Raw genomic sequence first — 55,668 nt, 5'->3', positions numbered from 1 at the left:
TGACACCCGAGTCACGGATCTCTGCCAGGCGGGCAGTAATCAGCTCTGCCTTGATGGGCTCAGCGTAGATTTCCTGCATACGGCGGGTAGCGGCAGGAGCGTCGTCTGCGGGGAGAGCATTGATTTCCTCAAAGAGGGGCTGGGGGTCCTCGTAGCGGGTCCACAGGCCCTCAAGGTTGAGGACGCCGAGCCCACCGAGCTTGCCCAGGGCAATGGCGGTAGCCGGTGACATCACAGAGTCCATGGGGGCACCGATGATGGGGGTGTCGAACTTGAACGCGTCAATCTGCCAGCTAAGGTTCACGTCATGGGCATCGCGGGTACGGCGGGTGGGTACCAGGGCGATTTCATCGAGTGAGTAGGTGCGGCGGGCGCGCTTGGACATACCAATCTGGATGTCGGTCATGGATCTTCCTTTCACCGGTGGTAGGCCGGTTGATGCAAACGAGCGTGGTAACGTTCGGAAGCCCCGGCCCCTCACCGCAGGGGCGAGAGAACCGGGGCTGGCCGCTACAGTTTAGCGACGGTAGTTGGGGGCCTCGACAGTCATGGTGATGTCGTGGGGGTGTGATTCCTTCAGACCTGCTGAGGTAATGCGCACGAACTGGCCCTTGTTCTTGAGTTCTTCAATGGTGTGGGCACCGACGTAGAACATGGTCTGACGCAGGCCACCTTCCAGCTGATGCAGTACGGAGGACAGGGGGCCGCGGTAGGGAACCTGGCCCTCGATGCCCTCGGGAATCAGCTTCTCTTCGGAGGATACATCGGCCTGGAAGTAGCGGTCCTTAGAGAAGGACTTCTTGCCGCCGCGGGACTGCATAGCACCCAGGGAGCCCATGCCGCGGTAGGCCTTGAACTGCTTACCGTTGACGAAAATAAGGTCGCCGGGTGATTCAGCGGTACCTGCCAGCAGGGAGCCCAGCATCACCGAATCCGCACCCGCCACCAGGGCCTTGCCGATTTCACCGGAGTGCTGCATACCGCCGTCCGCAATCAGGGGAACACCGGCGGGGATAGCAGCCTTAGCTGACTCATTGATAGCGGTAATCTGGGGCACGCCAACACCGGCGATAATGCGGGTGGTGCAGATGGAACCGGGGCCAACGCCGACCTTGACCGCGTCGGCACCGGCGTCGATGATAGCCTGGGCGCCAGCGCGGGTAGCAGCCTGGCCACCCACCACATCAACGTGGGCTGCGGCAGGATCCTTCTTCAGGCGGGCAATCATATCGAGCACGCCCTGGGAGTGGCCGTTAGCGGTATCAACAAAGAGGGCGTCAACGCCTGCCTCAACCAGGGTCATGGCACGCTCGTAGCCGTCGCCGAAGAAGCCGATAGCCGCACCAACGCGCAGGCGGCCGTCCTCGTCCTTGGTGGCGCGGGGGTACTGCTCGCTCTTGGTGAAGTCCTTGACGGTAATCAGGCCGGTGAGCTTGCCGTCCTTGTCGATCAGGGGAAGCTTCTCAATCTTGTTTTCTGCCAGCAGGGCGAAGGCTTCGTCCTTGCTCATGCCCTCGTGGCCGGTAATGAGCGGCATCTTGGTCATGATGTCGCGCACGCGGGTGGTCTCAAAGGTGGACTCGGGCAGGTAGCGGGTGTCGCGGTTGGTGATAATGCCGACCAGTACGTTGTTCTCGTCCACAACGGGAAGGCCCGAAACCTTGTAGTGGCCGCACAGGGCATCGAGCTCGGCGATGGTGGCGTCGGGGCCAACGGTCACGGGGTTGGTAATCATGCCCGATTCGCTGCGCTTGACGCGGTCGACGTGGTCGGCCTGGTCAGCGATGGAAAGGTTACGGTGAATCACGCCCATACCGCCCAGGCGAGCCATGGCAATAGCCAAGGCAGACTCGGTCACGGTGTCCATCGCTGCCGAGATAATCGGTGAGGCAATGGAGATGCGCTTGGTCAGGCGGGTGGTGGTGTCTGCATCTGACGGGATGACGTCGGTGTTGCCGGGAAGGAGCAGCACGTCATCATAGGTGAGGCCGGTGAAGCCGAAGGGGTCTTCGCTCAGTGCAGTGGGAGTAGTCATGAAGGGTTCGCTACCTTTCGAGGGTATTCAGGTGGGCGCTTAGCGACACTGGTTTTAATCTTAGTCGGGTTAGCCCCGATGTGCGAGTGTAGGGCCCGGGCAGCTAACTGCCGCTTGCTCACATCAGGGGTTCCGTCCCTGTTCGTACTGGGTGAAACCCCTCCCCCGCCGTTTCTATTCCACGACCTCGTAGGGGGCGCTTCCGGCCGGCACAAGTTGAGTATGTGCCTGTGAACTAGCATCGGCTTTGCCCAGGGCTTCGAGCACGCGCGGGTCGAAGTAGGGGCTCAGGGTTTCGATATAGGTTGCGGTGATGTGGTCGTAGTCGAAGTAGGTGTAAACGTTACCGATGGACGCCGGGCAGGCGTTCTCGGGGCAAATCAGGTCAGAGAGGTTGAGGGCAGCAAAACCCGGGTAGGTTTCTTCGAGGGAGCTGAGGGGGTTGGCGGTGACGTCCTGGCCGGGGCTCATGACGCAGTCGTCCGCCGTGCCGAAGGCGTCCATGCAGTCCTTGTGCATGGTTTCCATGCGCGGAGTGTCACGCAGGCCCAGCACCTGGATGCCTGCGCCGGTAAGTTCCGCGATACGGCTTTCAGCATCGAGCAGCGGGGTGTCGGGCAGGTTGGGTTCTGATTTGGTGCCGTGGAGCAGGACGGTATCTGGGCCTAGGTCCTGGATGAAGGCAGCACTGTCGCTTGCCCAGGAATCACATTCAAAGCCGCTGGCGTAGGCGGTGTTGTCGGTTTCACCGAGGAAGCAGCCGGGGCGGGTCAGGGCGATGACCGTCCAGCCCTGGGATTGGGCGAGCGGACGCATGGCCGTCATCCACATTTGCATGTGGGAGTTACCCCAGGCCACGATGGTTCGGCTGGGCTGGGGTGAGTAGGCGACGTAGGTGCAATCCCCGGCAAGAGAATCGGGAACGGCCAGCTCGGGGGTCACATCGGTGCAGGCTGTGCCCAGGTCAGCCCAATCCGCATCGAGCACGGCACGGATGGGGATGACGGGGGCGTCTTCTTCCCCTGTGTATTCGTAGTCGGGCTGGAGCACTGCTGCCCCCACGTTATTGAGGGTGCGGTTAGCTTCTGCCTGCTCAGCCTGCCGGTAGATGGAGGACTGCCAGGCGTAGGAGGGAGCAAGAGCAAGACCCACGCACACCGCACCAGTGACCAGACCCGCAAACACAGACCGGTTGGGTAGCGCCCAGTCTCGCAGGGGCTTTTCGACCAGCTGGGTTAGAGCCCAGGCCAGCACACCCGACAGAAGAAGCAGGCCAAGCCCAGCCCAGAAACCCGCCTTTTCCTGGCGGGTCTGCGCCAGGTAAAAGACGAGAATCGGCCAGTGCACCAAATAGAGGGCATAGGAAAAACCGCCCAGGGCCAGCAGGGGCTTAGCCGTCAGCAGTTTCTCGGGTCCGAAGCGGGTGCCGGTGTCTCCCGCAATAATGACGAGCGAAGCTGCCAGGGTGGGCCACAAGGCTACGTAGCCGGGGAAGGTTCCGTTAACGTCCAGTACGAAACCGCAGGCAACGATAGCGGCAATACCTGCCCACCCCAGAACCGCGCGTACAAGCGGGGGGAATTTAAGGACAGGCAACCAGAGAGCTACAAGAGAGCCCAGCGCAAATTCCCAGAGGCGGGCCTCGGTTTCAAAGTAGGCGGCCTGCTGGTTGGTTGCGGTGACCTCAATTGAGTGGGTCAGCGACACCGCAAAAAGGGTAGCAAAGGCACCGCTTAAAGCCCAGCGGGCAGAGCCCCTCATACGCTTCCCCAGCACCAGGGCAAGTATCACCATCAGCAGGGGCCACAGCACATACATCTGCCCCTGGACCGACAGGGACCAAAAATGCCGGAAGGGTGAGGCCAGCGAGGTGTCGGTAGCGTAGTAGTCCACCGCGTTCTCGATCGACCAGTTGTTGTGCTGGTACAGAATCACGGCCTTTGCCTCATCGGCAATCGCCAGCCAACGCTCTGCCGGGATAAAGAAGTAGGTGCCCAAGAGGGTCAGAACAACGGTAATAGAAGCCAGGGGCAGGAGGCGTTTAAAGACATGAACCCAATAGGCCACCAGAGTCTTTAGGCCGAACCAGGTGCCGGGCCCTACCAGCTTGCCCTGCTCAATCTTGCGAGCAAAAGAGCCGGTCAACAAAAACGCTGAAATCAACAGGAAGACATCGACACCGCCCGATACACGACCAAACCAGAAGTGGTAGGCGGCAACCAGCAGGAGGGCGAGCGCACGCAGCCCCTGAATCTCGGGGCGCCAGGCGCGTTCTGCTGAACGAGTGACGGTTGCGATGGTGCCGGTGGCTGGCTTGGTCTCGCTTGCTGGGCGGGGCACTGCGGTCTACCTCCTTTGCTGGCAATCATCTGGTGCCAGAAAGTCAGTTATTGAAAGGTAACTGGCAGGAAGACACCGAGTTAAAAATGTTACTCCCGGCGACTGAAAATTTGCTTTAAAAAGCAAACCCCTGCCCCTACGGTGTTAGTCACGGTAGGGGCAGGGGTTGTTCTGCCTCAAGTGGCCCGGTAAGGCCTTGAGTGCGGGGGCGGGGCCTTTACTTGGCCTCGTCCTCGTCCTTCTCTTCGGGCTTTTCAACAACCAGGGTCTCGGTGGTCAGCACCAGGGCAGCGATGGAGGCCGCGTTTTCCAGGGCTGAACGGGTGACCTTGACGGGGTCGATGACGCCGCGGGCAATCAGGTCCTCGTACTCACCGGTGGCGGCGTTGAAGCCGTGACCGATGGGCATGTCGGCAACGCGGGAGGTGACCACGTAGCCGTCCTCGCCGGCGTTCTCCGCGATCCAGCGCAGGGGCTGAACCAGGGCGCGGCGGACGATGTCTACACCCACCTGGGCATCGCGGGATTCGAGCTCAACGCCGTCCAGGGCTGCCAGGGCGTGAACCAGGGCGGTACCGCCACCTGCGACGATGCCCTCTTCGAGTGCTGCGCGGGTGGAGGACACGGCGTCCTCGATGCGGTGCTTGCGTTCCTTGGCCTCAACCTCGGTAGCTGCACCCACCTTGATGACACCCACGCCACCGGCCAGCTTGGCCAGGCGTTCCTTGAGCTTTTCGCGGTCCCACTCGGAGTCCACGCGCTCAATTTCGGCGCGGAGCTGGTCAACGCGCTCAGCAACAGCCTCAGAAGTACCGCCACCATCAACGATGGTGGTGTTGTTCTTGGTGACGGTCACGCGGCGGGCTGAACCAAGCTGGTCCAGGGTGACGGCATCCAGGGAAATACCCAGTTCACCGGTAATAACGGTACCGCCGGTCAGGATAGCCAGGTCCTGGAAGATTGCCTTACGGCGGTCACCAAAACCGGGTGCCTTCAGGGCAACGACATCGAGGTTGCCGCGCAGCTTGTTAACAACCAGGGTGGAGAGGGCTTCGCCATCCACGTCTTCAGCGATGATGGTCAGGGGCTTCTTAGCCTGAACAATCTTCTCAAGCACGGGCATAATCTCAGCCACGGTTGAAATCTTGCCCTGGTAGAGCAGAATCGCGGTGTTCTCTAGAACAGCCTCGGCGCGCTCGGGGTCGGTGACGAAGGAGGGTGAGAGGTAGCCCTTATCGAACTGCATACCCTCGGTCACTTCGAGCTCAATCTCGGTAGTGGAGCCGTCCTCGATGGTGATAACGCCGTCCTGGCCTACCTTGCTGAAAGCCTCAGAGAGCAGCTCACCAATCTGGGGTGACTGGGCAGAAATAGCTGCCACGTGAGCAACCTCTTCGCCGGTTACCTCGCGCGCATTAGCCAGCAGGCGCTCTGACACCAGCTTGGTAGCGGTCTCGATGCCGCGCTTGACCTCACCGGGGGCAGCGCCCGAGGTGACGTTACGCAGGCCCTCAGAAACCAGAGCCTGGGCCAGGACGGTTGCGGTGGTGGTACCGTCGCCAGCAACATCGTTAGTCTTGGTAGCTACTTCCTTAGCAAGCTGGGCACCCAGGTTTTCGTAGGGGTTTTCCAGTTCAATCTCGCGGGCAATAGATACACCGTCGTTGGTAATGATGGGTGCGCCCCACTGCTTATCAAGCACCACATTACGGCCGCGGGGGCCCAGGGTCACCTTGACAGCGTTAGCAAGCTTATCAACGCCTGCCTGCAGGTGCTTGCGCGCATCATCATTGAATTCAAGCTGTTTTGCCATGAATCCTTACTTCTTTCTCGTGTTTCGTGTTGTATTCGGTAGAAACAGCGAAAACTTAGGAAACGACAGCCAGTACGTCGCGGGCTGACAGGATCAGGTACTCAGCGCCACCGTACTTAACTTCGGTGCCACCGTACTTGGAGAAGATGACAACGTCGCCCTCAGCTACGTCAACGGGAATACGGTTGCCCTTGTCGTCGATGCGGCCGGGGCCAACAGCGATAACCTTAGCCTCCTGGGGCTTTTCCTTGGCGGTATCGGGGATGACCAGGCCGGATGCGGTGGTCTGCTCTGCTTCGACGATCTGAACAACAATGCGGTCTTCGAGGGGCTTGATAGCCATGGTGAGGTACTCCTTTGAGTGGGTTCTCAGCGTAAAACTTACGGGGTGACCATGACGCGCTAAGAAAGCCAAGTCGGTATCGTCGCGGTGCTACCGACTGCCTTTTAGCACTGTCAGCGGTCAAGTGCTAACTAAAACTTTATTCCCCTCACCCCCTACGGGCAAGATAAGGCGCCGGTTTCGCAGACAGCGCACCACCAGCATCACCACTGATGTGCAATAAAATACAGGTTGAAAGCCCCAAACCCGGCAGAAAGGCTAAACATGCTCAAACTCATCTTCTGGCCGGTACTCGTCCCCTCCTTCCTCTTCGCCGCCGGCTTCGGGGCTGTCGTTCCCGTCCAAATCATTGCAGCTATTAGGCTAGGAGCCTCACCCGAACTCGCCTCCCTGCTGGTAGCCGCCGCGGGCGTCCTCGCCCTCATCTGCACCGTCCCGGTAGGGGCAGGCATCGACCGTGTAGGCGACAAACGAGCCATGACCTGGGCAACCCTCAGCGCCTCTGGAGCCCTCACCCTCTCAGCGCTCTCCCTCGCCCTACCCCTGGCAGGGGCTCTATGGCTCTACTTTTTCGCCCACGTCGCCCGCGTACCGGCCACCGTCGCCTGGGGGCTCGCCCGACAAGCCGTACTAGCAGAAACTGTCGCTGCCCAAGACCGTGGCAAAGCCATGACCGCCCTCGGCGGCGCCCAACGAGCAGGCGCCCTCGCCGGGCCCCTCGCCTCAGCCCTCCTCCTTCTCTGGCTCCCCCTCTGGACAGTCTTCTTCTTCGCCCTCGCCCTCGTCGTCGCAGCCACTCTCTGCCTGCGCATCCGCAAACTCAACCAGCGTTTCGACACCGCCACCAGCACAGCCCGCTCAAACCGCACCGAAGAAGACCTCGCCCTAGCCGTCCGCTGGCCCGCCGTCTGGGTCGCAGGCCTCGGCATCATCACCCTCGCCATGAGCCGAGTAACCCAACCCATCGTCGCCGCCCTCTGGGGCCTGCACCTGGGGTGGAGCGACTCCCAGATCGCCCTAGCCATTGCCCTGGGATCAGCCCTCGAAATGGTCCTCATGGTCCCCGGAGGCTACCTCAAAGACCGAGTAGGACGCTCCGCCGTCCTCGCCCTCTGCCTCAGCATCTTCGGCGCAGGCTTCATCCTCGTGCCCCTACTGCCCACCAGCGCCGGCTTCATCGCGGGTCTTGCCCTCATGGCCATCGGCAACGGCTTCGGCGCCGGCATCAACATGACCATCGGCGCCGACCTCTCCCCCAACGTCGGACGCGCCAAATTCCTCTCCATCTGGTCCATGTTCTCCCAGGTCGCCATCGTCGCAGGGCCCCTGGCGGTCTCTGGCATCATGCTGATCTCTTCACTCCCGGTGGCCTTTACCGTCATCGGCTCTAGCGCCCTGGGCGGAGCTGTCTGGGCGCTCGCGACCCAGCCCATCACAAAGCTGCCTACGGGGAGAAAAGGCACGTAAGAGGGGCGGGGGAGACCCGCTTGCGCCGACTGACCCTCTCGGGCTCGCCCTGGAGGGCTCGCCCGATTCACGCCAGACCCAGCCAGTCGGCTTTCAGCGGGTCAACCCCTGCCCTCTCCCGCTCGCTCGATTCACGCCAGCCCCGAGCCAGCGGGCGTATGGCGCTTCCCCCTGCCCCTCCGGCTCGCTCGATTCACGCCAGACCCAGCCAGTCGGCTTTCAGCGGGTCTTCCCCCGCCTCACCCTTTAAACTAGGTGCATGACTTCTTTCCCCCGCGCCGGCGCCCACCCTTTCTCAGCTGACCAGCTAGCAACCCTTGACCAGCTCATCCCCTACAACCCCGCTGACTCCCTGCAGGCGGTCTCCAAGCTCCGGGCTCAAGGTATCAGCGCCGAGGACTCATCAGCCCTGCTGACCCAGGCCCGTCTCCGCACGCTGGGGGCTACCAAGTTCGGGGAAGAAGCCTCGCACATGCTTTTCACCGAGGCCGGCTATGAGCAGGCAACCCGCGCCGCCGTCGCCGACCACCACGCCGCCCGCTTCGTCGAGGCCGGACTCACCTCAGTTGCTGATTTAGGCTGTGGCCTGGGGGCAGACTCCCTCGCCTTTGCCCGCGCAGGGTTAGCGGTGACGTCCGTTGAGCTCGACCCCGCCACGGCATCCCTGACCGCCCACAATCTCTCCCCCTACCCGTCCGCCCAGGTGCTCGTGGGCGATGTAGAACAGGTCGATCTCGAAAAACTCACCACCGTGAGCGGCGAGCGCGTCGCCGCCCTCTGGCTAGACCCAGCCCGCCGAGAGATTGAAGGCGGCTCTACCACCTCCCGCCTTTTTGACCCCGAAGCTTTCTCCCCGCCCTTTTCCTTCCTGCAGAAACTGGCGGCAACCGGAATTCCTATGGGGGTCAAGCTAGGCCCGGGACTGCCCCACGAGGCCATTCCAAGCGGAGTGGAGGCCGAGTGGGTCAGTCACGGCGGGTCCGTGGTTGAGGTGGTACTCTGGTTCAATGCCCTAGCCCGCCCCGGGATTGCCCGGTCAGCTACAGTTCTAGGGGCGGACGCCACCACCCGGCAGGTGCTGGGTGAGATCAGTTCACCGCTTGCAGCGTCAGCTGATGAAGAGCCGGTTGAGATCACTGAGCTGGGTGCTTACCTGATTGAGCCTGACGGTGCGGTAGTGCGCTCCCACCTGGTGGCAGATTTTGCCCGAGCGATCGGGGCTACCCTGCTTGATGAGAATATCGCCTACCTGACCTCAGACTCCCCCGCCCCTAGCCCGCTGGGCCGGGCCTACCGCGTCCTGGGTACAATGCCCCTCAACGAGAAAAAGTTGCGCCGCTGGGTCAAAGAGCAGGGTATTACCGCCCTGACCGTCAAAAAGCGGGGAGTCGATGTGGTTCCTGAAAAGCTCCGGGCAACCCTGCTCGCCGGGGTGAAAAAGAAAAAGGGAACTGCCACGAAAGAAGCCGTTCTCATCCTGACCCGGTTGGGCGAGGGAGCAGCCTCCCAGCGTATGGCCATCTGGGCTGAGCCAGCCTAGTTTATTACGTCTATCTCGCCAGGAACGTCATAGAGTGAGCCGGATTCTTCTGCGCTAGCCCCTGCCCCTAAGATAGAACCAGCACCGCACCGAGACCCTGGAGCCAGCGCATGATTTTTCACCCCTCAGACCAGTCCACGATTGGAGTGGAATGGGAGGTCGCCCTCATCGACCCCGAAACCCGCGAACTGGCATCCCGCGCAGACGAAGTGCTAGCACTACTGCAAGAACAGCACCCGCAGGTTCTTGAAGCAGCCCCGGACCGGGCCCATATCACCGGCGAATTTTTGAATAACACCGTTGAACTTGTCACCGGCATCTGCCGAACCCCGGCGGAGGCCGCCGACCAGCTCACCCAGGCCACCGGCGTCCTGAAAGACATCACCGACCAGCTGGGCCTAGCCTTCTTCTCTGCCGGCACCCACCCCTTCTCCCGGGCCCTGGACCAAAAAGTCGTTGATAAGGATCGCTACCTGCGGGTGCTCGACCGCTCCCAGTTCTGGGGCCGCCGCCAAATCATCTACGGGGTACACGTACACACCGGGGTTGATTCTCGCGATAAAGCCCTGCCGGTGCTCAACGGGCTCACCAACTTCTACCCCCACCTTCTGGCTCTCTCGGCGTCCTCCCCCTTCTGGGAAGGGGAAGATACCGGGTTCGCCTCCCAGCGGGCCCAGATTTTCCAGCAGCTACCCACCTCTGGCCTGCCCTTCACCTTCGAACGCTGGGAAGACTACGAGGACTACCTCAACGACCTGGTGGTCACCGGCGTCATTGACGACCCCAGCGAGAACCGGTGGGACGTCCGCCCCGTACCCAAATACGGCACGGTAGAAATGCGGGCCTACGACGGGCTGGCCTCTATTCGTGATATCACGGCTCTGACCGCTTTTACCCAGTGCCTGGTGGAGTGGTTCTCCCGCCAGCTCGATGCAGGTAAGCGCATTGAGCCCCTCAAGCCCTGGCACGTACAGGAAAACAAATGGCGGGCTGCCCGCTACGGTACCGAAGCCATCGTCATTCTCGATAACCAGAACACCGAACGCCTGGTCACCGAAGATACACTGGGGTTACTGAACAAGCTGGAAGGCATCGCCACTGACCTAGGCTGCGCCGCTGAGCTGGCTGACGTGGAGCGTATCTGCCTGACAGGGGCGGGCTACCAGCGCCAGCGCCGCGTCGCAGCTGAACACGGGGGTGACCTCAAAGCAGTGGTGGATGACCTCACTGCCCAGGCCATCGAGGGGCTGTAAGTCTCTCTCCAGCCCCTCGCGCGCATCTGTGCGCTTGTCTGCCCCCCGTTTAGAGCGAAATCTTAGTGACGGGTAGGGACGAGTCTGCCGTGAAGTCGATACCCGACGGCGCCCGTCCCTCAGACACCAGACGGGCACCCAGGGCCGCCACCATGGCCCCGTTATCGGTGCACAGACTCAGCTGGGGAATTACCAGCTTGATACCGTGCTCGGCACAGCGCTGGGCGGTGAGCTCACGCAGGCGGGAGTTCGCGGCCACGCCCCCACCCAACAACAGGGTGGTGATGCCGCGTTCGGTGCAGGCCAGCATAGCTTTCTTGGTAATCACATCGACCACAGCCTCCTGGAAAGAAGCTGCGATATCAGCAACCGGCACTTCTTCTCCCCGGGCCTCAATGCCCTCAACGACGCGGGCAACAGCGGTCTTTAGACCAGAGAAAGAAAAGTCGTAGCGGTGGGGGCCGGGCTCCTCAGCGGTGCCCATAAACTTGCGGGTTGACAGGCCGCGGGGGAAGGCGAAAGCCGCCCCGTTGCCGTCCTTAGCAACCCGGTCAATTACCGGCCCACCCGGGTAGGGCAGACCTAGCAGCCGGGCCACCTTGTCGTAGGCTTCGCCGGCGGCATCGTCCAGGGTGGCGCCCAGCAACTCAACATCCCCAGTAATATCGCGCACGGCCAGGATTTCGGTGTGCCCACCGGAGACCAGCAGGGCGCCAATTCCCTCGCTCGGCAGGCCGTCCAGAAAATCAGCGGTGTGCCCCTCAATCCCGCAATCATCGAGCAGGCCCACGCCCACGTGGGCAACCAGGTGGTTGATGCCGTAGAGGGGCTTGCCGGTGGCGGTAGCCAGGGCCTTGGCCGCAGAGACCCCCACCATGAGGGCACCGGCCAGGCCGGGGCCAGCGGTCACGGCAATAGCGTCCAGATCGTCCAGGCTGACCTGGGCTTCGTCCAGGGCTGCTTGAAGGGCCGGGACCATGGCGTCTAGATGGGCGCGGGAGGCAATTTCAGGGATGACCCCGCCAAAGCGCACGTGCTCGTTCATGGAGGACGAGACGGTGTTGGTTAGCAGGGTTGAGCCCCGCACAATACCGATACCGGTTTCGTCGCAGGAGGACTCAATACCCAGCACCAGGGGTTCGGTTTTAGCGGTCATGGCTGGTTTCTCCTTGCTAGGCGGTCTGTTGGGTGAGGTCGCGGCGCATGATGAGGGCGTCGACCCCGTCGTTGTAGTAGCGGCGGCGCACATGGATCTGCCGATAGCCGTTTTTCATGTAGAGATCCTGGGCCCGGGGGTTGTCGGCGCGTACCTCCAGCAGTATCTGTTCAGCGCCGCGGGCAGCTGCCTCGCGGGCGAGAAAATCGAGCAGGGCCCGCCCGTAGCCGTGCCCCTCGTAGGCTGGGGCAACAGCGATGGTTTGCACGTCGGCGGTGTCGGCTACGCTCATGAGCCCGGCATAGCCGATAACCTGCGGACCGGTTTCTGTAGGGATTTCCAGGACGACATATCCCCGGGTTTCGTGGGTGATTTCGGCAAGGAACATCTCCAGGGGCCAGGCATCGGCCGGGAAGAGGTCAAGTTCTAGGGTATGGACGGCTGGGACATCGTGCAGGGTCATTTCCCTGGCTTGGGCTCCGTCGGCCAGACCCGTGGGGAGGTCAGTCAGTAGCATTAGACACTGGCCTTCTTGCGGGCGGCGGGCACCTTGGCATCGGATTCGCGCAGGTAGAGGGCGCTGGTGTCGGTGCTCAGCTGGGCCAGGCCCAGGCGGGCAGCGGCTGCCAGCAGGGCGGCGGCGTCCGGCTGGACGTGTTCAAAGCCTGCCTGGGCGTCCAGAGCCTCCGGGTAAAGGGAGGTACCAAAACCGTAGGCTGGCAGGTCGGGTGCCTCGCTGGCCGGGCCGACGGTGGGGCCGTTCTCCAGCTGGTAGCCGCTCTCGGTCAGTTCATAGACAGCCGAGTATATTTCCTTGCGGCGGGCATCTGAGGCGACAAGAAAACGTGTATGACCGGATGCCCGCGCGGTACCTTCCGCACGTTCTGCGAGGGCGGTAAGACTCATGATTCCGTAGAGGGGCTTGTTCCAGGCAAAGGCCAGGGAACGGGCGGTGACGATGCCGGCGCGTAGGCCGGTAAAGGGGCCGGGGCCGGTACCGGTTATCACAGCGTCAACATCTTGGCCCGTTACTCCAGCTTCAGCCAATACCTCGGTGACGAAGGGAGCCATCACTTCGGCGTGAGAGCGGGTGTCTTCGGTTGACCGTGAAGCGAGCAGAGTTAGGGTCTGCCCGTCCAGGCGTCCCAGGGCGACAGAAGCAATAGCGGATGAATCAAGAGCAAGAATAAGCACCCCACCAGTCTAGCGTGTTTAGGCTCGGAGACTATGTGATAGGTATTTCCTGAAGCACCGCGGGCTCGCAGCGAAGCTGCTGGCTCGGCGGCTGGCGTGAATCGCATTGTGAGCGAAGCGAACCATGCGAGAGGGTCGGCAGCGAGCGCGAGCCCGCGGTGTTCCCAAAAGCCCCTATGCGCCCTCCGCCCCGCTACCGCTCAGCTTCTCTACCATCTCATCCCAAGCATTTTCCCAGCGGGGCCCGCTCCCGATGAGGCGGAGGCGGCGTGGTTCGGGGGCTCCATCGTCCTCGTCGTCTTCTTCCCAGCTTCCGGGGGCGTAGAGGGCGTAGGGGTCTGTTTCGGCCAGGTCTGCGCCTGTCACCCGGGTAAATTCCAGATCGAGAATAGATTCTGAGAGGTGTTCGGCTTTGTCGCGGCCCCATTCGATGACGGTGACGGACCGGTCGAGGGAGTATTCGAGGTCGAGGTCGTCGAGCTCTTCTGAGCTGGCGAGTCGGTAGGCATCAACGTGGACGAGGTCAGGCCCGCCGGGGCGAGGGCCGTCCGGTAGATTGGGGTGGACGCGGGAGAGGACGAAGGTGGGTGAGATGACGCCCTCACGCACGCCGAGTCCTTCGCCGAGGGAGCGGGTGAAGGTGGTTTTGCCGGCTCCCAGTTCGCCGGTGAGAATCAGGACGTCGCCCGCGGTGAGGAGGGGGGCTAGAGCCAGGGCGATGGCGCGGGTGTGCTCGGGGCCGGTGATTTCGAGGTCAAGGACGCGGTCGGTCACGGTTTACTGCTCGCTTTCGGTGTCTCGCTGGCGCCAGGATCCGCCGACGCTGATGCGGGTGACGCGCGGGGAGATGCGGGTGACGATTTCGTAGTTGATGGTTCCAGCCGCTTCTGCCCAGTCGGTGACTGGTGGGTTATCGCCGGTTCCGAAGAGGACGGCGGGGGCACCCAGGAAGCCAGCTGCGGGGTCAGCCAAACCGGGTTCACCGAGGTCTACGACCAGCTGGTCCATGGCAATTCGTCCCACTGCCAGGTAGGTTCGGGCGGGACCGGATGCCGGGTAAATACGGACCGGCCCGCCGGTTGCGACTCGGGGAACGCCGTCCGCGTAGCCAACCGGCACCAGGGCCAGGGTCGTAGGTTTGTCGGTCACGTAGTTAAGGCCGTAGGAGACGCCTTGGCCTGCGGGGACTTCCTTGACTGCGTTGATGAAGGTTTGCAGGTGCATGACCGGCTTAAGCCCCAGGTCAGCGGGGGTCTGCCCGGCCAGGGGTGAAAGACCATAGAGACCGAGGCCCACCCGGACGGCGTCCCGCAGCAGGCCTTCTTCAGCACCGACGGACGCCGCGCTGAAGGTCGCGGGAGTATTAGCAAGGTGGCGCAGGGTCGGTCGCAGGCCGGCAGAGTGCAGGAGGTCTAGTGCCCGGTCGAAGGTCTGGGACTGCTCTGCTGTTTCGGTACGTTCTGGTTCGTCAGCTACTGCCAGGTGGGAGAAGACCCCGACCACCTGCAGCACCCCGTCCTCTTCGAGCTGGCGGGCGGCGGCGGCGAGCGCCGGTAGTTCGCTCATGGTCACACCGTTGCGGCCTAGGCCGGTATCTACTTTGAGGTGAACCTTGACCGGCTCGTGCTGCCCGCTGACACGGTGGGCGGTTGCAATGGCGTCAAGTTCCCAGGTGCTTGAGACGCCCAATTCGAGGTTGTCTGTGAGGGCTTGGGAAAAGTCAGTTCGGGGGGTGTGGAGCCAGGCGATAATGGGGGCTGTAACACCGCCGGCGCGGAGTGTGCGGGCTTCTTTGACGTGGACGACGCCCAGGTAGTCAGCTCCTGCCGCCACCGCTGATCGGGCTACGTCGAGAGCCCCGTGCCCGTAGGCGTCCGCTTTGACCACGGCAATGAGGGCGCGCTGCCCGATGAGGGTTTTGATGCGCCGGACGTTATGTTCAACGGCATCCAGGTCGATGACGGCGAGGCGTTCTGCATCTGTGGGAGCGTCAAGGGGCACGAAGCCGTGGGCGCGGTAGAGGCTGTCGATAGACACGGTGTCATCCTTGGGCGTAGGGTCTTTTCTTCTCTAGCTTAGTTGAGTTTGCCGTTAGCGCACCTGCGCTGACGCCTACAGAGCGCGGGCAGATGTGGCAGGGGTAGAGTAGAGGTGTGAGTTTTTCTTTTCCGCTGCACCTGCATATCTTTTCGCTGCATACCTCACCCCTGGCCCAACCCGGATCAGGGGATGCTGGCGGCATGAACGTCTATATTGAGCGTTCTTTGGCGGCTCTTCTTGAGGTCAACCCCCAGCTAACCGTGGAAGTTTTTACGCTGGCAACCGACCGCCAGCAAGCTGGGCAGGTACGGTATCACGAGCGGGCCACCGTTACCGCTCTCTACCTGCCTGAAACTGAAGGAGCCCGTAAGGAAGATTTACCTGAGCTGGTTCCGGGCTTTGCTATGGCCGTTCGGGCTATAGCGTCGCGACCACCCCAGTTGATTCACAGTCACTACTGGCTCTCGGGTCTGGCGGCTCTTGCCGCCTACCCGCAGGTACCGCTCGTTCATACAATGCACACCACCGCAGCTGCTAAGAACGCCCGGCTGGGTGAGGGCGAGTGTCCAGAGCCCGAGGTACGTTTGCGTGGTGAGCAGGCGCTGGTCCGCAGGGCCGCCGCTCTAGTGGTCAATACGGAGTATGAGGCAGCCCAGATGCGCGACTTCTACGGGGCACAAGAATCCCAACTGGTGACGGTAGCCCCCGGCGTTGACCTTTCTGTTTTCTCCCCGCGCGAGGGCGTCCGCCCTCTTCATGAGGGGCAGGACGGTGCAGCCCACCTGGTCTTTGCCGGCCGCCCCCAGCACCTTAAGGGCCCTCATCTGCTGGTTGAAGCCCTCGGCCTACTTCCGCGAGAGCTGGACGTTACCCTCGACATCATTGGAACCTCCGGCACAAACTATGAACAGGATCTCGATACCCGAGCAGAAGAGCTGGGACTAGGCGACCGCGTCCGCCTACTTCCCTCGATGCCCACCCCCGACCTCGCCCAGGCTTTCCGAAAGGCCGATATCGTTACCTGCCCTTCATCCTCAGAAACCTTTGGCCTGGTTGCCCTGGAGGCCTCTGCCTGCGGCACCCCGGTGCTCGCCAGCAAGGTAGACGGGCTCAGGGAGGCGGTGGCCGATGGCGCCACCGGCCTGTTGGTAGCCCAGCGGACGCCTGCCGCCTGGGCGGACGCCATCGAGCAGCTTGTGAGAGACCCGAACCTTCGACATGCACTGGGCATCGCCGGGGCCGAGCGCGCTCGCAGCTTTACCTGGCAGGCTACAGCCCAAAACTTCCTTCAGCTCTACCAGACTCTCAACCGCCTCTAGGAGAACCAGATGACCTTTCCAATGACCCGCCAAGAGTTCGCTGACTACCTCAATGCTTCGCGCATCACCGGGCAAGTAGCAACCGCCCGTGAAAACAACCTCGCCCATATGCGGGGCTTCGTTGAAGGTAATGAGCACCTAGAATTCGGTGTGACATGGACCAGGAACTGGACCGTTGACGATATCTTTGAGCTCATGGCCCGCAGGGTTGGCACCAGCGCTGACCCTGACCATAGAGAAGGTCAAGACACGATCAGCACTGACCTCTGTATCGACGGTCTGACCGAATACGCCCGCATCTTCGGTGATGCTGTTCGTGCAGGCAAAAGTCTGCTCTTTGCAACCGGCCACCCCGCCGGTCTCTTCCCTATCTACGCACGTCTTGCCGCAGCAGCTAAAGCCCACGGCGCGACCGTCCTGACCATCAATGAGGGCGACCGCTTCCTTGACGGCGATATCCGCCAAATCTTCGATGTCATCATGTTCGAGCAGTACGGCAACCTACAGCACACCCACTTCTCCGGCCCCATGCAGCTGGCACTGAGCCAGCTCCAGGAACGAGGAATTACACCGGGACTTGTCATTGCCGATCACGGTCTCGCCGGGTATGCGGCGTCCGCGGGGATACCCACCATCGGCATTGCAGACTGCAACGACCCCGGGCTTTTCGTTTCAGCCGAGCAAGGGCAAATTCTCGTTGCGGTGCCCATGGACGATAATGTCACCCCTCACCTCTATGAACCGGTGATTGACTTCATCCTGGCAGAGGCCGGTCTCAGTAGCTAAGAACACCCTGACCAGTAAGGATAAGTTACTTTCAGCTGAAAGTGTGAAGCATATTTCAGAAAATCGGCCTGCTCTTAGGCCGACTAGCACTGTAGTATTAAAAGCCTAATCGTACAGGTCTGCCCATCTCACTCTCGCACCCGGAGCAGGCATCATCATTTAGGGGAATACACACTAGTGAACGAACAGATTATTGAGGAGCGGTGGGCCGAAACCCGTAACCGCCGCACCTGGCACCCAAAAATTAAGGGGGCCCTTTACCTTGCTGATACTTTAGCCATTGCGCTTTCCATCGCGCTAGCTCATATAGCTAGTTTCGGCTTTCAAAATTCAGAGGTCATGGGGCGCGCCAGCCTACCTCTAGGCTACGTAGGTACCGGAATTCTACTTGGTCTCTTCTGGCTATTTGCTCTCACAATCGCCAACAGTCGCAATATCCGCTACCTGGGCCACGGGGTGGACGAGTACCGTCTGGTCACGAAAGCAACCAGCTACTTTTTTGCGCTCATCGCTATCTTCTCCTATCTGACCAAGATCGATTTTGCCCGTAGCTACATTGTGCTGGCCTATCCCATTGGGATTGTGCTCCTACTCTGTGCCCGCTGGGGTGTACGCCGCTGGCTGGTTCATTGGCGCAACCGGGGTCGAGCCCTGTCCCGCGTCATGATTATCGGCGATTCGGCCTCTGGTGAGCACCTCTACAAGACCCTCCAGGGGGCCCGCACTTCTGGCCTCTCACCGGTAGCTGCCTATCTTCCCCGTTCACGCCCTGGCACCCAGCTTGCCCAGGGGGCTATCCCGACTCTGGGTTACTCCCCCGATGCCTCCGAGGTTCTCAAAGTAGTCCGTGAGAATAACATTCACGCGGTAGCTGTCTCTACCGGCCACGGCCTCAACCCCACAGAACTGCGTCGCCTGGGTTGGGCCTTAGCTGCCGCCCACGTTGCCCTGATTATGGCTCCCGCCATGACCGATATTGCCGGCCCCCGCATCCATACCCAGCCGTTGAACGGTGTACCCCTCATTCACGTCCACACCCCGCGTATCGAAGGCATGCAGGCCCTCATTAAGCGAGCTATCGACGTGGTGGCCTCAGGGCTGGGCCTGATTTTCTTAGCTCCCCTGCTGATCCCTGTAGCTCTCCTCGTGAAGAAGGACGGCGGCCCCGTCTTCTTCCTCCAGGAACGCGTCGGCTACCGGGGCACCCCCTTCCACATGATCAAGTTCCGTTCTATGGTGACCAACGCCGAAGAACTCAAAAAAGAGCTCATGGATCAAAATGAGGGTAACGGTGTACTCTTCAAAATGGCCGATGACCCCCGTATCACTAAGATCGGCAAGTTTATCCGCAAATACTCTATCGACGAGCTGCCCCAGCTCTGGAATGTCTTTATCGGTGATATGTCCCTGGTGGGCCCCCGTCCGCCCCTACCCTCAGAAGTCGAACAGTACGAAGAAGACGCCTACCGCCGCCTTCTCGTCAAACCCGGTATCACCGGTCTCTGGCAGGTTTCTGGTCGCTCCAACCTCTCCTGGGAAGAATCTATTCGCCTAGACCTCTACTACGTTGAGAACTGGTCAGTAATGAGAGATATCGTTATCCTCTTCCGTACCGTTCGTGCGGTCTTCGCTAAGGACGGCGCCTACTAGGGTTAGATAGGCTACAGGCCGGTTACCGTTGGTGGTAACCGGCCTGTGTCGTAGGTTTATTGTTCAAGAAATATGGCCACAGCCTCTGGGATGTTTTGGGCGACGAGAGTGGGTGGGGTCGGGCCCGAGATCCCAGCCCCGTGAACTAGATCTGCTGCCTCCTGGTGAAGATAGACTGCCGCTGCGGCGAGCAGGGCATAATCAGTTGGTTGGCTCCCGGGACGAAAATCTTCTGCCTGGTAGCGGGCTAGAAGAGCACCGAGTATACCGGTCAGAGTATCTCCGCTTCCTGCTGTGGCCAGCCAATGGTTTTGGCCGGTGATCTGGAAAAGTTCACCGGTGGGGGCAGCGAAGATGGTTCTGCTTCCCTTGAGCAGGACGGTGGCCCCGGTTGCCCGGGCCAGCAAGGCTGCATAGCGGGCAGGGTCGGCCTCTACCTCGGTGCGGTTTGGGGCCTCGCTGAATGCCCCGGGGCCCTCTGCCACTAAGGACGGCGCCAAGGCAGCTAGCCAGGTCAGGGCATCGGCCATTTCTCCAGCATGCGGGGTCAGGATATGGTGGGCCTGGAGCCTGAACCCATCGGCAACAAGGCGGGCCGTCAGGGTCACGGCTGTAGCGTCCAGCACTGCTGGTAAGCCCGTGCCGATGACGGTGGTAGCCTCGGCCTCCCGGGTCTCGCCCACCAGCCCTGACCCAAGAGCCCAGGCGTCCACACGCAGGTTCTCCGGCTCCCCTACCGTACAGACTGCCTCAGGCACGCTCAGCTGGACCTGAAAATTGAGGGAGGAGGTCCCGGCAAACCGCACCATACCGACTCCGGTATTGACAGCTGCCCGGGCAGACATCAGGGCCGCCCCGGGGTAGGTACCGCTACCGGTGAGCAGGCCCAGCACCCCGCGGGTGTACTTATGGGAGGTAGCGGTGGGGGCGGTGACATAGCGCTGAAAATCCCAGTAGATTAGTTCTTTCGGGGTGTCCATCTTATTTTTCCTCCTCCCCACAGGGTTCCAGCAGTCCCCGGCCCAGGGGATCGATCTGCATAAGCCTGATGACTTCGTCTTTACTGAGGTGTTCAGCCAGCACCGTTGCGGTGGCAAGAGGCTCATCGTGGCTCATGGTCAGGTGAAGACGGTTGATTCCCAGTTCTGTTGCCCGGGCAGCAACGGTCCCCCGCACGACCAGGTAGGGGGCCCCGTCCTGATCTTTTTCAACCCAGCAATCCTGCCAGGACATACCTGCCGGAGCCCGCAGGGCCTTAGCGACAGCCTCCTTGGCAGCAAAACGGGCAGCTAGGGAGCGGACGGGCAGCCCCCGCTCCCCCGGCACAAAAAGCCGCTCCAGCAGGGCCGGGGTGCGCTCAAGCAGGGCAGCGAATCGCTCTATATTGACGACGTCCGTGCCGGTACCAATAATCACGGCGGCTTCTCCTTTATGCCGGTGCCTGTTGGAAGAGGTCTTCGGCTCATTCTACGCCCCTGTCGAGGGAGACAAAAAGGACCCCGTACCTTGATAGGGCACGGGGTCCTCCTGTCTTTACGACAAGCGCTTTACTCGACGGTTACTGACTTAGCCAGGTTACGGGGCTGGTCAACGTCGTAGCCCTTAGCGTGGGCCACTGAGCAGGCAAAAATCTGCAGGGGCACAGTGGAGAGCAGGGGCTGGAGCAGGCTGGGTGAGGAAGGAATGCGGATGATGTGATCTGCGTGTTCCTCAACAGCGGTGTCACCCTCTTCAGCAATCACGATGGTCACTGCACCGCGAGCGCGGACTTCCTGGATGTTAGAAACAACCTTGGAGTGCAGGGAGTCGCGGCCGTTGGGTGAGGGGACGATGACGAAGATGGGCTGGCCTTCTTCGACAAGGGCGATGGGGCCGTGCTTGAGCTCGCCCGCTGCGAAGCCTTCGGCATGCAGGTAGGCGATTTCCTTGAGCTTCAGGGCGCCTTCCATCGCTACGGGGAAGCCAACGTGGCGGCCCAGGAAGAGCACGGACTTGGCGTCCTTCATAGAGGTGCCGAGATCCTTGACCTGCTGCTCATTGTCGATAACAGCCTGAATCTTCTCGGGCATCTTCTGCAGCTCTTCAAGGATGGTACGGATTTCATCCTTGTACATGTTGCCGCGCAGCTGGGCCAGGTAGAGGCCGAGCAGGTAGGCAGCAGCAATCTGCGAGAGGAAGGCCTTGGTGGATGCAACTGCGATCTCGGGGCCCGCGTGAGTGTAGAGAGCTGCATCGGATTCACGGGGCAGGGTGGAGCCGTTGGTGTTACAGATAGAAACGACCTTGGCGCCCTGTTCCTGGGCGTGACGGACGGCCATGAGGGTGTCCATGGTTTCGCCGGACTGGGAGAGAGCAACGACCAGGGTCTTCTCATCGACGATGGGGTCACGGTAGCGGAACTCATGGGCCAGCTCCACCTCGGTGGGAATGCGGCACCAGTGCTCGATGGCGTAACGGGCTACCTGGCCAGCGTAAGCAGCGGTACCACAGGCTACGACGATGATCTTGTTGACGGAACGCAGAATAGCGTCGTCAATCTTGAGTTCGTCGAGGGTCAGATTGCCCTTTTCATCCAGACGGCCCAGCAGGGTGTCGCGGACGGCGGCGGGCTGTTCGTGGATTTCCTTCTCCATGAAAGAATCGAAGCCACCCTTTTCAACAGCAGCTGCGTCCCATTCGATGGTGAATTCCTTGCCGTGGGCGGGGAAGCCCTCGAAGTCGATGATGGAGTAGTCGCTACCGGTGATGGTTACAATCTGGTCCTGGCCCATTTCGACTGCCTTTTTGGTGTAGTCAATGAAGCCAGAAACGTCTGAACCCAGGAAGTTTTCGTTCTCGCCTAGACCGATAACGAGAGGTGAGTTGCGGCGGGTTGCTACGACGCGGTCGGGGTGGTCGACGTGGGTGACCAAGATGGTGAAGGCGCCTTCGAGGCGGTTTGAGGCCAGGCGGACGGCTTCGGTCAGATCCTTGTTCTCCAGCTTGTTGTAGATGGAGGCAATCAGGTTAGCGGCAATTTCGGTGTCAGTCTGTGACTTGAATTCGCAACCCTCTTCAAGCAGTTCGGCTCGCAGTTCTGCGAAGTTTTCGATGATGCCGTTGTGCACAACTGCCAGACGGCCGTTGTCGACAACGTGCGGGTGAGCATTGTTATCGGTGGGGCCACCGTGAGTAGCCCAGCGGGTATGACCAATACCGATAGTGGTTGCAGGCAGCGGGTTAGCTTCTACTTCAGCTTCGAGGTTAACAAGCTTGCCGGATTTCTTACGGAATTCAATGCCGTTATCGCCGATGAGAGCGACGCCAGCTGAGTCATAGCCGCGGTATTCCTGGCGGCGCAGACCTTCGAGAACCACATCGTATGCGGTATGGTCAAATTTCTTACCGTCTGCGGCAGTGCCGAGACTTACGTATCCTACGATTCCACACATGCCTTCATCTTACATCTAAGAATTCACCGCCCCCTTGCAGTCTTCACCACAGTGTCGCAACTTGTTGCCTCCCTATAGACCTCTGTCATATTAGGTGAGCCACCTTCTGGCCTCTAGACTGATGTAAATGAGCATGTCTGCGCTTTCTTCCAAATATTCCCCTTTCACTGAGCTAGACCGAGATACCTGGTCACGACTCGCTAGCGAGATTTCGGTTCCGCTCACAGAGGACGAACTCCAGCAGCTTCGTGGGCTGGGCGAGACCATCGATTTGGACGAGGTAGCGCAGGTCTATCTACCTATTTCCAGGCTTCTTAATCTCTATGTCAATGCCGCCGCGAGTGCCAACCACATGACCAATGATTTCTTGGGGCTTCAGGGCCAGAAAGTCCCCTTCATTATCGGCGTGGCTGGGTCTGTGGCAGTGGGCAAGTCCACCACTGCCCGTGTCCTACAGGAGCTACTCAGGCGCTGGCCCTCGACCCCCAACGTCCAGTTGGTAACGACCGATGGCTTCCTCTACCCCAATGCTGAGCTGGAACGCCGGGGGCTCATGGGGCGCAAGGGATTTCCTGAGTCCTACGACCGCCGGGCGCTGTTGCGTTTTGTCTCTGAGGTGAAATCTGGAGCTCCGCTTGTCACTGCGCCCAAGTATTCCCATCTCTACTACGACATTATTGAGGGGGAACGAATTGAAGTTACCAGCCCTGACGTTCTGATCGTGGAGGGACTCAATGTATTAGCCCCGGCAAAGCTAGAGAGCGATAAGAGCTCCGCACTGAGTCTGGCAGATTTTTTTGATTTCTCTATCTACGTTGATGCCTCTACCCGGGATATTGAGCACTGGTATGTTCAGCGGTTTTTGAAGCTACAACAATCGGCTTTCACTAACCCTCACTCCTACTTCAAACGCTACGCCGACCTCTCAGAGGACGCGGCGGTTGAGCTGGCCCTGAGCATCTGGCGTTCCATTAACGAACCTAATCTGAGGGAGAACGTGCGTCCCACGCGCGGACGGGCCCGTCTCATCCTCAAGAAGTCCCACGACCACAAAATCCGCAAGGTTCTCCTGCGAAAGAACTAAAGAATGCGCTCATTTCGATTCGCTCTCTCACTTGCTGTAGCTAGCTGTTTCATGGCTCTGTCATTGACGTCCTGTGGCCAGGATATTTCCACTGAGCAGGACGCCGCACCCGCACTTTCGAGCTCTGCGCCGGCTTCTACTTCACCTCTGGCGACTTCAGGTACAGCATCTTCTTCCAGTGCGCGCACCGAGTCAGCCAGCCCCACTCAGCCTGCTACGCACCGTCCTGCCGACATTGAATCGGCCTCATCTATTACAGTCCTTGTCAACAAACATAACCCTCTATCCCCTCTCACTTACGCTCCCGATGACCTACAGCCACTGGGGCCGGTGATGCTCCGGGCCGAGGCCGCGCAAGCTGCTCATCGCATGTTTGAAGACGCCGCAGCAGCGGGGGCCCCTATGCTTGCCCTAAGTGGCTATCGATCCTATGAGACCCAGCAGGGAACCTATGCCAGCTGGGCTGCCCAGTACGGTACTGACCAGGCAGATGTGGCTTCTGCCCGACCAGGCTATTCGGAGCACCAAACGGGGCTAGCTCTTGATATCGGGACCGGTGGCAGCTGCGATTTACAGCCCTGTTTTAAGGACACCTCGGCTGCTCTCTGGGTTGCCGAGAACGCCCACCACTACGGTTTTGTGGTTCGCTACCCCTGGTGGCATCACGAAACCACCGGCTATTGGTATGAGTCCTGGCACTTGCGCTATATCGGTGTTGAGGAGGCCACCGCGCTGCAGGAATCCGGCTTCGAAACGCTAGAAGATTTCTGGGGGACCGGGCCTGCCCCTAGCTACCCAACGGCACCTAACCTGTAGGCTGACAAGCAGAAATCTACAAATTTTGACCACAGTCTAGTAGCTCAGACCAACCTGTGAGTAAACCCACTGGTTTACAGCGAAAATTTCAGTTCAGATTGGTGTTCACCACTGGCAGAAACCGCTATCCTTGAACTCATGCTTAGTGGTTTTAAAGATTTCATCACCCGCGGTAACGTCATCGACCTCGCAGTCGGTCTGATTATTGGCTCTGCCTTTACCGCCGTTGTTACTGCCCTGGTTGAGAAGGTTATGATGCCTGCCATCGCCCTTGCAACCGGTGGCCAGGAAGTTAACTTCGACAACTGGCTCATTGTTGGCCCCATTCAGTTTGGCGCTTTCCTGACCGCAGTTATCAACTTCCTCATTGTTGCAGCAGCCCTGTACTTCTGCATCGTTATGCCCGTCAACAAGTTCAACGAGCGTCGCGCTGCCAAGCTCGACCTTGAAGAAGAGGTTGAAGAAGAGGATCCTCAGGTTGCTCTTCTGAAGGAAATCCGTGACGCCCTGACCGTCAAGTAATTTTTTTCTGTTCGTTATCAGAAAAGCCCCGGTAGGTATCTACCGGGGCTTTTCTTATGCCATAGTGCGCTTTATGCGGCGGTGTATTCCTTCACCAGGGCAAGGACGCCCGGGTAGAGCGGGTGGTCAGCGGTCAGGCCGGTGAGACGCTCAGTTACTTCTTCAGCGGTCTGTTCACCGGAGCGGACGCTGGCAAGCAGGGCCTGCAGTTCAACCGATTCGGGGTCTTCAGCCACATTGAATTCCAGCAGGGCACCGATGGTCGCTAGCAGGGCCTCAGTGGGACGGCCCAGCTCAGCAAGCTCAGCGGCAGGGCCGATGAATCGCTCATGGCGGGAGATCTTCCTCAGAGGTGAACGGCCAACGCGCTCGGTGGTATCGGGCAGATCCGGGTTAGCGAAGCGAGCCAGGATCTTTTCAACATAGGCCTGCTGGACCTCGGACTCAAAGCCAAACTTACGCACGATCAAATCTTTGGTCTCAGCCAGGGTCGCTTCGACCTTGGCACGGATCTCGGGCACTTCGAGGGCCTCGGAGAGCTTGGAGATCCCTGCCTGCTGACCAAAGTAGGCGGTGGTAGCGTGGCCAGTGTTGACGGTGAAGAGCTTACGGGTGATATAGGGGGCCAGATCTTCAACCCAGGTTGCCCCGGGAATCTGGGGTACATCATCGCCAAAGGGACCGGTTTCCACTGCCCACTCATAGTAGTTCTCTACGGTTACATCGAGCCCCTGGCCAGGAGCCTGGTTAGGAACGATGCGGTCAACTGCGGTGTTGGCGAAGATGGCAACGTCATCGGCTGCCGGGAAGTGCTTGCGGACCTCTTCTGCCAGAGCATCGGTTGCATTGATAGCGTTCTCACAAGCCATCACAGCAATCTTAGAAGCTGCTCCCTGCTCAGCACGGAGTTTGAGACCCTGGGCAATATTCACAGCAACAAACTTGAGAATGGTGGGGCCAACAGCGGTAGTCACCACGTCTGCGCTGGCAATTTCCTCAGCGAGCGCCTCGGGCTTCTCCGCAGAGTTAATACCGCGGAAACCGGTGATGGTGATGTCCTTGGGGTCGTGACCGACCTCGTGAACAGTGTAGCTTTCCTGCTCGTTGAGGGCATCGATGAGCGGGGCTGCAACATCTGAGAAGACCAGCTCGTAGCCGGCTTCGTTCAGGATAACGCCGACGAAGCCACGGCCGATGTTACCTGCACCAAAGTGGACTGCTTTTTTCACGGTTACTGAACCTTTCCAAAGATATCCAGGATTTCCTGGGCGGTACGGGCTTCTTCCAGCTGGGCTACGGATGCCTTGTTGGAGAAGGTCTTAGCGATCTTCTGCAGCAGTTCCAGGTGGGTTCCGCCGGCGCCAGCGATACCAATAACGAAGTTAACGGGCTTACCGTTCCATTCCACGGGTTCGCTCAGACGTACAAAGGACATAGCTGAGCTATGGATGGCGTCCTTAGCTTCGTTAGTACCGTGGGGAATAGCCAGACCGTTACCCATGTAGGTAGAAACTGAGGCTTCGCGTTCGTGCATAGCAGCTACGTAGCTTTCATCGACCTTGCCAGTGGCAACCAGCAGGGCACCTGCCTGGTTGATGGCGTCGTCGCGGTCAGTAGCGCTGGCATCAAGCACGATAGTCGATGCGGTCAGTACCTGCTCTTCGGTGGCCACAGCGGTTGCGGTTGCAGCGGGTGCTACGGACGCCGGTGCTTGAGCAGGTGCCTGGCTGCCGGTCTGCTGCTGGCGGATCATTTCGACGATTTCGTCGTAGCGGGGTGAGTTCATGAAGTTATCGACGGCAACGTGTACGGCGCTGGGGGTGGGAGCGGCAGCGCGGTCTGCTAGGTCCTGGTGGGAGACCAGCAGGTCGTATTCGTCCTTGAGGTTGTTGATCGCAGAGTTCACCACGGTGACGCGGTCGCCGAAGCCGGCGTCCTTAATCTTGTTGCGCAGCACCGAGGCGCCCATAGCAGAGGAACCCATACCGGCATCGCAAGCAAAGACGATAGAGCGGATTTCTCGGTTCTTATCGGTGGTAGCAAAGGCACCGGCGACAGAAGACTTCTTGCCCTTCATCTCCTGCATCTTGGCTGCCGCTGCTTCGAGGTCGTCCTCGCTGTTCTTAGAGAACTTGAGGATGGGAGCTGCCACCAGGAAGGAAACGGCGGTAGCAATAAGCACACCCAGGTAGATCTTGAACAGGTCGCCGGGGGCAGCAACAGCGGTGATAGCGATGATGGAGCCGGGGGCGGACGCTGAGGTCAGACCTACGTTGAGGGTCATGAAGGTGAAGGTACCGGCCACGCCACCGGCGATGGTGGCGAGAATCAGCTGGGGCTTCATCAGCACGTAGGGGAAGTAAATTTCGTGGATACCACCGAAGAAGTGAATCAGGGCTGCACCGGGTGCGGTTGCCTTAGCTGATCCGCGACCAAAGAAGCAATAGGCCAGCAGGATGCCCAAACCGGGGCCGGGGTTGGCTTCCAGCAGGTAGAGAATGGACTTACCCTGTTCCAGAGCCTGGGCAGTACCCAGCGGGGTGATGATGCCGTGGTTGATGGCGTTATTGAGGAAGAGGACCTTAGCCGGTTCAATCAGCAGAGCCGTCAGCGGCAGCAGGCCGGTGGAGACCAGCCAGTCAACGGCGGCTTCAGCACCTGCTGAGAAGGCCCGCATGACGGGAGTCAGCAGGAACATGGAGCCCATTGCAGCAATAACTGCGAAAATACCGGCGGAGAAGTTGTTGACTAGCATCTCGAAGCCGGGCTTGATTTTGCCGTCCCAGAGGCCGTCCAGCTTCTTCATGCACCAGGCAGCCAGGGGGCCCATAATCATTGCACCCAGGAACATGGGTGAGCCGCCAGCTTCGCCGATGAAAATTTCGGCGCTGGTACCCATGATGACGCCCATGGTTGCGGTTGCACCAACCACGCCACCGCGGTGGTCGTAGATGAGCTTACCGCCGGTGTAGGCAATCAGAATGGGCAAGAGGTAGGTCACCATGGGGCCGACCATGGTAGCTACGTATTCGCTGAAGCCTGCCAGGCTGGGGATGTACTGGGGCACGAGGCCCTTAGGGATAAAGAGTGCGGTAATGATACCCCACGCAATCAGGGCACCGATATTCGGCATGATCATGCTCGAAAGGAAGGTGCCAAACTTCTGCACGCGCACGCGCAGACTGGGCGACTGTGTCTCTGCCATAGAGTCCTTCTTAGAAATGTGTTTTCACAAGGGGTGTGGTTCTACATAAAAAGCCCTCTTTTTCCCACCAGCACTGGCGGGTCAGAGAGCTGAGTGTCTTTAGTCTACCCCTCGAAAAGGCCACCACCTACAGCAAATATTGACCAGTTTCTCACACCTGTTAGACAAGTTTAGGCTGCATCCAGAAAAAGCCGGGCCCCACTCCCCCGATACAGGGAAGTAGGACCCGGCAAAGACCAGAAAAGCAAGCTACTTTAGATAGCTAGCTCACGAGCTACAACATCAGCTAGGGCCTGGGCGGTTGCATCAGCAACCTCCTGGGTCTCAGCCTCAACCATGACGCGCACCAGAGGCTCAGTACCCGAGGGACGCAGCAGAACTCGACCGGTATCGCCCAGCTGGGCCTCGGCGTCCTTAATCGCTTCCTGGAGCGGCACGCAAGCGGCTACGCCAGCGCGATCAACACCCTTGACGTTGATTAGCTTCTGGGGAGTCGCCTGCATACGGTTAGCCAATTCAGAGAGGGGCAGACCGGTACGGGCCATCTCAGCAGCCAGATGCAGGCCGGTCAGCACACCGTCGCCAGTAGTAGCGTGATCAGACATAATCACGTGACCCGACTGCTCACCGCCCAGATTGAAGCCGTTCTTGTTCATGGATTCCAGCACGTAGCGGTCGCCCACAGAAGTGCGCTCCAGCTTAATACCGTGTTCCTTAAGGAAAATCTCAAGACCCAAGGATGACATAACAGTGGCCACCAGAGTGTCATCCTTAAGGGTGCCGGCTTCCTTCATCGACAGAGCCAGAATTGACATAATCTGGTCGCCATCAACCAGGTTGCCCTGCTCGTCAACAGCCATACAGCGGTCGGCGTCACCGTCGTGGGCGATACCCAGGTCGGCGCTGTGGCGAACCACTGCTTCCTGAAGCTTTTCGGGGTGGGTGGAGCCTACTCCGTCGTTGATGTTGATACCGTCGGGTTCAGCGCCAATCACAAAGACCTTGGCGCCCAGAGTACGGAAGGCATCGGGTGAAACGCCGGAAGAAGCGCCGTTGGCGCAGTCCAGCACAACCTTGAGCCCGTTGAGGCGACGGTGCTCGGGCATGGTTGAAACCAGGTGGGTGACATAGCGGTCTTCACCGTCAGTGAGCGGACGGACGCGCCCTACCTCACCGTGGGTGGGGTAACGGAAGTCCTTAGAGCGATAGAGGGCCTCGATCGCGTCCTCAATCGCGTCATCCAGCTTCTTGCCGCCACGGGCCAGGAACTTGATTCCGTTGTCCTCAGCCGCGTTGTGGGAGGCAGAAATCATGACGCCGAAGTCAGCTTCTGTGCTTGCTACCAGGTAGGCTGCCGCAGGAGTGGGTACCATGCCCGCATCGAGCACATCAACACCGGAGGCTGCGAAACCTGCGGTCATGGCAGCGCCGATGAACTCCCCGGAGATACGGGAGTCATGGGCGATAACAGCCTTGGGACGGACACCTTCTTGAACCGTATTGAACCCGAGGACGATGGACGCGGCCTGCGCAAGCTCCATAGCAAGAGCAGGAGTAATCACTTCGTTAGCGAGACCGCGTACACCGTCGGTTCCGAATAATCTAGACATTACTGATTATTCTACGCGCTCAGTTCTATTTTTCTTCACGCAGGACGGGGAAACCCTCAGGGTTTTCGGGCACATCGTCTTCTAGAACATCCGACCCCTTACCCACGATCAGCGGATCGGTGGAGCCTACCAGGGCGTGGTCCTTATCGGGGTAGTCGAACTGGTTGAGCACATGCCGCATAGCTTCGAGGCGGGCGCGCTTCTTATCGTTGGACTTTACAACGGTCCAGGGGGCATCGCCGGTGTCGGTGTAGAAGAACATGGCTTCTTTAGCCGCGGTGTAATCGTCCCACTTATCGAGGGAGGCCAAATCGGTGGGAGACAGCTTCCACTGGCGGACGGGGTCGGTGCGGCGGGAGTTGAAGCGGGCCAGCTGCTCTGCGCGGGTGACGGAGAACCAGAACTTAATCAGTTTGACGCCAGAGTTAACCAGCATGCGCTCCAGCTCGGGCACTTCACGCATGAATTCGTAGTACTGCTGGGAGGTGCAGTAGCCCATGACGCGTTCCACGCCTGCTCGGTTGTACCAGGAGCGGTCCATCAAAACGATTTCGCCGCCGGAGGGCAGGTGCTGGATGTAGCGCTGGAAATACCACTGGGTCTGCTCGACGTCGGTGGGCTTTTCAAGCGCAACCACGCGGGCACCGCGGGGGTTCAGGTGCTCCATGAAACGCTTGATGGCACCGCCCTTACCAGCTGCATCTCGGCCTTCGAAAATAATCAGCACCTTCTGGCCGGTTTCCTTAACCCAGAGCTGTAGTTTAAGCAGCTCGATCTGCAGGGCTCGCTTTTCTTTTTCGTATTCCTTACGGGAAAGCTTCTTGTCGTAGGGGTAGCCGGCTTTCCAGGCGTCCGACTTTTCCCCGTTCCCGCTGAGCTTCTTGGTCAGAGAAGAAATTTCATCAAGCTCTGCGCTGTAGTCTTCTACTACTGATACGCGGCGGGTTTCTTTGGTCAGTGCCGCTTTGACGGCTTCTTTCTTGGGGTCAGTGGCCTGTTGGGGGGCGTCCTGCTCCGCAGCTTCGGTGCTGGGAGCTTCAACCTCGGTGGCGGTGTCCTTGCCTGCGGCCTTGGTGGAGCGTGAAGTGCGAGGGGTAGTCGAAGATGCCATGGGCACCCTTTCTCTCGTGTGAATGTTCCACACCCATTCTAGGCCTAAGACGTGAGACACCCCACTGTTACACGTCTTTTGACCCTAAGCCGGGTAAGGCAAACGCCCCATTTCTCTTCGCAGAGAAATGGGGCGTTTGACAATAACCTGAGCTGCAGGCCCAGTAATCGTAGCTTAGCGCTTTGAGAACTGTGAAGCCTTGCGTGCCTTCTTAAGACCAGCCTTCTTACGCTCGATAACGCGAGCGTCGCGGGTCAGGAAGCCTGCCTTCTTCAGAGCGGGACGGTTGTTCTCAGCGTCAATCTCGTTCAGGGCACGAGCAACGCCAAGACGCAGAGCGCCAGCCTGGCCGGAGGGGCCGCCACCTGAGATACGTGCGAAGACGTCGTAGGCGCCTTCGAGTTCAAGCAGCTTGAAGGGGTCGTTTACTTCCTGCTGGTGCAGCTTGTTGGGGAAGTAGTTGTCGAGCTCGCGACCGTTGACGGTCCACTTGCCGGTACCGGGTACCAGGCGGACGCGGGCAACGGCTTCCTTGCGACGACCAACAGCCTGACCGCCAACAGTCAGGGCGGGGCGGGCGGCCTTTTCAGCAACGGGTGCTGAAGACTCGGAAGTGTAGCTGGTGAGCTCTTCTTCGGTGGTGTACTCTTCGTTCTGAGCCACGATGTCTCCTTTAATAGTTCTTTCGTAGGCCCGAATTACTGGGCAACCTGGGTGAATTCGTAGGTCTTGGGCTGCTGAGCTGCGTGGGGGTGCTCGGAACCTGCGTAGACCTTGAGGTTCTTGAGCTGCTGGGCAGCCAGCTTGTTCTTGGGGAGCATGCCCTTAACAGCCTTTTCTACGGCGCGAACGGGGTTGGTTTCCAGCAGTTCGGCGTAGTTGACTGACTTCAGACCACCGGGGTAACCGGAGTGGCGGTAGGCACGCTTCTGCTCAAGCTTGGCACCGGTCAGTGCAACCTTTTCAGCGTTGATGATGATGACGGAGTCACCCATGTCAACGTGGGGTGCGAAGGTGGGCTTGTGCTTGCCGCGCAGCAGGATTGCGGTCTGGCTTGCGAGACGGCCGAGAACAACATCAGAGGCATCGATGATGTGCCACTGGCGGTTGTTGTCGCCTGACTTCGGAGTGTAAGTGCGCAAAATTTCGCCTTTTCTCGTTTCTTGTAGCGCTAGTTGGGTATCGCGCTGGTTTACATAGGTGCGTTTTCGCAGGGTTTGGGTGAGGGCCAAACGCATCTGCGTTACCGATTTCCTCAGACCTCTTGTTCCCCGTTATTGTCCTGCAACTAGACCGAAGAACAGGGTACGAAATGAGGGCGGTATACGCACAACGTATGAAACTATACAGAGTTTAAGTCTCTTAATCCAGGGCTTAGCCCTTTAAAGACGGGGTTTTGACCGACCTCACGTTTAAATCACAGGCTTGTGATTTAGAGGGTTCGCAGGTTTCGGGCTTTCTCGCTTTGGGCTGCGTAGCCGGACGCCTCGGGGTAGGTGATAGCGGCTAGGGCCAGACCGCGCGGGGCAGCTAGACGCACCTGGGAATCTCGCACGGGTTCTTCGATACGGGAGATCAGCCAGGCTTCGTCCTTCTTCCCCTCCCCCACCATCACCAGTGAGGCGATGAGGGTTCGCACCATATTGTGGCAGAAGGCGTCTGCCCTGATGTTTGCTTCGATGAGGCCGTCCGCCCGCCGCTCAAACCGAAGTTCGCGCAACTCACGAATCGTGGTGGAGCCTTCGCGGGGCTTGCAGAAGGAGAGAAAGTCGTTGAGCCCCAAGAGGTTCTGGGCGGCACGGTTCATCAGATCTATATCGAGTACGGGGTTGATTTGCCAGGCTACCTGCCGGTTCAGCGGATTACTGCCCTTCTCTTCCTGCCCGTCTTCAAGCAGGTAACGGTAGGAGCGTTCCAGGGCTGAGAAGCGGGCGTCGAAATCGTTTGGGGCCTCCTGGCAGCTACTGACAGTAATCGCCCGCTGCATATAGCCCTGTAGACGGGATGGTATTCCAAGCTCTGCCTCAGCATCTGCCAGAGCCCTGCTGAGTGCCCCGCGCAATTTACGGCGGAGGGCGGACGCCGGTGCGTCCTGGCTGCGCCCGGGTAGCCGCTCCCAGGCGTCCTTGGCAAGGTCGAAGTGCACCACCTGGTGCAGGGCGTGGACGCCGGCGTCGGTCCGCCCAGCTACCGTGGTGTAGACGGGGCGGCGGAAGATAAGGGCCAGGGCTTCTTCGAGGACTCCCTGGACGGTGATAAGCCCCGGCTGCTTGGCCCAGCCTGCGAAGGGGCCACCGTCGTAGGCAAAATCAAGGCGCACGCGTACGCGGGGCTCGTATAGCGGCTCGGGGGTTTCGGTCACGGCTCTCCTTAGAAGGCGGGGTACAGGCTCACTCCACTTTACCCGCTACAGACAAAGGCGGCTCTCCCCCGTGTGAGGGGAAGAGCCGCCTTTTATCTACCGGTGACTAAGAATTAGTCTTCGGAGATGGTCTGTGCTGCTGCACCACCGGCAGGTGCGTAACCTGCTGCTTCAGCTGATTCCTTGGTGTCGAACCAGATTTCAGCCTGGGTGTTTGCGTACCAGCGTGAGCCGGGTACGTGGTACTTCATGGAGTCAGCGTTACCCTTGATTTCGAAGCCCTCGGGAGCTTCGCCGTTCTCGGTTGCTGCGTGTGCGCCTGCGGGCAGGTCTGAGGACTCAGCTGCTGCGGTTGCTGCTGCCTTGGTCTCTTCTGCTGCGGGTGCTGCGGTCTCTGCTACCTTGGTAGCTTCTGAAACAGCTGCTGCGGTTGCAACGGGCTCCATGACCAGTTCGATAACTGCCATGGGGGCGTTGTCGCCCTTGCGGTTACCGATCTTGGTGATGCGGGTGTAGCCACCGGGGCGCTCTGCCATTGCGGGGGCAATGACGGTGAAGAGCTCGTGGACTACGGTCTTGTTACCGATGGAGCGCAGGACGCGGCGGCGTGCGTTGAGGTCGCCCTTCTTTGCGAAGGTGATCAGACGCTCGGCGACGGGGCGCAGACGCTTTGCCTTGGTAACGGTGGTGGTGATGCGCTTGTGCTCGAAGAGCTGCTGAGACAGGTTGTTCAGCATGATGCGCTCGTGGGTCGGTGATCCGCCGAGGCGGGGACCCTTAGTGGGAGTAGGCATAATTTATTCTCCTGGTTTGCCGTTCCTTACTGCCTCACGGCAGGGGAACCAAAGATGTTTGACTGGTGTAACGCGTGGAAGCGTTGACTGCCGGTGTCTTAGTAGTCGCTGCCGTAGCTGTCGTCGTCCTGCAGGCGGGCTGAGAGGTCCATTCCGGCGGGTGAGTCCTTGAGGGACAGGCCGAGCTCGGTGAGCTTTGCCTTGACTTCGTCGATGGACTTGGCACCGAAGTTGCGGATGTCCATGAGGTCTGCTTCGCTGCGGGTCACGAGTTCACCCACGGTGTGGATGCCTTCGCGCTTGAGGCAGTTGTAGGAGCGGACGGTCATGTCCAGGTCTTCGATGGGCAGAGCCAGGTCTGCGGCCATTGACTCGTCAGCGGGTGACGGGCCAACTTCGATACCTTCAGCGGCGGTGTTGAGTTCGCGGGCGAGGCCGAAGAGCTCAACGAGGGTGTTGCCTGCTGATGCGACTGCGTCGCGGGGAGCAATTGCTTCCTTGGTTTCGACGTCCAGGGTGAGGGAGTCGAAGTCGGTGCGCTGCTCAACACGGGTTGCGCTGACGCGGAAGGTGACCTTGAGGACGGGTGAGTAGATGGAGTCGACCGGGATGCGGCCGATTTCTGCGTCACCTGACTTGTTCTGTGCTGCCGAGACGTAGCCGCGGCCGCGTTCGATGGTCAGTTCTGCGTTGAAGTTTGCGCGGTTGTTGAGGGTTGCGATGTGGAGGTCCGGGTTGTGGATCTCGACGCCTGCGGGCACCTCGATGTCGCCTGCGGTGAGTTCACCTTCGCCCTGCTTGCGCAGGTAGGCGATGACGGGCTCGTCGTTCTCTGATGAGATGGAGAGCTTCTTGATGTTCAAGATGATCTCGGTGACGTCCTCGGTCACACCTTCTACAGTGCTGAATTCGTGCAGCACACCGTCGATGCGGATGCTGGTTACAGCGGCACCGGGGATGGATGAGAGAAGGGTGCGGCGGAGGGAGTTACCCAGGGTGTAGCCGAAGCCGGGTTCGAGGGGCTCGATGGTGAAGCGTGAACGGTTTTCCGATACGTGTTCTTCACGCAGGATGGGGCGCTGTGCAATGAGCACTATGTTTCCTTTCGGTGAGCATCCGCTATATGAGCTCACAGGTTGGGAAAAACGAGTGAGGAAGCAGACGAAGCAGTCTGTTCATTGACCTGCAGCCGGTGGGTTGCGGGTCGCCCGATGTTCGGGACGCGTCTAGCCGGTGGGGCTTAGACGTGGCGGCGCTTCGGAGGACGGCAGCCGTTGTGGGCAACGGGGGTGACGTCCTGGATGGAGCCAACTTCGAGGCCGGTAGCCTGGAGTGAGCGGATAGCGGTTTCGCGACCGGGGCCGGGGCCCTTGACGAAAACGTCTACCTTGCGGACACCGTGTTCCTGAGCGCGCTTTGCAGCGGTCTCAGCGGCCATCTGAGCTGCGTAGGGGGTTGACTTACGTGAACCCTTGAAGCCCATTTCGCCGGCGGATGACCAGGAAATAACAGCACCAGAGGGATCAGTGATTGAAACGATGGTGTTGTTGAAGGTTGACTTGATGTGTGCCTGACCGGCAACAATGTTCTTGGAAACCTTGCGGCGGCCGGTACGCTTGGCCGCTGCGCGAGTCTTGGGAGGCATTTTTGATTCTCCTACAAAGTTTTGGTTGAAGTGTTGGTCTTACGCGATGTGCAAGACTGAGGCAACACTGTTTACTTCTTCTTACCTGCGACGGTACGCTTCGGGCCCTTGCGGGTACGTGCGTTGGTCTTGGTGCGCTGGCCGTGTACGGGAAGGCCACGGCGGTGACGCAGACCCTGGTAGCTACCGATTTCTACCTTGCGGCGGATGTCGGCAGCAACCTCGCGGCGAAGGTCACCTTCAACCTTGTAGTTGCCTTCGATGAAGTCACGAAGTGCTACGAGCTGGGTATCGTCAAGGTCCTTGACGCGGGTGTTGGGGTCAACACCGGTTGCAGCAAGCGCTTCTTTTGCACGGGTCTTGCCCACGCCGTAGATGTAAGTAAGAGCAATTTCCACGCGCTTTTCGCGGGGAATATCGACTCCAGCGAGACGTGCCATGGGGCGTTCTCCTTGTTTTCGCAGAGGTCTGTGACATCACTGCCCGGTTGTCCCGGTCCCCGGCCTCTGTGCCCGGAGGTATCCTGCTTTTGTGGGCAGGAGCGGTGCCATTTTCTGTTGTGCCACCTGGTGTGGTGGTCTTGTCAGCGTTGGCTAGTGATTAGCCCTGGCGCTGCTTGTGGCGCGGGTTTTCGCAGATCACCATGACCACACCGTGACGGCGGATCACTTTGCACTTGTCGCAGATCGGCTTAACGCTCGGCTTGACCTTCATCGCATTCCTTTGCGTTGATGTTTCAGCTAATGCTTTTGGACGGGCGGGGTAAGAGGTTCTGTGTCCGGCTAGCCGGTGGGAGAACGGTTTACCCCTTTTACACGGCGTAAACGCCGCTGGTTAGCGACGTTTGGTGCTCGTGTTTACTTGTAGCGGTAGACGATACGACCGCGTGAGAGGTCGTAGGGGCTGAGCTCGACTACTACTCGGTCCTCAGGCAGGATTCGAATGTAGTGCTGACGCATCTTGCCTGAGATGTGTGCAAGTACTTTGTGTCCGTTGTCCAGCTCAACGCGGAATGATGCGTTGGGCAGTGCTTCGACCACGGTACCTTCAATCTCGATGACGCCGTCTTTCTTGGCCATATCCTCCGCTTTACTTTCGTGCTCCCAAGGTGTCTTGGGGGCTCTTGGTAGTGTTTTTTCTGTGTTCGGTGCGTTCTCCCGGGTTCGGGTACCGCTCCGCTTGCGTACTAAACGCATGGCACAGACAACCAACAAACTAATATACGGCAAAAGCCCCGGAATGTTAATGGTTTTCGCAAAACATAGCGAGCTTCACATTAAGGTCCGGGGCTTAAGCGCAGGGGCAGGGCGCTCCCGTAGCAAGCTGACCTGACTCCACACCGCTAAGCGCGGCGGATGCGCTGTCAGCCTGCTGGCTGGGATGAAGTGAGCGGGTGCGAGCGCGCGAGCACATAGGAGCGAACGGAATCCGCCGCAAGGCGGGTCGTAAATCAGTAGCGCCCCGGCGCGAGGTCAAGAAGGTTAGTCGGCTAAGGAGCGTCCTGTCCTGCGTATTTCGTTTAGTCTTCTTTAGCTGCCAGCTGGCCGCAGGCACCGTCGATGTCACTTCCGCGGGTATCGCGTACGGTGGTGGGGATGCCGTGGGCGCGTAGGCGTTCAACGAAGTTTTGTTCGACGCCCTTGCGGGAGGCTGTCCATTTGGAGCCGGGGGTGGGGTTCAGCGGAATGGGGTTGACGTGTACCCAGCCGCGTCCGCGGGAGGCAAGTTTTTTGCCGAGGAGGTCGGCGCGCCAGCCCTGGTCGTTGATGTCGCGGATGAGGGCGTATTCGATGGAGATGCGACGGCCGGTGGTCCTGTAGTAGTCGTAGGCGGCGTCGAGGGTTTCGTCGACTTTCCAGCGCTGGTTGATGGGGATGAGCTCGTCACGGAGCTCGTCGTCGGGGGCGTGGAGGGAGAGGGCTAGGGTGATGGGGAGTTTTTCTAGCTCAAATTTGCGGATGCCGGGGACGAGACCGACTGTGGACATGGTGATACCGCGGGCGGAGATGCCCAGGCCTTCGGGGGCGGGGTCAATCAGGCGATGGACGGCTCCCATGGTGGCTTTGTAGTTGGCGAGGGCTTCACCCATGCCCATGAAGACGATGTTGGAGACGCGCAGGGGGCGGGTGTCTTCGGAGCCGCCTTCGGCCTGTTCGAGGCCCTTCATGTTTTTGAGGTAGCGGGCGCCTGCGATGACCTGTTCGACGATTTCGGCGGTTGAGAGGTTGCGGGTGAGGCCCTGCTGGCCGGTGGCGCAGAAGGGGCAGTTCATGCCGCAGCCTGCTTGGGATGAGATGCACATGGTGACGCGGTTGTCGTAGCGCATAATGACGGATTCGACGAGGGCTCCGTCGAAGAGGCGGTGGACGACTTTGAGGGTGTCGCCGCCGTCGGCTTCGAGGGTGCGGACGGTGGTGAGCAGCTGGGGCATGGCGTCGGCGACCATTTTTTCGCGTTCTGCTGCGGGCAGGTCGGTCATCTGGGCCGGGTCGTTGACGAGGCGTTCGAAGTAGTGCTTGGAGAGCTGGGCGGCTCGGAAGGGCTTGTAGCCAAGTTCTTCGAGGAAGGCGCGACGGCCGGCCATGTCGAAGTCTGCGATGTGGCGCGGGGGTTTGCCGCGGCGGGGGGCTTTGAGGATGATTTGGCCGGGTTCAGGGCGGGCGCTGGAGATTTCCAGGGGGACGCTGGTGGTTTCGGTCATGGCTGCTGCTTTCGGTGCGATGCGGGGCGGACGCGGAGGGGCAGGTTACGAGGTTTAGGCGGGGATGGGTTTGACGGTGACGCCGAGTTTGGAGAGTTCGGAGGCGCCGCCGTCCTCTGCGGTGAGAACCCAGATACCTTCGGAGTGCACGCAGACGGAGTGTTCCCACTGGCAGGCGTCTCCCCCATCGACGGTTTTGATGGTCCAGTCGTCCTCGAGGGTAACGGTTTCGATTCCACCGGTCACGAGCATGGGTTCGATGGCGAAGGCCATGCCCTTTTTGACACGGGGGCCGAGGTCGCGGGCGGCGTAGTTGAGGACGTCGGGGGCCATATGCATGGAGGTACCGATGCCGTGGCCTACGAAGTCTTCGATGATCCCGTATTTGTCGCCGGTTTCTTCTCGAACGAAGTTTTCGATGGCGAAGCCGACTTCACCAATTTTTTTGGCGGTGGCGAGGGCTGCGATACCGTGCCAGAGGGCTGCGCGGGTGATTTCTGAGAGCTCACGGCGGGCCTCTGAGACCTCGCCGATGAGGGCGGTACGGGCTGAGTCGCCGTGCCAGGTGGTGCCGCGGGCGTCCTGGACGGTAGCACCGCCGTCAATGGAGATTATGTCTCCGTCGTGCAGGACGCGGGGTCCGGGGATTCCGTGAACGACCTCGTCGTTGACTGAGGTGCAGATGGTTGCTGGGTAGTCGTAGTAGCCCAGGAAGTTGGAGCCTGCGCCGTGTTCAGCGAGGACGCCGCGGAAGACCGTATCGAGTTCGGCGGTGGTGACGCCGGGGGCGGCAGCTGCTACCGCTGCGTCCAGGGCGCGGGAGGTGATCACACCTGCTCTGGCCATTTCAGCAAGCTGGCGGTCTGTTTTGTATTCGATGCGGCGCATAGTGCTCTTTCCTGGCTAGGTTTGTGGGGCGTGGTGGAGTCAAACTACACCAGTCTGCTTTAAAAACCTGTGCCCCCCGCAATGACCGGGGGCACAGGTGCAGCGGACGTTTACTTGAGTGCGTCCATGATTCGGGTGGTGACTTCGTCGATCTCTCCGAGGCCGTCGATTTCGGTCACGAGGCCACGCTCCGTGTAGATAGCTACGAGGGGTGCGGTTTCTTCTTCGTAGACCTTGAGGCGGTGGCGGATGACCTCTTCGTTGTCGTCTGAGCGGCCTTCCTTAGCGGCACGGCCCAGCAGACGTTCGACCAGTTCGTCGTTGTCAGCAACCAGCAGGAGAACCTGGCCGATTTCCTGGCCCATGTCTGCCAGGATTGTATCCAGTTCACCGACCTGGGCAGTGTTGCGGGGGTAGCCATCGAGCAGGAAGCCGTTAGCGGTATCATCCTCTGCCAGGCGGGCGCGCACCATACGGTTGGTGACTGAGTCGGGAACCAGGTTGCCAGAGTCAATGTAGCTCTTAGCTTCCTTGCCCAGCTCGGTTTCTTCCTTGATGTTCTTGCGGAAGATGTCACCGGTGGAAATAGCGGGGATGTTCAGCTTTTCAGCGATTTTGACGGCCTGGGTGCCTTTACCGGCGCCGGGAGGGCCAATGATGAGCAAACGGTTCATCGTAGTAGTCCTTCGTAGTTGCGTTGTTGGAGCTGGGCGTCGATTTGCTTGACGGTATCAAGACCGACACCGATAACGATCAGCAGTGAGGCACCGCCGAGCGGGAAATTCTGGTTGGCGCCGAAGAGGACGAAGGCTACCAGCGGCAGGAGCGCTAGTACTGCTACGTAGATGGCGCCAGGCAGGGTAATACGGTTGAGCACGTAGCTCAGGTACTCCTGGGTGGGGCGTCCTGCGCGGATACCGGGGATGAAACCGCCGTACTTCTTCATGTTGCCCGCAACTTCTTCGGTATTGAAGGTGATGGAAACGTAGAAGTAGGCGAAGCCCAGAATGAGCAGGAAGTAGAGGGTCATGTAGAGCGGGTGATCGCCCATGACCAGGTAGGTGTTGATCCAGTTGACCCATTCAGGCGGGGCTGAGCCGTCTGAGGGGGTGTTGAACTGGGCGATGAGGCCGGGCACCATCAGCATGGAGGAAGCGAAGATGATGGGGATAACGCCGGCCATGTTGACCTTGAGAGGAATGTAGGTGGTGGTACCGCCGATGGTGCGGCGGCCAATCATTCGCTTGGCGTACTGAACGGGGATGCGGCGCTGGGACTGTTCAACGAAGACAACGGCTACGATGACCAGCAGGCCGACCGCTACAACTGCGGAGAAGATGCCCCAACCCTGGGTCTGCAGAATGGAACCAAAAGCGGAGGGGAAGGACGCTGCGATTGAGGTGAAAATTAGCAGGGACATACCGTTGCCCACGCCCTTTTCAGTAATCTGTTCACCCAGCCACATGACCACACCGGTACCTGCGGTCAAAGCGGTAATAATCAGCAGAATGTTCCAGATACCATCATCGGGGATGATCGGCAGGGTGCAACCTTGCAGGAGCATACCGGAACGAGCCAACGAGACGATGGTGGTAGCGTTCAGCAAGGCCAGCAGAATAGTGAGGTAACGGGTGTACTGGGTCAGCTTGGTCTGCCCCTGGGCACCTTCCTCATGGAGCTGCTGGAAGCGGGGAATGACCACGCGAAGCAACTGAACAATAATGCTCGCGGTAATGTAAGGCATAACGCCCAGGGCAAAAATCGACAGCTGGAGCAGGGCGCCACCGCTAAAGAGGTTAATCATGTCGTAAACGCCACCGGTTGCGGTAACGGTCGACAGGCACTGCTGCACATTTCCGTAGGAGACACCGGGGGCGGGGATGAAGACGCCCACACGGTAAATCACGATAATACCCAGGGTGAACAGCAGCTTATTACGCAGGTCGGGCGTCTTGAAGGCCCGTCCAAAAGCGGTCAGCACATGTCCTCCTGTGAGACAAAAATTTTGAGGTGCCTCGAGGTTCCTGATTGAACAAGTGGTCGAGGCGATTACACAATCTTCTCCAGTCTATCGCTTAATGCTCAATCGTGTGTAGCGCAGGCTCTCAGAGCGAAAAAGCGGGGTGCCCCACCCACCGAAGTGAGCGGGGCACCCCGCAATAGTTTGCCGTCCCCAGGGATACCCCCGGTACGTCATGGAACTACTTGACGGTTACAGAACCGCCAGCAGCCTCAATCTTGGCCTTAGCTGACTCAGAAACCTTGTCAACGGTTACGTTGTAGGCTGCTGAGATTTCGCCGGTACCCAGAACCTTGACCAGTTCGTTCTTGCGAACTGCGCCAGCTGCTACCAGAGCGTCAACGGTGATGTCGCCGCCCTCGGGGAACAGTTCCGCGATGCGGTCCAGGTTAACAACCTGGTACTCGGTGCGGAAGGGGTTCTTGAAGCCGCGCAGCTTGGGAAGGCGCATGTGCAGCGGAAGCTGACCACCTTCGAAGCCGGCGCGAACCTGGTAACGTGCCTTGGTACCCTTGGTACCGCGACCTGCGGTCTTACCCTTTGAGCCTTCACCGCGGCCTACGCGGGTCTTAGCCTTGTGGGCACCCGGAGCCGGGCGCAGATCGTGAATCTTGATAGCGTCGTTGTTTGCCATCTTTACTTGACCTCCTCAACCTGAACCAGGTGAGCTACGGTGTTGATCATGCCGCAGGTGACGGGGTCAGCAGTGCGAACAACCTTGTTGCCGGGGCGCTTGAGGCCCAGGGAACGGAGGGTGTCGCGCATGTTCTGCTTCTCCCCGACGTAGGACTTGATCTGGGTGATTTCCAGCTTTGCGTCGCTGGGCTGAATACGCTTACCGGTCATTACGCACCTGCCTTTTCAGACTGAGCGACACGCAGGAAGCCGGGGATAACCTCGTCCTGGGGAAGACCACGGCGTGCAGCAACTGCTACGGGCTCTTCGAGCTGACGCAGTGCTTCGATGGTCGCGTGGACAATGTTGATCTGGTTCGATGAACCGAGTGACTTGGACAGAACATCGTGGATGCCTGCTGCCTCAAGTACGGCACGAACGGGACCACCAGCGATAACACCGGTACCAGCGGTAGCGGGGCGGAGCATAACTACGCCTGCTGCTGCTTCACCCTGAACGCGGTGAGGAATGGTGCGGCCTTCAACGCGGGGTACGCGGAAGAAGTTCTTCTTTGCTTCTTCTACACCCTTTGAGATAGCTGCGGGAACTTCCTTCGCCTTGCCGTAGCCAACGCCAACCATACCGTTACCGTCACCAACAACGACGAGTGCGGTGAAGCTGAAGCGACGACCACCCTTGACGACCTTGGAGACGCGGTTGATGGTGACAACGCGCTCGATGAACTTGTCCTTCTCTTCTTCGCGGCCGCGGTTGTTGCGGCGCTCACCGCGGTTGCCGCGGCGTTCGCCGCGCTCGTTTCGGCGGGCTTCGCGCTTCTCGGAGGTTTCAGCGGTAGCTTCTGCGGTTGCTTCAGTCACCTGAGTTTCCTTTTCGTTTACAGTCTGCTCGCTCATTAGAGTGCCAGACCTCCTTCGCGTGCGCCTTCTGCAACTGCTGCGACACGGCCGTGGTACTTGTTACCACCGCGGTCGAAGACAACTGCTTCGATGCCTGCTGCCTTGGCACGCTCGGCGACGAGTTCGCCGACGCGCTTTGCCTTAGCGGTCTTGTCCAGCTCTGCTGCGCGTAGGTCTGCTTCCATGGTGGAAGCTGATGCCAGGGTCAGACCCTTGGTGTCATCGATGACCTGAACGAACATGTGACGAGCTGAGCGGGTGACGGACAGGCGGGGGCGTGCTGCGGTGCCTGAAACGTACTTGCGGACGCGTGCGTGACGGCGTGCGCGCTGTGCTGACTTAGTCTTTACAGCCATTGTTACTTACCAGCCTTTCCGACCTTGCGACGGATCTGCTCGCCTTCGTAGCGAACACCCTTACCCTTGTAGGGATCGGGCTTGCGCAGACCGCGGATGTTAGCGGCTACCTGGCCTACCTGCTGCTTGCTGATACCGGAAACGGTCAGCTTGTTAGCGCCCTCAACAGCGAAGCTGATACCCTCGGGTGCTTCAATGATGATGGGGTGTGAGTAGCCAAGTGCGAACTCGAGGTCGGAACCCTTAGCGGTTACGCGGTAACCGGTACCAACGATTTCGAGCTTCTTGGAGTAGCCCTCGGTAACACCGATGATCATGTTCTGAATCAGGGTGCGGGTCAGGCCGTGCAGTGAACGTGATGCACGCTCATCGTTCGGGCGGGAAACGGTGACAACACCGTCTTCGAGTGCAACAGTGATGGGAGCAGCAACCTCGTGGGTCAGCTCGCCCTTTGCACCCTTAACAGCAACTACGTTGCCGTCGATCTTTACCTCAACGCCGGCAGGAACCGAGATGGGGAGACGTCCAATACGTGACATTCTTCTTCCTTTCTCTTCTACCGACTACCAGATGTAAGCGACGACTTCGCCGCCAACACCCTTCTTCGCAGCCTGCTTGTCAGTGAGCAGACCTGAAGAGGTTGACAGGATTGCGATGCCGAGGCCACCGTGTACCTGGGGCAGGTTGGTGGACTTTGCGTATACACGCAGACCCGGCTTGGAAATGCGGCGAACGCCTACAATGGAGCGCTCACGTGAGGGGCCGAACTTCAGTTCGAGGGTGAGGGTCTTACCGACCTTTGCTTCCTCTTCCTTAAAGTCAGCGATGTAGCCTTCAGCCTTGAGGATCTCGGCGATGCGAGCCTTGAGCTTGGAGTAAGGCATTGACACGGTGTCGTGATGTGCTGAGTTTGCGTTGCGCAAACGGGTCAGCATATCTGCGACAGGATCTGTCATAGTCATGGTGGGCTGAGCCCTTCCTCGTTATGGTTTCCTCACCGTAGATTTCGGTGCGGACCTATAACGTAGTCGTTACTGGGTCTTGAACGGGAAGCCGAGTGCCTTCAGAAGCGCACGGCCTTCATCGTCGGTCTTTGCGGTGGTTACTACGGTGATGTCCATACCACGTACACGATCGATTGAGTCCTGATCGATTTCGTGGAACATAGACTGTTCGGTCAGACCGAAGGTGTAGTTACCGTTACCGTCGAACTGGCGGTCCGAGAGGCCGCGGAAGTCGCGGATACGGGGAAGTGCCAGGGTGACGAGGCGGTCGAGGAATTCCCACATGCGATCGCCACGGAGGGTGACGTGTGCGCCGATGGGCTGACCTTCACGCAGCTTGAACTGTGCGATGGACTTCTTCGCGCGGGTAACGAGCGGCTTCTGACCGGTGATAGCGGTGAGGTCGCGGATAGCACCATCCATGAGCTTCGCGTCCTTAGCAGCTTCACCAACACCCATGTTAACGACGACCTTAACGATCTTCGGTGCCTGCATGACGTTCTCGTACTTGAACTCTTCCTGCAGGGCGGGGGTGACTACTTCGTTGAACTTAGTCTTGAAACGAGGGGTAATCTTTGCTTCGGTCATTAGATGTCCTTACCCGAGCTCTTGGCAACGCGAACGCGAACAGTGCGTTCCTTGCCATTGCGCTCTACGGTCTCGAGGCGGTAACCAACGCGGGTCGGCTTCTTGGTCTCGGGATCAACGATTGCAACGTTTGAAACGTGAATCGGTGCCTCAACCTTTTCGATGCCGCCAGCTTCGCCGGTCATAGGGTTAGCCTTGTTGTGCTTGGTGACGATCTTGACGCCTTCAACCAGCACGCGCTCGGTCTTGGGGAATACCTTCAGAACCTTGCCCTGCTTACCCTTATCTGCACCTGAAATAACCTGTACCAGGTCGCCAGACTTGATCTTAGCCATGAGTTAGAGCACCTCCGGAGCAAGTGAAATGATCTTCATGAACTTCTTGTCGCGCAGTTCGCGGCCAACAGGTCCGAAGATACGGGTGCCACGGGGGTCACCATCGGTGTTCTTGAGAATTACTGCTGAGTTCTCGTCGAACTTGATGTAGGAGCCGTCGGGACGACGAACTTCCTTCTTGGTGCGGACGACTACTGCCTTAACAACGTCGCCCTTCTTTACGGTACCGCCGGGGATTGCGTCCTTGACGGTTGCGACGATGATGTCGCCAATGCCTGCGTAACGACGCTTTGAGCCACCGAGAACACGGATGGTCAGGATTTCCTTCGCACCGGTGTTGTCAGCAACCTTGAGTCGTGACTCCTGCTGAATCATATTTCTCCTGTCGTCTCGCCGGTTCCGACACACGGTATTTTGTGAGCCAGCCTTGCGGAACATTTCTACGGGATGTTGACGCGCCGGTCTCTCACAGCCCATGAGTGAGTTGAAGAGTTGGCGGACACGCCTGGGCCCCTATCATGCCGACGAACATCTAGACCCGCGTAAGCGGGCGAACCCCGCGTTATGAGCGGCATTATGCTGTGGCACGAAAAGAACCGTGGTTGTGTGGGCATAGAGAACCACACAGAATGAAAACTTTACCACAGCAGGCGCTGCCAGCCTAGAGAGATGCACCACTCTTAGGCAGTGAGATAGCACCCTTAAAAAAACAGAGAGCTCCCCTCCCCCTCGATTTGAGGGGGAAGGGGAGCTCTAGCTAGCTCGTAGCTTTAGTAAACGGAGTGTTTACTTAGCCTTTTCGAGGATCTCGACGATGCGCCAGCGCTTGGAAGCGGAGAGCGGACGAGTCTCGGCCAGGAGAACGAGGTCACCGATACCAGCAGTGTTCTGCTCGTCGTGTGCCTTGATCTTGGAGCTACGGCGCATAACCTTGCCGTACAGGGCGTGCTTTACGCGGTCCTCGACCTCAACGACTACAGTCTTGTCCATCTTGTCGGACACTACGTAGCCGCGGCGAGTCTTGCGGTAGCCGCGCTCTTCAGTCTTTACTTCACTCATGTGATTTAACCTTCGGTTGCGGGACGAATACCGAGCTCGCGTTCACGCAGCACGGTGTAAATACGTGCAATGTCGCGCTTGACCGAGCGGATACGACCGGGATTTTCAAGCTGACCGGTGGCTGCCTGGAAACGGAGGTTGAACAGCTCCTCCTTCGACTCACGCAGCTTCTCTACCAGATTCTCATTGGAGAGCTCTGCCAGCTTGTCGATGCTCAGATCCTTTGATCCAACTGCCATTTCTATTCACCACCTTCGCGACGCACAACGCGTGCCTTCATCGGGAGCTTGTGGATTGCGAGGCGCATAGCTTCACGAGCCACTTCTTCGGATACGCCGGAGAGTTCAAACATGACTCGACCGGGCTTGACGTTTGCGACCCACCATTCGGGTGAACCCTTACCGGAACCCATACGGGTTTCAGCAGGCTTCTTGGTCAGCGGACGGTCGGGATAAATGTTGATCCAAACCTTACCGCCACGCTTGATGTGACGGGTCATTGCAATACGTGCAGCTTCAATCTGGCGGTTGGTGACGTATGCGGGAGTCAGGGCCTGGATGCCCCACTCGCCGAACGCTACCTCGGTGCCACCCTTAGCCATACCTGAACGCTTGGGGTGATGCTGCTTGCGGTACTTTACTCGACGGGGAATTAGCATTTATGCCTCACCGTTTTCTGCAGTCTTAGCCTCAGCGGGTGCTGAAGCGTTGTCGGAACGACGTTCACGGCGGGGACCACGGCCACCTGCGCGACGACGGTCGCCACCGCGGCCGTTGCCACGACGGTTACCGGCGGCCTGCTGTGCAGCAAGCTCGTTGTCGGTGAGGTCACCCTTGTAGATCCAAACCTTGACGCCGATGCGGCCGAAGGTGGTCTTTGCTTCGAAGAAGCCGTAGTCGATGTTCGCACGCAGGGTGTGCAGGGGCACACGGCCTTCGCGGTAGAACTCGGAACGTGACATTTCAGCGCCACCCAGACGGCCGGAGCACTGGATACGGATACCCTTGGCGCCTGCACGCTGTGCGGACTGGATTGCCTTCTTCATGGCGCGGCGGAAAGCAACGCGTGAAGCGAGCTGTTCTGCGATGCCCTGAGCAACCAGCTGAGCTGACAGATCGGGGTTAGCAACCTCGAGGATGTTCAGCTGAATCTGCTTGCCGGTCAGCTTCTCGAGCTCACCGCGGATGCGGTCAGCTTCGGTGCCGCGGCGGCCGATAACGATACCGGGACGTGCGGTGTGGATGTCCACACGGACGCGGTCACGGGTACGCTCGATTTCGACCTTGGCGATGCCTGCGCGCTCCATGCCCTTGGACAGGAGTTCGCGGATCTTTACATCTTCACGAACGAAGTCTGCGTAGCGTTCGCCTTCCTTGTTGGAGTCAGCGAACCACTTTGAGACGTGGTTGGTGGTGATGCCAAGTCGGAAACCGTTGGGGTTAATTTTCTGACCCATTTAGCGGCCCTCCTCCTTCTCCGGGGTAGCGACTACCACGGTGATGTGGCTGGTGCGCTTGTTGATGCGGAACGCACGGCCCTGGGCACGAGGCTGGAATCGCTTCATGGTGGGACCTTCGTTCGCGTATGCTTCGCTGATGAACAGCTCTTCTTCCTTGAAGGGGACGCCCTGCTGGGCGGCCTTCTGGCGAGCGTTTGCAACAGCTGATGCAACGATCTTGTATACCGGTTCTGATGCGCCCTGAGGAGCGAACTTCAGAATCGCCAGAGCCTCTTCCGCCTGCTTACCACGGATAAGGTTGATGACGCGGCGTGCCTTCATAGGCGTAACGCGTACGTAAGACGCAGTTGCCTTGGCTTCCATTGCCTATCTCTCTTTCGTCTATTGCCGAAAGGAAAACGTTTCTAAGGTACGGGGTGAACCGTAGCTTAGCGACGCTTACCCTTGCGGTCGTCCTTAACGTGGCCACGGAAAGTACGGGTGGGCGCAAACTCGCCGAGCTTGTGACCAACCATGGACTCAGTGATGAACACGGGTACGTGCTTGCGTCCGTCGTGCACTGCGATGGTGTGACCGAGCATGTCGGGGATAATCATCGAGCGGCGGGACCAAGTCTTGATAACGTTCTTGGTGCCCTTCTCGTTCTGAGCTGCAACCTTTACAAAAAGGTGCTGATCAACGAAAGGGCCCTTCTTCAAACTACGAGGCATGTTTCAGGCTCCTTAGCGCTTCTTGCCAGTACGACGGCGACGAACAATGAGCTTGTCGCTTTCCTTGTTGGGGCGACGGGTGCGACCCTCGGGCTTACCGTTGGGGTTAACCGGGTGACGGCCACCTGAGGTCTTACCTTCACCACCACCGTGGGGGTGGTCAACGGGGTTCATGACGACACCGCGGACGGTCGGGCGGATGCCCTTCCAGCGGTTACGGCCGGCCTTACCCCAGTTGATGTTGGACTGCTCGGCGTTACCGACGGAACCGACGGTTGCGCGGCAGCGGACGTCCACGTTGCGGATTTCGCCGGAGGGCAGACGCAGCTGGGCGTACTTGCCTTCCTTAGCGACCAGCTGGATGGATGCGCCAGCGGAGCGGCCCATCTTGGCGCCGCCACCGGGGCGGAGCTCAACAGCGTGAATCACGGTACCAACGGGGATGTTGCGCAGGGGCAGGTTGTTGCCGGGCTTGATGTCGGCAGAGGGACCTGACTCTACGATGTCGCCCTGAGCGAGCTTGTTGGGGGCGATGATGTAACGCTTGGTGCCATCAACGTAGTGGAGCAGAGCGATGCGGGCGGTACGGTTGGGATCGTACTCGATGTGTGCAACGCGTGCGTCGACGCCGTCCTTGTCGTGACGACGGAAGTCGATCAGACGGTACTGGCGCTTGTGGCCACCACCCTTGTGACGGGTAGTGATGCGACCGGTGTTGTTACGGCCGCCCTTCTTGGGGAGCGGACGAACCAGGGACTTTTCCGGGGTTGAGCGAGTGATTTCTGCGAAATCTGAGACGCTCGAGCCGCGGCGACCCGGGGTCGTCGGCTTGTGCTTACGAATACCCATTTAGATATTTCTTTCCTTCGCTAAAGTGGTCTCCGGTGCTTATGCAGCCGGACCGCCGAAGAGGTCGATTGAACCTTCCTTGAGGGTTACAATCGCACGCTTGGTGTTCTTACGAGCACCCCAACCGAAGCGGGTGCGCTTGCGCTTGCCCTGACGGTTAGCGGTGTTGATGGAAGCAACCTTGACATCGAAGATGGTCTCGATGGCCTGCTTGATTTCCAGCTTGTTGGAGCGGGGGTCTACGAGGAAGGTGTACTTACCTTCGTCGAGCTGACCGTAGCTCTTTTCCGACACGACGGGAGCGATGATCACGTCGCGGGGATCCTTGAAAGTTGAGGTGGTAACAGACATTACTTAGCAGCCTCTTTCTTAGCCTTGGAAGCAACTGCGACGAATACGTCGTAGGCATCCTTGGTGAAGATGACGTCGTCTGAGATCAGAACATCGTAGGTGTTCAGCTGATCTGCATAGATGACGTGAACGTTCTCAAGGTTGCGTGCTGACAGTGCTACCAGGTCGTCCTTGCGGTCGATGACAACCAGTGCGTTCTTGCGGCTGGTGATCTCTGCGATTGCTGCCTTAGCTGCCTTGGTGGAGGGCTTGGTGCCTTCTACCAGGGTTTCGACAACGTGAACGCGGTCGTGACGAGCGCGATCTGAGAGAGCGCCGCGCAGTGCAGCTGCAATCATCTTCTTGGGGGTACGCTGTGCGTAGCTACGCGGGGTCGGGCCGTGTACGATGCCACCACCGGTCATGTGGGGTGCACGGATTGAGCCCTGACGTGCGCGGCCGGTGCCCTTCTGCTTGAAAGGCTTACGACCTGCGCCGGAAACTTCGCCGCGGTTCTTGGTCTTGTGGGTACCCTGGCGTGCTGCTGCGAGCTGGGCTACTACTACCTGGTGAAGCAGGGGAATAGAGGCCTGAGCGTCGAAGATGTCAGCGGGCAGGTCTACCTTTACGGTCTTGACAGCCATGGTTTATTAGGCTCCCTTCACAGCGGTGCGAACCAGAACAACGCCGCCCTTAGGACCGGGGATAGCACCCTTGATCAGAAGAACGTTGTTTTCGGCGTCTACACCCTGAATAGTGAGGTTCATGGTGGTGTGGCGTGCAGCGCCCATACGGCCTGCCATGCGCATACCCTTGAAAACGCGTGCGGGGTATGATGCGCCACCGATTGAGCCGGGCTTACGGTGGTTCTTGTGGGCACCGTGTGATGCACCTACACCTGCGAAGCCGTGACGCTTCATAACACCGGCGAAGCCCTTACCCTTGGTCTTGCCAACTACGTCGACCTTCTGGCCAGCTTCGAAGAGCTCAACGGTCAGTTCCTGACCGAGTGAGTATTCAGCGGCGTCTGAGGTACGCAGTTCAACGAGGTGACGGCGAGGAGTTACGCCTGCCTTCTCGAAGTGACCGGCGAGGGGCTTGGTTACCTTGCGAGCTTCGATTGCACCGAAACCGATCTGGATAGCTTCGTAGCCATCGGTCTCAGCGTTGCGCAGCTGGGTAATAACGTTGGAATCGGCCTTGACGACAGTAACGGGCACGAACTTGCCGTTTTCGTCCCAGACCTGGGTCATGCCAAGCTTGGTGCCCAGCAGGCCCTTAACCTGGCGCTCGAACTTGTTAGTCATTTAGATGCGATCCTCTACAGCTTGATTTCGATGTTTACGTCTGCCGGAAGGTCAAGACGCATGAGGGCATCAACAGCCTTGGGGGTCGGATCAACGACGTCGATCAGACGCTTGTGCGTGCGCATTTCGAAGTGCTCGCGGCTGTCCTTGTACTTGTGAGGCGAACGGATAACACAGTAAACGTTCTTTTCGGTGGGCAGCGGCACGGGGCCTACTACCGTCGCGCCTGCACGCGTAACTGTCTCAACGATTTTCCGAGCTGAAGAATCAATGACCTCGTGGTCGTATGACTTCAGACGGATGCGGATTTTCTGTCCCGCCATCTGTCGGACTCTCTTTCTTGTCTACTTCCCTGTAACGGAGCGGTTGCTCCTTTATCTGGCGCTTGAGGTAAAGAGATGATTCTTCGTCTCTTTCGCGCCACCTCTGCGTAGGCTGAATCCGACGTTTGCCGGGTTCCTCACCCTACCGAGGCACCGACCCCCGAACTCGGGCGTGTCGCTTTTTCGCCAGGGCAAAAAGGAGCGCACTTTTCCCTCGAACTGATCGATTGGGTCATATTTGGGCTTACCTTCACTCGATTCAAGAAGGAATCAGGGCTACTTTCAAAGGGTAAGCGCTTGAACAACGTTATCCATCTTGCCAGAGTCCAGGGCTCCCCGCAAGGTTTTTCTGTGTGAAGTGCCCAGCCCCACATTCAGGCCGCTGTTTCTTTCATCTTCTACTCAATCGCGGGCGTCCGCGCACTGCATAGAAGAGGGAAGAAGCCTGTCATATACCGAGCAACAGTGCGCGTCCTCACTAGGATAAAGCTATGAGCACACACCCAGATTTCCGGCCCCAATCTCACCGACACTCTAGTGAGAATATCCTGCTTAATATCGGTCTATACCTGGGCAGTCTTCTGATTATCAGCGCCGCCGGGCTTCTGGCCACCTCTCTGGCCACAGCGCCGCAACAGGCCTTTTTGCTGTCTGCTCTTGCCGCCCTCTTCTATACAGCGGGGCTGGGCACCTTTCGTTGGGTTCCCAAGCTGCGGCTGGCGTCCTACGCTTTTACCGGTACGGCCCTAGCTCTTATCCCGCTATGCGGGTTCGCTTTCTACACCCTCATCTGGCCGGAGTCAGGGCCTCTACTCTGGTTACTGGTTTCCTGCATCGGCACTCTTGCCGCCTGTGGCGCCCTAGCCCTAATGCAAGCCCGGGTTATGAGCTACCTGGCCCTAGCATTTCTGGTCTCTGACGTCCTGGCCATGTCAAAGAACCTGCAGGTCGCACTCATCTGGTATTTCGTTGCTCTCCTCGTCCTTGCAACCGCCCTTACTCTCTGGCTGCGGGCCTTCCAAGACCGCATGCCTACTCAACTTGCCGCGGGTTTTCTCGATGCTTCTCGTATCTTCGTTCCAGCAACTGTAGGCGCCGCCCTTTTCTACACCAGCCTGGCGCCCTGGGAAATCAGCATCATTGCGGCATTAGCGACCCTTTATGCGGGAACCCAGCTCAGGCAGCCGCCCACCTGGCTCTACTACCTCCAGGCCCGCATCTATTCCTTTCTAGCGGTAGTTGCCCTAGCTCTGTGGCTTCACGAACGCAGCGTCACCCCGCTGCCTTTCTCTATTCCTGTTGCCTTTTTCCTACTGGCAAGTGCGCTCGTACTGGCTGGGGCCAGGCCTCCCCTACCCTGGCGGGTGGACATTGATGCTTGGATCACCTGGGCACTAGCCCAGCCTTTCCTTGCTTCTGCTCTCGCATGGCTCATAGACCAGATGCAGGCAATTCCCACCTTTATTGATACCGCTCCCGCAACACCGCTGACTTCTTTCACGCAGGAGAATCTTTCAAGCACTGTGCTTCTGGGCCTCATCAGCCTCGCCAACTGCGCCTCTCTCGGTATTTTGGCCTACCGCACCCAGCTCAGTCAGCATCTTCCCCTAGGTGCCTTAGCTCTGGCGTGGGTAGGATTTTTCGTTCTACCGCCGGCTCCCCTAGCGGTTACTCTCCTCCTGCTTGGGGCTTTCTGCCTGCCAGCAGCGAGCGGTAGTGCTCAAGCGATCGACGTCCGCAACGCTACCAGCTTGCGCTCCGTCCGCTGGACTCAGTTCTCCACGCTCACGCTCACTGCTGTCGCGGTTCTTGCTCTAGGGTTCGTAGCGGGCAGTCCCCGTTACCTTGGGCTAGTCCTTCTGGCGGCAGGAGCATCTGCCAGCTATCTCCTGGCCGAGCTGCTCCTGCGTTCCCGGGCAACAAAACCTGCTGCACCCCATAGGCATCTTCCCATCTCCCAGACCTTTCCCTTTTTTGTTCTCCTCGCGGGCCTCCTCGGAACGACGGCAGCTATTACGACCCGCCCCTCAGTCTCGTTGACCTTCATGGCTCATACCGAACCGATGGGGTACGGAATTCATAGCCTTGGACTCGGTATTTATACCGGGCTGACCCTCTGCGCTGCCCTTCTCACCCTGAGCAGGGCTCTGGGTAGCCACAGAGCGCAAGGTAGGTCTGCTGCTCCCCACACTTCTCCCTACAGTAAGGACGCCCCAGCCCAGCTACGCTCCCCTGGCGGCCTTGAACCGGTAGGGCTTTTGACCACGTTCTATGTGGTTGTACCCCTGGCTCTCATCATGCTGTGCGCAGGCCCCCTACCGGCTGAGTACACTCTCCTCGCCCTGGCAATCGCGGCAACGGGCATCCTTGCTGCCCTCCCCCTGCTGATTTCCCCAGCACGTTCTCATGCCCTGGTTACCTTTAGGATTTACCTAGTGGGCGCAGCTGTCATCGTGATGAGTTTTTCTTCCTTCACTGGCCGCACCCTGCTACTGGTCTTCCTGAGCATTACTGCTCTCCTGGCTGCCAGTTCCATACTCTTGCTATCTCGCAGAACTCCGTCTCAGAGCCCGGTGGAGTGCATGGTGGCTCTCTGTTTAAGCTGGGTTTCTGCTGCCGTGGGCCTATTCCTTATAGATACAGACTGGAACCCCGCCACGGCTCTTGGCTCCCTCATACTCCTAGTGCTTGCTCTCATCTGGCTGCGAGCACCCCGCACCCAGGGCGTCCTTGCTGCCCAGTCAGCCCTTATCTCGGTTGCCCTCACCGTGGGCCTAGCCACCCTGCTATGGGGGCTCACAAGCCTCAGCAACGTCGCTGTTTTGACGTGGATTACGGCAAGTATTCTAGTAATTACTACCCTGGGAGCGGCTCTGCTGCCAGCAGCACAAGCTGCCCGTCCTCCTGTTCCGGGTCGTGTGCCTCTGCATGTACGCCCTGCTGACCCGCTAGGACGGTGGGGCTACCAGCACAACCGGGCCATGTCACTCACCGGCCTGATTATCGCTCACTTCACCGGGGTCTATCCCTACTTCGCCGATGAAAGCTTGCCGCTCTCGCTGCTTCTTGTTCTGCTTTTTACCCTAGCCTGGTTCCTGCTGGTCTCCCCTGCCGCCCGGCCCGCAATCCTGCTTCTAGGGCTCAATAGCCTGCTCCTGAAGACCCTGCTCTATCACGATATGGATAACGGGGTGTTCTACTTCTTCCAGGCCCTTACCCTCAGCTGTGCACTTTTGGCCATGGTAGGCCGCCCTGATGTGCTACCGATATGGATGCGTGCCCAGCCTGCTGGCGTCCCGCGTCTGAGCAATCGCCCTGCCCGTCTTTTCTGGTTAGCCTTTAGCGCCCAGGTCTTCTATAGCCTGCTCATTCTCCCTTTCAACTATCCCTATCTAGCCCCCTACGATACGATTTTGCTGCTTGCTACCACCGGCACGCTTCTCGGGGCCTCCGCCATGGTAGGGAAAAAGTTGGCTCCTCCCCTCACGGCTCTACTGCTGACCTACCAGGTACTCTATGTCTTAGACGGTTTAAATGCCTGGTCGCTCCTCTTCCTGGGCTTTGTTCTCATGGGGCTCGTTATCTGGCGGCTCCTTGCTCGGGCAGAAGAACCTGCAATGCAGCCTCAAGCCCAGAGCCAGAGCCAGCCTCAGAACCAGGTCCAGCCTCAGAGCCAGGGCAATCGTGAGACTCCGGTTATCCCCTGGGCTAAGCATCAATAGACACGCTGCTTATCAGGGGCTCATCAAGAAACAAAAAAAAGGGGCTGGCCCCGCAGATTGCTCTGCGGGGGCCAGCCCTCTATCGCCCTCCGCTAGCTGGACGCTAGCAGGAGTTCAGATCGGGAAGTAAGGAACTTACTTGATGATCTTGGTAACGCGACCTGAACCAACGGTGCGGCCACCTTCGCGGATTGCGAAGCCGAGGCCCTCTTCCATTGCGATTTCCTGGATGAGCTCAACGGTCATCTCAGTGTTGTCGCCGGGCATAACCATTTCGGTGCCCTCGGGAAGGGTGATAACACCGGTAACGTCGGTGGTGCGGAAGTAGAACTGGGGGCGGTAGTTCGAGTAGAAGGGGTTGTGGCGGCCGCCTTCATCCTTGGAGAGGATGTAGACGTTAGCCTCGAACTGGGTGTGGGGGGTGATTGAGCCGGGCTCAACAACAACCTGGCCACGCTCTACGTCGTCGCGCTTCAGACCGCGAAGCAGCAGACCACAGTTCTCGCCTGCCCATGCTTCGTCGAGCTGCTTGTGGAACATCTCGATACCGGTAACGGTGGTCTTCTGGATGGGGCGGATACCAACGATCTCAACTTCGGAGTTGATCTTCAGGGTACCGCGCTCGGCGCGACCGGTAACAACGGTACCGCGACCGGTGATGGTGAAGACGTCTTCGATGGGCATGAGGAAGGGCTTGTCCTTCTCACGAACGGGGTCGGGAATGAAGTTGTCAACCTCGTCCATGAGCTCTTCAACCTTAGCAACCCACTCGGGGTCACCTTCGAGAGCCTTCAGAGCGGAAACGCGAACAACGGGAGCGTTGTCACCGTCGAACTCCTGTGAGGAGAGCAGTTCGCGAACTTCCATTTCAACGAGGTCGAGCAGTTCCTCGTCCTCAACCATGTCTGACTTGTTCAGAGCAACGAGCAGGGTGGGAACGCCAACCTGGCGAGCCAGCAGAACGTGCTC

General features: G+C 59.3%; 61 protein-coding genes (2 of these 61 running past the window's edge). 10 read left to right on the top strand and 51 right to left on the bottom strand.

The genetic code is table 11. The features are described 5' to 3' along the window. From L6963_RS00530 to groES, 5 genes are all read right to left on the bottom strand, one after another. A protein-coding gene (locus L6963_RS00530; protein ID WP_237206230.1) for a GuaB3 family IMP dehydrogenase-related protein crosses the window boundary here: on the bottom strand, positions 1–406 show its 5' end (the start). 722 nt of this gene lie to the left of the window's left edge; only the first 406 of its 1,128 coding nucleotides appear in the window; it begins with the start codon at positions 404–406; its stop codon lies off the left edge, out of view. A gap of 111 nt (positions 407–517) precedes the next feature. Then, positions 518–2,035, bottom strand: a complete 1,518-nt coding sequence (guaB, locus tag L6963_RS00525) for an IMP dehydrogenase (RefSeq protein ID WP_237194670.1) — start codon at positions 2,033–2,035, stop codon at positions 518–520. A 174-nt stretch (positions 2,036–2,209) separates the two neighbouring features. Next, complete coding sequence (locus L6963_RS00520; RefSeq protein ID WP_237206229.1) at positions 2,210–4,375, bottom strand: acyltransferase family protein; 2,166 nt, start codon at positions 4,373–4,375, stop codon at positions 2,210–2,212. 217 nt (positions 4,376–4,592) lie between these two features. Then, on the bottom strand, positions 4,593–6,188 hold the full coding sequence (gene groL, locus L6963_RS00515; protein WP_237194674.1) for a chaperonin GroEL: 1,596 nt from the start codon (positions 6,186–6,188) through the stop codon (positions 4,593–4,595). Between the two features lie 55 nt (positions 6,189–6,243). After that, positions 6,244–6,531: a co-chaperone GroES gene (gene groES, locus L6963_RS00510; protein WP_135013045.1), complete on the bottom strand. Its 288-nt coding sequence runs from the start codon at positions 6,529–6,531 to the stop codon at positions 6,244–6,246. Positions 6,532–6,795: 264 nt separating this feature from the next. Here groES and L6963_RS00505 point away from each other — a divergent pair, with 264 nt between their 5' ends. The 3 genes from L6963_RS00505 to L6963_RS00495 all read left to right on the top strand — a co-directional run bounded on the left by L6963_RS00505 (position 6,796) and on the right by L6963_RS00495 (position 10,791). After that, on the top strand, positions 6,796–7,998 hold the full coding sequence (locus L6963_RS00505; RefSeq protein ID WP_237194676.1) for an MFS transporter: 1,203 nt from the start codon (positions 6,796–6,798) through the stop codon (positions 7,996–7,998). 259 nt (positions 7,999–8,257) lie between these two features. Continuing rightward, positions 8,258–9,538, top strand: coding sequence for a class I SAM-dependent methyltransferase (locus tag L6963_RS00500; RefSeq protein WP_237206228.1), 1,281 nt, complete (start codon positions 8,258–8,260; stop codon positions 9,536–9,538). Positions 9,539–9,648: 110 nt separating this feature from the next. Continuing rightward, positions 9,649–10,791 carry a glutamate--cysteine ligase gene (locus tag L6963_RS00495; protein WP_237206227.1) on the top strand — a complete coding sequence of 381 codons (1,143 nt, stop codon included), beginning with the start codon at positions 9,649–9,651 and terminating at the stop codon, positions 10,789–10,791. A 49-nt stretch (positions 10,792–10,840) separates the two neighbouring features. Here the strand turns inward: L6963_RS00495 and tsaD are convergent, their stop codons facing one another. The 5 genes from tsaD to alr all read right to left on the bottom strand — a co-directional run bounded on the left by tsaD (position 10,841) and on the right by alr (position 15,178). Further along, positions 10,841–11,947, bottom strand: coding sequence for a tRNA (adenosine(37)-N6)-threonylcarbamoyltransferase complex transferase subunit TsaD (gene tsaD, locus L6963_RS00490; RefSeq protein ID WP_237206226.1), 1,107 nt, complete (start codon positions 11,945–11,947; stop codon positions 10,841–10,843). 16 nt (positions 11,948–11,963) lie between these two features. Beyond that, positions 11,964–12,464 carry a ribosomal protein S18-alanine N-acetyltransferase gene (gene rimI, locus L6963_RS00485; protein ID WP_237206225.1) on the bottom strand — a complete coding sequence of 167 codons (501 nt, stop codon included), beginning with the start codon at positions 12,462–12,464 and terminating at the stop codon, positions 11,964–11,966. Next, positions 12,464–13,141, bottom strand: a complete 678-nt coding sequence (gene tsaB, locus L6963_RS00480) for a tRNA (adenosine(37)-N6)-threonylcarbamoyltransferase complex dimerization subunit type 1 TsaB (protein WP_237206224.1) — start codon at positions 13,139–13,141, stop codon at positions 12,464–12,466. Before tsaB ends, rimI begins: the two co-directional genes overlap by 1 nt. Before the next feature lie 174 nt (positions 13,142–13,315). After that, positions 13,316–13,915 (bottom strand): tRNA (adenosine(37)-N6)-threonylcarbamoyltransferase complex ATPase subunit type 1 TsaE, encoded by a 600-nt coding sequence (tsaE, locus tag L6963_RS00475; protein ID WP_237206223.1) that lies wholly within the window; start codon positions 13,913–13,915, stop codon positions 13,316–13,318. Between the two features lie 3 nt (positions 13,916–13,918). After that, on the bottom strand, positions 13,919–15,178 hold the full coding sequence (alr, locus tag L6963_RS00470) for an alanine racemase (RefSeq protein WP_237194689.1): 1,260 nt from the start codon (positions 15,176–15,178) through the stop codon (positions 13,919–13,921). Between the two features lie 116 nt (positions 15,179–15,294). On the opposite strand from alr, the gene L6963_RS00465 reads away from it, so the two are divergent. The 3 genes from L6963_RS00465 to L6963_RS00455 all read left to right on the top strand — a co-directional run bounded on the left by L6963_RS00465 (position 15,295) and on the right by L6963_RS00455 (position 18,936). Next, positions 15,295–16,500: a glycosyltransferase gene (locus tag L6963_RS00465; protein ID WP_237194690.1), complete on the top strand. Its 1,206-nt coding sequence runs from the start codon at positions 15,295–15,297 to the stop codon at positions 16,498–16,500. A gap of 9 nt (positions 16,501–16,509) precedes the next feature. Beyond that, entirely contained in the window at positions 16,510–17,286 is a 777-nt protein-coding gene (locus tag L6963_RS00460) for a phosphatase (protein WP_237194691.1), read from the top strand. 177 nt (positions 17,287–17,463) lie between these two features. Then, positions 17,464–18,936 (top strand): sugar transferase, encoded by a 1,473-nt coding sequence (locus L6963_RS00455; RefSeq protein WP_237194692.1) that lies wholly within the window; start codon positions 17,464–17,466, stop codon positions 18,934–18,936. A gap of 56 nt (positions 18,937–18,992) precedes the next feature. Here the strand turns inward: L6963_RS00455 and L6963_RS00450 are convergent, their stop codons facing one another. From L6963_RS00450 to glmS, 3 genes are all read right to left on the bottom strand, one after another. Further along, positions 18,993–19,916 carry an ADP-dependent NAD(P)H-hydrate dehydratase gene (locus tag L6963_RS00450; RefSeq protein ID WP_237194693.1) on the bottom strand — a complete coding sequence of 308 codons (924 nt, stop codon included), beginning with the start codon at positions 19,914–19,916 and terminating at the stop codon, positions 18,993–18,995. Between the two features lies 1 nt (position 19,917). Beyond that, positions 19,918–20,352 (bottom strand): holo-ACP synthase, encoded by a 435-nt coding sequence (locus L6963_RS00445; protein ID WP_237194695.1) that lies wholly within the window; start codon positions 20,350–20,352, stop codon positions 19,918–19,920. Between the two features lie 131 nt (positions 20,353–20,483). Continuing rightward, positions 20,484–22,367, bottom strand: coding sequence for a glutamine--fructose-6-phosphate transaminase (isomerizing) (gene glmS, locus L6963_RS00440; RefSeq protein WP_237206222.1), 1,884 nt, complete (start codon positions 22,365–22,367; stop codon positions 20,484–20,486). A 127-nt stretch (positions 22,368–22,494) separates the two neighbouring features. On the opposite strand from glmS, the gene coaA reads away from it, so the two are divergent. From coaA to mscL, 3 genes are all read left to right on the top strand, one after another. Beyond that, positions 22,495–23,451 (top strand): type I pantothenate kinase, encoded by a 957-nt coding sequence (gene coaA / locus L6963_RS00435; RefSeq protein ID WP_237206221.1) that lies wholly within the window; start codon positions 22,495–22,497, stop codon positions 23,449–23,451. 51 nt (positions 23,452–23,502) lie between these two features. Next, entirely contained in the window at positions 23,503–24,267 is a 765-nt protein-coding gene (locus L6963_RS00430; RefSeq protein WP_237206220.1) for a M15 family metallopeptidase, read from the top strand. A gap of 138 nt (positions 24,268–24,405) precedes the next feature. Beyond that, positions 24,406–24,789, top strand: a complete 384-nt coding sequence (gene mscL, locus L6963_RS00425; RefSeq protein ID WP_185174296.1) for a large conductance mechanosensitive channel protein MscL — start codon at positions 24,406–24,408, stop codon at positions 24,787–24,789. 71 nt (positions 24,790–24,860) lie between these two features. Here mscL and L6963_RS00420 read toward each other — a convergent pair whose 3' ends face one another. From L6963_RS00420 to rpsJ, 37 genes are all read right to left on the bottom strand, one after another. Continuing rightward, positions 24,861–26,018 carry a mannitol-1-phosphate 5-dehydrogenase gene (locus tag L6963_RS00420; protein WP_237206219.1) on the bottom strand — a complete coding sequence of 386 codons (1,158 nt, stop codon included), beginning with the start codon at positions 26,016–26,018 and terminating at the stop codon, positions 24,861–24,863. Between the two features lie 2 nt (positions 26,019–26,020). Beyond that, positions 26,021–27,994 carry a PTS mannitol transporter subunit IICBA gene (locus tag L6963_RS00415; protein ID WP_237206218.1) on the bottom strand — a complete coding sequence of 658 codons (1,974 nt, stop codon included), beginning with the start codon at positions 27,992–27,994 and terminating at the stop codon, positions 26,021–26,023. Positions 27,995–28,248: 254 nt separating this feature from the next. Continuing rightward, the gene (gene glmM / locus L6963_RS00410; RefSeq protein WP_237206217.1) at positions 28,249–29,604 is read right to left on the bottom strand and encodes a phosphoglucosamine mutase; all 1,356 of its coding nucleotides are present in this window, start codon (positions 29,602–29,604) and stop codon (positions 28,249–28,251) included. Between the two features lie 25 nt (positions 29,605–29,629). After that, a complete protein-coding gene (ppk2, locus tag L6963_RS00405) occupies positions 29,630–30,715 on the bottom strand; it encodes a polyphosphate kinase 2 (protein ID WP_237206216.1) in 1,086 nt (361 codons plus the stop codon). 174 nt (positions 30,716–30,889) lie between these two features. Then, positions 30,890–31,378: a 30S ribosomal protein S9 gene (gene rpsI, locus L6963_RS00400; protein WP_135013062.1), complete on the bottom strand. Its 489-nt coding sequence runs from the start codon at positions 31,376–31,378 to the stop codon at positions 30,890–30,892. Positions 31,379–31,413: 35 nt separating this feature from the next. After that, complete coding sequence (rplM, locus tag L6963_RS00395; RefSeq protein WP_135013063.1) at positions 31,414–31,857, bottom strand: 50S ribosomal protein L13; 444 nt, start codon at positions 31,855–31,857, stop codon at positions 31,414–31,416. Positions 31,858–32,147: 290 nt separating this feature from the next. Further along, positions 32,148–33,077, bottom strand: a complete 930-nt coding sequence (gene truA, locus L6963_RS00390; RefSeq protein WP_237206215.1) for a tRNA pseudouridine(38-40) synthase TruA — start codon at positions 33,075–33,077, stop codon at positions 32,148–32,150. A gap of 113 nt (positions 33,078–33,190) precedes the next feature. Continuing rightward, positions 33,191–33,871: a 50S ribosomal protein L17 gene (gene rplQ / locus L6963_RS00385; RefSeq protein WP_237206214.1), complete on the bottom strand. Its 681-nt coding sequence runs from the start codon at positions 33,869–33,871 to the stop codon at positions 33,191–33,193. A 98-nt stretch (positions 33,872–33,969) separates the two neighbouring features. Beyond that, the gene (locus L6963_RS00380) at positions 33,970–34,965 is read right to left on the bottom strand and encodes a DNA-directed RNA polymerase subunit alpha (protein ID WP_135013066.1); all 996 of its coding nucleotides are present in this window, start codon (positions 34,963–34,965) and stop codon (positions 33,970–33,972) included. A gap of 146 nt (positions 34,966–35,111) precedes the next feature. Beyond that, the gene (gene rpsK / locus L6963_RS00375; protein ID WP_083090739.1) at positions 35,112–35,516 is read right to left on the bottom strand and encodes a 30S ribosomal protein S11; all 405 of its coding nucleotides are present in this window, start codon (positions 35,514–35,516) and stop codon (positions 35,112–35,114) included. Positions 35,517–35,587: 71 nt separating this feature from the next. Continuing rightward, the gene (rpsM, locus tag L6963_RS00370) at positions 35,588–35,956 is read right to left on the bottom strand and encodes a 30S ribosomal protein S13 (protein ID WP_083090738.1); all 369 of its coding nucleotides are present in this window, start codon (positions 35,954–35,956) and stop codon (positions 35,588–35,590) included. 160 nt (positions 35,957–36,116) lie between these two features. Next, positions 36,117–36,230: a 50S ribosomal protein L36 gene (gene rpmJ, locus L6963_RS00365; protein ID WP_004005257.1), complete on the bottom strand. Its 114-nt coding sequence runs from the start codon at positions 36,228–36,230 to the stop codon at positions 36,117–36,119. A gap of 143 nt (positions 36,231–36,373) precedes the next feature. Further along, a complete protein-coding gene (gene infA, locus L6963_RS00360; protein WP_083090737.1) occupies positions 36,374–36,595 on the bottom strand; it encodes a translation initiation factor IF-1 in 222 nt (73 codons plus the stop codon). Between the two features lie 440 nt (positions 36,596–37,035). Continuing rightward, positions 37,036–38,217: a 23S rRNA (adenine(2503)-C(2))-methyltransferase RlmN gene (gene rlmN / locus L6963_RS00355; RefSeq protein WP_237206213.1), complete on the bottom strand. Its 1,182-nt coding sequence runs from the start codon at positions 38,215–38,217 to the stop codon at positions 37,036–37,038. A gap of 54 nt (positions 38,218–38,271) precedes the next feature. Beyond that, positions 38,272–39,105 carry a type I methionyl aminopeptidase gene (map, locus tag L6963_RS00350; RefSeq protein ID WP_237206212.1) on the bottom strand — a complete coding sequence of 278 codons (834 nt, stop codon included), beginning with the start codon at positions 39,103–39,105 and terminating at the stop codon, positions 38,272–38,274. Positions 39,106–39,215: 110 nt separating this feature from the next. Further along, positions 39,216–39,779, bottom strand: a complete 564-nt coding sequence (locus tag L6963_RS00345) for an adenylate kinase (protein WP_185174287.1) — start codon at positions 39,777–39,779, stop codon at positions 39,216–39,218. Next, positions 39,776–41,086, bottom strand: a complete 1,311-nt coding sequence (gene secY, locus L6963_RS00340) for a preprotein translocase subunit SecY (RefSeq protein ID WP_185174286.1) — start codon at positions 41,084–41,086, stop codon at positions 39,776–39,778. The genes L6963_RS00345 and secY overlap by 4 nt, the downstream gene beginning before the upstream one ends. Positions 41,087–41,306: 220 nt before the next feature. Beyond that, positions 41,307–41,759, bottom strand: a complete 453-nt coding sequence (gene rplO / locus L6963_RS00335; RefSeq protein WP_135013750.1) for a 50S ribosomal protein L15 — start codon at positions 41,757–41,759, stop codon at positions 41,307–41,309. Positions 41,760–41,761: 2 nt separating this feature from the next. Continuing rightward, positions 41,762–41,971, bottom strand: a complete 210-nt coding sequence (gene rpmD / locus L6963_RS00330) for a 50S ribosomal protein L30 (protein WP_135013749.1) — start codon at positions 41,969–41,971, stop codon at positions 41,762–41,764. Then, on the bottom strand, positions 41,971–42,654 hold the full coding sequence (gene rpsE / locus L6963_RS00325) for a 30S ribosomal protein S5 (protein ID WP_135013748.1): 684 nt from the start codon (positions 42,652–42,654) through the stop codon (positions 41,971–41,973). Before rpsE ends, rpmD begins: the two co-directional genes overlap by 1 nt. After that, positions 42,654–43,013: a 50S ribosomal protein L18 gene (rplR, locus tag L6963_RS00320; RefSeq protein ID WP_135013747.1), complete on the bottom strand. Its 360-nt coding sequence runs from the start codon at positions 43,011–43,013 to the stop codon at positions 42,654–42,656. Before rplR ends, rpsE begins: the two co-directional genes overlap by 1 nt. 2 nt (positions 43,014–43,015) lie before the next feature. After that, entirely contained in the window at positions 43,016–43,552 is a 537-nt protein-coding gene (gene rplF, locus L6963_RS00315) for a 50S ribosomal protein L6 (protein ID WP_237204775.1), read from the bottom strand. A gap of 24 nt (positions 43,553–43,576) precedes the next feature. Further along, a complete protein-coding gene (rpsH, locus tag L6963_RS00310) occupies positions 43,577–43,975 on the bottom strand; it encodes a 30S ribosomal protein S8 (protein WP_135013745.1) in 399 nt (132 codons plus the stop codon). Positions 43,976–44,044: 69 nt separating this feature from the next. Further along, positions 44,045–44,605, bottom strand: coding sequence for a 50S ribosomal protein L5 (gene rplE / locus L6963_RS00305; protein ID WP_135013744.1), 561 nt, complete (start codon positions 44,603–44,605; stop codon positions 44,045–44,047). Further along, a complete protein-coding gene (gene rplX / locus L6963_RS00300; RefSeq protein WP_185174282.1) occupies positions 44,605–44,940 on the bottom strand; it encodes a 50S ribosomal protein L24 in 336 nt (111 codons plus the stop codon). Before rplX ends, rplE begins: the two co-directional genes overlap by 1 nt. 3 nt (positions 44,941–44,943) lie before the next feature. Beyond that, the gene (rplN, locus tag L6963_RS00295; RefSeq protein ID WP_135013742.1) at positions 44,944–45,315 is read right to left on the bottom strand and encodes a 50S ribosomal protein L14; all 372 of its coding nucleotides are present in this window, start codon (positions 45,313–45,315) and stop codon (positions 44,944–44,946) included. A gap of 411 nt (positions 45,316–45,726) precedes the next feature. Further along, on the bottom strand, positions 45,727–45,999 hold the full coding sequence (gene rpsQ / locus L6963_RS00290) for a 30S ribosomal protein S17 (protein ID WP_083090724.1): 273 nt from the start codon (positions 45,997–45,999) through the stop codon (positions 45,727–45,729). 5 nt (positions 46,000–46,004) lie between these two features. Beyond that, the gene (gene rpmC, locus L6963_RS00285) at positions 46,005–46,238 is read right to left on the bottom strand and encodes a 50S ribosomal protein L29 (protein WP_083090723.1); all 234 of its coding nucleotides are present in this window, start codon (positions 46,236–46,238) and stop codon (positions 46,005–46,007) included. A 2-nt stretch (positions 46,239–46,240) separates the two neighbouring features. Continuing rightward, positions 46,241–46,657 (bottom strand): 50S ribosomal protein L16, encoded by a 417-nt coding sequence (rplP, locus tag L6963_RS00280; RefSeq protein ID WP_135012890.1) that lies wholly within the window; start codon positions 46,655–46,657, stop codon positions 46,241–46,243. Then, entirely contained in the window at positions 46,658–47,455 is a 798-nt protein-coding gene (gene rpsC, locus L6963_RS00275) for a 30S ribosomal protein S3 (RefSeq protein WP_185174281.1), read from the bottom strand. Next, positions 47,456–47,821, bottom strand: a complete 366-nt coding sequence (gene rplV, locus L6963_RS00270; protein ID WP_083090720.1) for a 50S ribosomal protein L22 — start codon at positions 47,819–47,821, stop codon at positions 47,456–47,458. It lies immediately after the preceding gene. 65 nt (positions 47,822–47,886) lie between these two features. After that, positions 47,887–48,168: a 30S ribosomal protein S19 gene (gene rpsS, locus L6963_RS00265; RefSeq protein ID WP_083090719.1), complete on the bottom strand. Its 282-nt coding sequence runs from the start codon at positions 48,166–48,168 to the stop codon at positions 47,887–47,889. Between the two features lie 12 nt (positions 48,169–48,180). Further along, positions 48,181–49,017, bottom strand: a complete 837-nt coding sequence (gene rplB, locus L6963_RS00260; protein ID WP_135012888.1) for a 50S ribosomal protein L2 — start codon at positions 49,015–49,017, stop codon at positions 48,181–48,183. Positions 49,018–49,056: 39 nt separating this feature from the next. Then, a complete protein-coding gene (rplW, locus tag L6963_RS00255) occupies positions 49,057–49,368 on the bottom strand; it encodes a 50S ribosomal protein L23 (RefSeq protein WP_135012887.1) in 312 nt (103 codons plus the stop codon). Next, positions 49,368–49,991, bottom strand: coding sequence for a 50S ribosomal protein L4 (rplD, locus tag L6963_RS00250; RefSeq protein WP_237206211.1), 624 nt, complete (start codon positions 49,989–49,991; stop codon positions 49,368–49,370). The genes rplW and rplD overlap by 1 nt, the downstream gene beginning before the upstream one ends. A 6-nt stretch (positions 49,992–49,997) precedes the next feature. After that, the gene (gene rplC, locus L6963_RS00245; RefSeq protein ID WP_135012885.1) at positions 49,998–50,654 is read right to left on the bottom strand and encodes a 50S ribosomal protein L3; all 657 of its coding nucleotides are present in this window, start codon (positions 50,652–50,654) and stop codon (positions 49,998–50,000) included. 14 nt (positions 50,655–50,668) lie between these two features. Beyond that, entirely contained in the window at positions 50,669–50,977 is a 309-nt protein-coding gene (gene rpsJ, locus L6963_RS00240; RefSeq protein WP_068169589.1) for a 30S ribosomal protein S10, read from the bottom strand. A gap of 491 nt (positions 50,978–51,468) precedes the next feature. On the opposite strand from rpsJ, the gene L6963_RS00235 reads away from it, so the two are divergent. Next, the gene (locus L6963_RS00235; RefSeq protein ID WP_237206210.1) at positions 51,469–54,699 is read left to right on the top strand and encodes a hypothetical protein; all 3,231 of its coding nucleotides are present in this window, start codon (positions 51,469–51,471) and stop codon (positions 54,697–54,699) included. A gap of 135 nt (positions 54,700–54,834) precedes the next feature. On the opposite strand, the gene tuf is transcribed toward L6963_RS00235, so the two are convergent. Then, positions 54,835–55,668: the 3' portion of an elongation factor Tu gene (tuf, locus tag L6963_RS00230; protein WP_237204773.1), read on the bottom strand. 357 nt of this gene lie beyond the right edge of the window; 834 of the gene's 1,191 nt are visible here — the last part of the coding sequence; the start codon falls outside the window, past its right edge; the stop codon is at positions 54,835–54,837.

It is taken from the genome of Rothia nasimurium (assembly GCF_928392795.1).
Taxonomy (GTDB): Bacteria; Actinomycetota; Actinomycetes; order Actinomycetales; family Micrococcaceae; genus Rothia; species Rothia nasimurium_F.
Note: the sequence above shows the minus strand (reverse complement) of the source record. Positions and strands in the feature narration are given on the sequence as shown.

What these genes read in the sequence shown, in the direction of transcription:
- L6963_RS00500 (WP_237206228.1), top strand. Translation starts at nt 8,258, where the DNA reads ATGACTTCTTTCCCCCGCGCCGGCGCCCACCCTTTCTCAGCTGACCAG.
- L6963_RS00430 (WP_237206220.1), top strand. Translation starts at nt 23,503, where the DNA reads ATGGCTCTGTCATTGACGTCCTGTGGCCAGGATATTTCCACTGAGCAG.
- rplO (WP_135013750.1), bottom strand. Translation starts at nt 41,759, where the DNA reads ATGGCAAACAACGACGCTATCAAGATTCACGATCTGCGCCCGGCTCCG.
- rpmD (WP_135013749.1), bottom strand. Translation starts at nt 41,971, where the DNA reads ATGACCGGTAAGCGTATTCAGCCCAGCGACGCAAAGCTGGAAATCACC.
- glmM (WP_237206217.1), bottom strand. Translation starts at nt 29,604, where the DNA reads ATGTCTAGATTATTCGGAACCGACGGTGTACGCGGTCTCGCTAACGAA.
- groES (WP_135013045.1), bottom strand. Translation starts at nt 6,531, where the DNA reads ATGGCTATCAAGCCCCTCGAAGACCGCATTGTTGTTCAGATCGTCGAA.
- rplP (WP_135012890.1), bottom strand. Translation starts at nt 46,657, where the DNA reads ATGCTAATTCCCCGTCGAGTAAAGTACCGCAAGCAGCATCACCCCAAG.
- coaA (WP_237206221.1), top strand. Translation starts at nt 22,495, where the DNA reads ATGAGCATGTCTGCGCTTTCTTCCAAATATTCCCCTTTCACTGAGCTA.
- rlmN (WP_237206213.1), bottom strand. Translation starts at nt 38,217, where the DNA reads ATGACCGAAACCACCAGCGTCCCCCTGGAAATCTCCAGCGCCCGCCCT.
- rpsJ (WP_068169589.1), bottom strand. Translation starts at nt 50,977, where the DNA reads ATGGCGGGACAGAAAATCCGCATCCGTCTGAAGTCATACGACCACGAG.
- rpsK (WP_083090739.1), bottom strand. Translation starts at nt 35,516, where the DNA reads ATGCCTCCCAAGACTCGCGCAGCGGCCAAGCGTACCGGCCGCCGCAAG.
- L6963_RS00450 (WP_237194693.1), bottom strand. Translation starts at nt 19,916, where the DNA reads ATGGACACCCCGAAAGAACTAATCTACTGGGATTTTCAGCGCTATGTC.
- rplD (WP_237206211.1), bottom strand. Translation starts at nt 49,991, where the DNA reads ATGGCTGTCAAGACCGTAAAGGTAGACCTGCCCGCTGACATCTTCGAC.
- groL (WP_237194674.1), bottom strand. Translation starts at nt 6,188, where the DNA reads ATGGCAAAACAGCTTGAATTCAATGATGATGCGCGCAAGCACCTGCAG.
- L6963_RS00345 (WP_185174287.1), bottom strand. Translation starts at nt 39,779, where the DNA reads ATGAACCGTTTGCTCATCATTGGCCCTCCCGGCGCCGGTAAAGGCACC.
- rpsS (WP_083090719.1), bottom strand. Translation starts at nt 48,168, where the DNA reads ATGCCTCGTAGTTTGAAGAAGGGCCCTTTCGTTGATCAGCACCTTTTT.
- L6963_RS00235 (WP_237206210.1), top strand. Translation starts at nt 51,469, where the DNA reads ATGAGCACACACCCAGATTTCCGGCCCCAATCTCACCGACACTCTAGT.
- rpmC (WP_083090723.1), bottom strand. Translation starts at nt 46,238, where the DNA reads ATGGCAGTTGGATCAAAGGATCTGAGCATCGACAAGCTGGCAGAGCTC.
- ppk2 (WP_237206216.1), bottom strand. Translation starts at nt 30,715, where the DNA reads ATGGCATCTTCGACTACCCCTCGCACTTCACGCTCCACCAAGGCCGCA.
- rpsH (WP_135013745.1), bottom strand. Translation starts at nt 43,975, where the DNA reads ATGACTATGACAGATCCTGTCGCAGATATGCTGACCCGTTTGCGCAAC.
- rplN (WP_135013742.1), bottom strand. Translation starts at nt 45,315, where the DNA reads ATGATTCAGCAGGAGTCACGACTCAAGGTTGCTGACAACACCGGTGCG.
- rplX (WP_185174282.1), bottom strand. Translation starts at nt 44,940, where the DNA reads ATGGCTAAGATCAAGTCTGGCGACCTGGTACAGGTTATTTCAGGTGCA.
- guaB (WP_237194670.1), bottom strand. Translation starts at nt 2,035, where the DNA reads ATGACTACTCCCACTGCACTGAGCGAAGACCCCTTCGGCTTCACCGGC.
- rplV (WP_083090720.1), bottom strand. Translation starts at nt 47,821, where the DNA reads ATGGAAGCCAAGGCAACTGCGTCTTACGTACGCGTTACGCCTATGAAG.
- L6963_RS00460 (WP_237194691.1), top strand. Translation starts at nt 16,510, where the DNA reads ATGACCTTTCCAATGACCCGCCAAGAGTTCGCTGACTACCTCAATGCT.
- L6963_RS00505 (WP_237194676.1), top strand. Translation starts at nt 6,796, where the DNA reads ATGCTCAAACTCATCTTCTGGCCGGTACTCGTCCCCTCCTTCCTCTTC.
- rplB (WP_135012888.1), bottom strand. Translation starts at nt 49,017, where the DNA reads ATGGGTATTCGTAAGCACAAGCCGACGACCCCGGGTCGCCGCGGCTCG.
- L6963_RS00415 (WP_237206218.1), bottom strand. Translation starts at nt 27,994, where the DNA reads ATGGCAGAGACACAGTCGCCCAGTCTGCGCGTGCGCGTGCAGAAGTTT.
- mscL (WP_185174296.1), top strand. Translation starts at nt 24,406, where the DNA reads ATGCTTAGTGGTTTTAAAGATTTCATCACCCGCGGTAACGTCATCGAC.
- map (WP_237206212.1), bottom strand. Translation starts at nt 39,105, where the DNA reads ATGCGCCGCATCGAATACAAAACAGACCGCCAGCTTGCTGAAATGGCC.
- rpsE (WP_135013748.1), bottom strand. Translation starts at nt 42,654, where the DNA reads ATGAGCGAGCAGACTGTAAACGAAAAGGAAACTCAGGTGACTGAAGCA.
- infA (WP_083090737.1), bottom strand. Translation starts at nt 36,595, where the DNA reads ATGGCCAAGAAAGACGGCGTCATCGAGATTGAAGGTACCGTGGTCGAA.
- tsaD (WP_237206226.1), bottom strand. Translation starts at nt 11,947, where the DNA reads ATGACCGCTAAAACCGAACCCCTGGTGCTGGGTATTGAGTCCTCCTGC.
- L6963_RS00495 (WP_237206227.1), top strand. Translation starts at nt 9,649, where the DNA reads ATGATTTTTCACCCCTCAGACCAGTCCACGATTGGAGTGGAATGGGAG.
- rpsQ (WP_083090724.1), bottom strand. Translation starts at nt 45,999, where the DNA reads ATGAGTGAAGTAAAGACTGAAGAGCGCGGCTACCGCAAGACTCGCCGC.
- rpmJ (WP_004005257.1), bottom strand. Translation starts at nt 36,230, where the DNA reads ATGAAGGTCAAGCCGAGCGTTAAGCCGATCTGCGACAAGTGCAAAGTG.
- rpsM (WP_083090738.1), bottom strand. Translation starts at nt 35,956, where the DNA reads ATGGCACGTCTCGCTGGAGTCGATATTCCCCGCGAAAAGCGCGTGGAA.
- rplQ (WP_237206214.1), bottom strand. Translation starts at nt 33,871, where the DNA reads ATGCCTACTCCCACTAAGGGTCCCCGCCTCGGCGGATCACCGACCCAC.
- rplE (WP_135013744.1), bottom strand. Translation starts at nt 44,605, where the DNA reads ATGACCGAAGCAAAGATTACCCCTCGTTTCAAGACTAAGTTCAACGAA.
- glmS (WP_237206222.1), bottom strand. Translation starts at nt 22,367, where the DNA reads ATGTGTGGAATCGTAGGATACGTAAGTCTCGGCACTGCCGCAGACGGT.
- rpsC (WP_185174281.1), bottom strand. Translation starts at nt 47,455, where the DNA reads ATGGGTCAGAAAATTAACCCCAACGGTTTCCGACTTGGCATCACCACC.
- rplC (WP_135012885.1), bottom strand. Translation starts at nt 50,654, where the DNA reads ATGACTAACAAGTTCGAGCGCCAGGTTAAGGGCCTGCTGGGCACCAAG.
- rplF (WP_237204775.1), bottom strand. Translation starts at nt 43,552, where the DNA reads ATGTCACGTATTGGACGTCTCCCCATCTCGGTTCCTGCCGGCGTTGAG.
- rplR (WP_135013747.1), bottom strand. Translation starts at nt 43,013, where the DNA reads ATGGCTGTAAAGACTAAGTCAGCACAGCGCGCACGCCGTCACGCACGC.
- rplW (WP_135012887.1), bottom strand. Translation starts at nt 49,368, where the DNA reads ATGTCTGTTACCACCTCAACTTTCAAGGATCCCCGCGACGTGATCATC.
- rimI (WP_237206225.1), bottom strand. Translation starts at nt 12,464, where the DNA reads ATGCTACTGACTGACCTCCCCACGGGTCTGGCCGACGGAGCCCAAGCC.